Source organism: Streptomyces sp. NPDC037271 (genome assembly GCF_055603605.1).
In genome coordinates, this window is record NZ_JBVJVN010000022.1 from 5,257 (window position 1) to 62,927 (window position 57,671).

General features: G+C 73.2%; 50 protein-coding genes and 1 pseudogene (1 of these 51 running past the window's edge). 33 read left to right on the forward strand and 18 right to left on the reverse strand.

Features of this window, described 5'->3' with window-relative positions; genetic code table 11:
- Positions 1–144: 144 nt before the first annotated feature.
- The gene (locus tag ACZ7G3_RS28040; protein ID WP_470928726.1) at positions 145–1,659 is read left to right on the forward strand and encodes a DUF4246 domain-containing protein; all 1,515 of its coding nucleotides are present in this window, start codon (positions 145–147) and stop codon (positions 1,657–1,659) included.
- 113 nt (positions 1,660–1,772) lie between these two features.
- On the opposite strand, the pseudogene ACZ7G3_RS28045 reads toward ACZ7G3_RS28040, so the two are convergent.
- The 5 genes and pseudogenes from ACZ7G3_RS28045 to ACZ7G3_RS28065 form a co-directional block, all read right to left on the reverse strand.
- Positions 1,773–2,132 (reverse strand): annotated as a pseudogene (locus ACZ7G3_RS28045) (efflux RND transporter permease subunit); the annotation flags it as partial.
- A gap of 4 nt (positions 2,133–2,136) precedes the next feature.
- Complete coding sequence (locus tag ACZ7G3_RS28050; RefSeq protein ID WP_426598442.1) at positions 2,137–2,820, reverse strand: response regulator; 684 nt, start codon at positions 2,818–2,820, stop codon at positions 2,137–2,139.
- Positions 2,817–4,046 carry a sensor histidine kinase gene (locus ACZ7G3_RS28055; protein ID WP_470928727.1) on the reverse strand — a complete coding sequence of 410 codons (1,230 nt, stop codon included), beginning with the start codon at positions 4,044–4,046 and terminating at the stop codon, positions 2,817–2,819. Before ACZ7G3_RS28055 ends, ACZ7G3_RS28050 begins: the two co-directional genes overlap by 4 nt.
- 172 nt (positions 4,047–4,218) lie before the next feature.
- A complete protein-coding gene (gene pspAA, locus ACZ7G3_RS28060) occupies positions 4,219–4,503 on the reverse strand; it encodes a PspA-associated protein PspAA (protein ID WP_426598444.1) in 285 nt (94 codons plus the stop codon).
- Positions 4,504–4,524: 21 nt separating this feature from the next.
- Complete coding sequence (locus ACZ7G3_RS28065; protein ID WP_426598445.1) at positions 4,525–5,316, reverse strand: PspA/IM30 family protein; 792 nt, start codon at positions 5,314–5,316, stop codon at positions 4,525–4,527.
- Between the two features lie 271 nt (positions 5,317–5,587).
- Between ACZ7G3_RS28065 and ACZ7G3_RS28070 the strand changes: the two genes are divergently transcribed.
- From ACZ7G3_RS28070 to ACZ7G3_RS28080, 3 genes are all read left to right on the forward strand, one after another.
- Entirely contained in the window at positions 5,588–6,226 is a 639-nt protein-coding gene (locus ACZ7G3_RS28070) for a DUF3043 domain-containing protein (RefSeq protein WP_470928870.1), read from the forward strand.
- A gap of 80 nt (positions 6,227–6,306) precedes the next feature.
- Positions 6,307–7,008, forward strand: coding sequence for a class I SAM-dependent methyltransferase (locus tag ACZ7G3_RS28075; RefSeq protein WP_470928728.1), 702 nt, complete (start codon positions 6,307–6,309; stop codon positions 7,006–7,008).
- A gap of 65 nt (positions 7,009–7,073) precedes the next feature.
- Positions 7,074–8,171 carry a S1C family serine protease gene (locus ACZ7G3_RS28080; RefSeq protein ID WP_470928729.1) on the forward strand — a complete coding sequence of 366 codons (1,098 nt, stop codon included), beginning with the start codon at positions 7,074–7,076 and terminating at the stop codon, positions 8,169–8,171.
- A gap of 42 nt (positions 8,172–8,213) precedes the next feature.
- Here the strand turns inward: ACZ7G3_RS28080 and ACZ7G3_RS28085 are convergent, their stop codons facing one another.
- A complete protein-coding gene (locus tag ACZ7G3_RS28085; protein ID WP_426598448.1) occupies positions 8,214–8,450 on the reverse strand; it encodes a hypothetical protein in 237 nt (78 codons plus the stop codon).
- Positions 8,451–8,632: 182 nt separating this feature from the next.
- On the opposite strand from ACZ7G3_RS28085, the gene ACZ7G3_RS28090 reads away from it, so the two are divergent.
- Positions 8,633–9,832 (forward strand): bifunctional adenosylcobinamide kinase/adenosylcobinamide-phosphate guanylyltransferase, encoded by a 1,200-nt coding sequence (locus tag ACZ7G3_RS28090; protein ID WP_470928730.1) that lies wholly within the window; start codon positions 8,633–8,635, stop codon positions 9,830–9,832.
- Here ACZ7G3_RS28090 and ACZ7G3_RS28095 read toward each other — a convergent pair.
- The gene (locus tag ACZ7G3_RS28095; RefSeq protein ID WP_426598450.1) at positions 9,821–10,564 is read right to left on the reverse strand and encodes a class I SAM-dependent methyltransferase; all 744 of its coding nucleotides are present in this window, start codon (positions 10,562–10,564) and stop codon (positions 9,821–9,823) included. The genes ACZ7G3_RS28090 and ACZ7G3_RS28095 overlap by 12 nt on opposite strands.
- Before the next feature lie 234 nt (positions 10,565–10,798).
- Between ACZ7G3_RS28095 and cobT the strand changes: the two genes are divergently transcribed.
- Together cobT and ACZ7G3_RS28105 are read left to right on the forward strand one after the other, a co-directional pair.
- A complete protein-coding gene (gene cobT / locus ACZ7G3_RS28100) occupies positions 10,799–11,920 on the forward strand; it encodes a nicotinate-nucleotide--dimethylbenzimidazole phosphoribosyltransferase (protein WP_470928732.1) in 1,122 nt (373 codons plus the stop codon).
- A gap of 827 nt (positions 11,921–12,747) precedes the next feature.
- A complete protein-coding gene (locus ACZ7G3_RS28105; RefSeq protein ID WP_470928734.1) occupies positions 12,748–13,530 on the forward strand; it encodes an adenosylcobinamide-GDP ribazoletransferase in 783 nt (260 codons plus the stop codon).
- A gap of 9 nt (positions 13,531–13,539) precedes the next feature.
- Here the strand turns inward: ACZ7G3_RS28105 and ACZ7G3_RS28110 are convergent, their stop codons facing one another.
- Positions 13,540–14,322 (reverse strand): endo alpha-1,4 polygalactosaminidase, encoded by a 783-nt coding sequence (locus ACZ7G3_RS28110; RefSeq protein ID WP_470928736.1) that lies wholly within the window; start codon positions 14,320–14,322, stop codon positions 13,540–13,542.
- A gap of 251 nt (positions 14,323–14,573) precedes the next feature.
- Here ACZ7G3_RS28110 and ACZ7G3_RS28115 point away from each other — a divergent pair, with 251 nt between their 5' ends.
- From ACZ7G3_RS28115 to ACZ7G3_RS28145, 7 genes are all read left to right on the forward strand, one after another.
- Complete coding sequence (locus tag ACZ7G3_RS28115; RefSeq protein ID WP_470928738.1) at positions 14,574–16,136, forward strand: leucyl aminopeptidase; 1,563 nt, start codon at positions 14,574–14,576, stop codon at positions 16,134–16,136.
- A 308-nt stretch (positions 16,137–16,444) separates the two neighbouring features.
- A complete protein-coding gene (gene lpdA / locus ACZ7G3_RS28120; protein WP_470928740.1) occupies positions 16,445–17,833 on the forward strand; it encodes a dihydrolipoyl dehydrogenase in 1,389 nt (462 codons plus the stop codon).
- Positions 17,834–17,897: 64 nt separating this feature from the next.
- The gene (gene sucB / locus ACZ7G3_RS28125) at positions 17,898–19,706 is read left to right on the forward strand and encodes a 2-oxoglutarate dehydrogenase, E2 component, dihydrolipoamide succinyltransferase (protein WP_470928742.1); all 1,809 of its coding nucleotides are present in this window, start codon (positions 17,898–17,900) and stop codon (positions 19,704–19,706) included.
- 264 nt (positions 19,707–19,970) lie between these two features.
- Entirely contained in the window at positions 19,971–20,594 is a 624-nt protein-coding gene (locus tag ACZ7G3_RS28130) for a GntR family transcriptional regulator (RefSeq protein ID WP_426526830.1), read from the forward strand.
- Positions 20,595–20,962: 368 nt separating this feature from the next.
- Entirely contained in the window at positions 20,963–23,665 is a 2,703-nt protein-coding gene (gene aceE / locus ACZ7G3_RS28135; protein WP_470928744.1) for a pyruvate dehydrogenase (acetyl-transferring), homodimeric type, read from the forward strand.
- A 62-nt stretch (positions 23,666–23,727) separates the two neighbouring features.
- Positions 23,728–24,759, forward strand: a complete 1,032-nt coding sequence (locus ACZ7G3_RS28140) for a helix-turn-helix transcriptional regulator (RefSeq protein ID WP_426603851.1) — start codon at positions 23,728–23,730, stop codon at positions 24,757–24,759.
- 56 nt (positions 24,760–24,815) lie between these two features.
- The gene (locus ACZ7G3_RS28145) at positions 24,816–25,337 is read left to right on the forward strand and encodes a DUF4240 domain-containing protein (RefSeq protein ID WP_426603857.1); all 522 of its coding nucleotides are present in this window, start codon (positions 24,816–24,818) and stop codon (positions 25,335–25,337) included.
- A 123-nt stretch (positions 25,338–25,460) separates the two neighbouring features.
- Here the strand turns inward: ACZ7G3_RS28145 and ACZ7G3_RS28150 are convergent, their stop codons facing one another.
- The gene (locus tag ACZ7G3_RS28150; RefSeq protein ID WP_470928746.1) at positions 25,461–26,342 is read right to left on the reverse strand and encodes a peptidoglycan recognition protein family protein; all 882 of its coding nucleotides are present in this window, start codon (positions 26,340–26,342) and stop codon (positions 25,461–25,463) included.
- A 109-nt stretch (positions 26,343–26,451) separates the two neighbouring features.
- On the opposite strand from ACZ7G3_RS28150, the gene ACZ7G3_RS28155 reads away from it, so the two are divergent.
- Complete coding sequence (locus tag ACZ7G3_RS28155) at positions 26,452–27,636, forward strand: MarP family serine protease (RefSeq protein WP_470928748.1); 1,185 nt, start codon at positions 26,452–26,454, stop codon at positions 27,634–27,636.
- Positions 27,637–27,639: 3 nt separating this feature from the next.
- On the opposite strand, the gene ACZ7G3_RS28160 is transcribed toward ACZ7G3_RS28155, so the two are convergent.
- On the reverse strand, positions 27,640–28,134 hold the full coding sequence (locus ACZ7G3_RS28160; RefSeq protein ID WP_426603845.1) for a GNAT family N-acetyltransferase: 495 nt from the start codon (positions 28,132–28,134) through the stop codon (positions 27,640–27,642).
- 102 nt (positions 28,135–28,236) lie between these two features.
- On the opposite strand from ACZ7G3_RS28160, the gene ACZ7G3_RS28165 reads away from it, so the two are divergent.
- From ACZ7G3_RS28165 to ACZ7G3_RS28195, 7 genes are all read left to right on the forward strand, one after another.
- Entirely contained in the window at positions 28,237–29,253 is a 1,017-nt protein-coding gene (locus ACZ7G3_RS28165) for a TIGR01777 family oxidoreductase (protein ID WP_470928750.1), read from the forward strand.
- 20 nt (positions 29,254–29,273) lie between these two features.
- Positions 29,274–29,435 carry a hypothetical protein gene (locus ACZ7G3_RS28170; protein WP_470928752.1) on the forward strand — a complete coding sequence of 54 codons (162 nt, stop codon included), beginning with the start codon at positions 29,274–29,276 and terminating at the stop codon, positions 29,433–29,435.
- 174 nt (positions 29,436–29,609) lie between these two features.
- Positions 29,610–31,022: an NAD(P)/FAD-dependent oxidoreductase gene (locus ACZ7G3_RS28175; RefSeq protein ID WP_470928754.1), complete on the forward strand. Its 1,413-nt coding sequence runs from the start codon at positions 29,610–29,612 to the stop codon at positions 31,020–31,022.
- Positions 31,023–31,636: 614 nt separating this feature from the next.
- The gene (locus ACZ7G3_RS28180; protein ID WP_470928756.1) at positions 31,637–35,230 is read left to right on the forward strand and encodes a hypothetical protein; all 3,594 of its coding nucleotides are present in this window, start codon (positions 31,637–31,639) and stop codon (positions 35,228–35,230) included.
- Between the two features lie 113 nt (positions 35,231–35,343).
- Positions 35,344–35,895, forward strand: a complete 552-nt coding sequence (locus ACZ7G3_RS28185) for a hypothetical protein (RefSeq protein WP_470928758.1) — start codon at positions 35,344–35,346, stop codon at positions 35,893–35,895.
- 285 nt (positions 35,896–36,180) lie between these two features.
- A complete protein-coding gene (locus ACZ7G3_RS28190) occupies positions 36,181–36,690 on the forward strand; it encodes a hypothetical protein (RefSeq protein ID WP_470928760.1) in 510 nt (169 codons plus the stop codon).
- A gap of 67 nt (positions 36,691–36,757) precedes the next feature.
- Positions 36,758–38,869 carry an FG-GAP-like repeat-containing protein gene (locus ACZ7G3_RS28195; RefSeq protein ID WP_470928762.1) on the forward strand — a complete coding sequence of 704 codons (2,112 nt, stop codon included), beginning with the start codon at positions 36,758–36,760 and terminating at the stop codon, positions 38,867–38,869.
- Positions 38,870–38,963: 94 nt separating this feature from the next.
- Here ACZ7G3_RS28195 and ACZ7G3_RS28200 read toward each other — a convergent pair whose 3' ends face one another.
- Entirely contained in the window at positions 38,964–40,427 is a 1,464-nt protein-coding gene (locus ACZ7G3_RS28200; RefSeq protein ID WP_470928764.1) for a regulator, read from the reverse strand.
- A 236-nt stretch (positions 40,428–40,663) separates the two neighbouring features.
- Here ACZ7G3_RS28200 and lipB point away from each other — a divergent pair, with 236 nt between their 5' ends.
- The 4 genes from lipB to ACZ7G3_RS28220 all read left to right on the forward strand — a co-directional run bounded on the left by lipB (position 40,664) and on the right by ACZ7G3_RS28220 (position 43,915).
- Positions 40,664–41,515, forward strand: a complete 852-nt coding sequence (gene lipB / locus ACZ7G3_RS28205; RefSeq protein WP_470928766.1) for a lipoyl(octanoyl) transferase LipB — start codon at positions 40,664–40,666, stop codon at positions 41,513–41,515.
- A 201-nt stretch (positions 41,516–41,716) separates the two neighbouring features.
- The gene (gene lipA, locus ACZ7G3_RS28210) at positions 41,717–42,670 is read left to right on the forward strand and encodes a lipoyl synthase (protein WP_470928768.1); all 954 of its coding nucleotides are present in this window, start codon (positions 41,717–41,719) and stop codon (positions 42,668–42,670) included.
- Positions 42,671–42,902: 232 nt separating this feature from the next.
- Positions 42,903–43,118, forward strand: a complete 216-nt coding sequence (locus tag ACZ7G3_RS28215; protein WP_279563769.1) for an SCO2195 family GlnR-regulated protein — start codon at positions 42,903–42,905, stop codon at positions 43,116–43,118.
- Between the two features lie 92 nt (positions 43,119–43,210).
- Complete coding sequence (locus ACZ7G3_RS28220) at positions 43,211–43,915, forward strand: DUF4191 domain-containing protein (RefSeq protein ID WP_398131967.1); 705 nt, start codon at positions 43,211–43,213, stop codon at positions 43,913–43,915.
- 154 nt (positions 43,916–44,069) lie between these two features.
- Here ACZ7G3_RS28220 and ACZ7G3_RS28225 read toward each other — a convergent pair whose 3' ends face one another.
- Positions 44,070–44,537: an RDD family protein gene (locus ACZ7G3_RS28225; RefSeq protein ID WP_426603142.1), complete on the reverse strand. Its 468-nt coding sequence runs from the start codon at positions 44,535–44,537 to the stop codon at positions 44,070–44,072.
- Between the two features lie 276 nt (positions 44,538–44,813).
- Here ACZ7G3_RS28225 and glnA point away from each other — a divergent pair, with 276 nt between their 5' ends.
- Positions 44,814–46,223: a type I glutamate--ammonia ligase gene (gene glnA / locus ACZ7G3_RS28230; RefSeq protein ID WP_426603144.1), complete on the forward strand. Its 1,410-nt coding sequence runs from the start codon at positions 44,814–44,816 to the stop codon at positions 46,221–46,223.
- 187 nt (positions 46,224–46,410) lie between these two features.
- Positions 46,411–46,668, forward strand: coding sequence for an SCO2583/SCO2584 N-terminal domain-containing protein (locus ACZ7G3_RS28235; RefSeq protein ID WP_470928771.1), 258 nt, complete (start codon positions 46,411–46,413; stop codon positions 46,666–46,668).
- Positions 46,669–46,764: 96 nt separating this feature from the next.
- Here the strand turns inward: ACZ7G3_RS28235 and ACZ7G3_RS28240 are convergent, their stop codons facing one another.
- From ACZ7G3_RS28240 to ACZ7G3_RS28265, 6 genes are all read right to left on the reverse strand, one after another.
- Positions 46,765–49,341, reverse strand: a complete 2,577-nt coding sequence (locus ACZ7G3_RS28240; RefSeq protein ID WP_470928773.1) for an ABC transporter permease — start codon at positions 49,339–49,341, stop codon at positions 46,765–46,767.
- Complete coding sequence (locus ACZ7G3_RS28245) at positions 49,338–50,042, reverse strand: ABC transporter ATP-binding protein (RefSeq protein WP_470928872.1); 705 nt, start codon at positions 50,040–50,042, stop codon at positions 49,338–49,340. The genes ACZ7G3_RS28240 and ACZ7G3_RS28245 overlap by 4 nt, the downstream gene beginning before the upstream one ends.
- Positions 50,043–50,129: 87 nt before the next feature.
- Positions 50,130–50,588 (reverse strand): hypothetical protein, encoded by a 459-nt coding sequence (locus tag ACZ7G3_RS28250; protein ID WP_470928775.1) that lies wholly within the window; start codon positions 50,586–50,588, stop codon positions 50,130–50,132.
- Between the two features lie 170 nt (positions 50,589–50,758).
- Positions 50,759–51,433, reverse strand: coding sequence for a response regulator (locus ACZ7G3_RS28255; RefSeq protein WP_470928777.1), 675 nt, complete (start codon positions 51,431–51,433; stop codon positions 50,759–50,761).
- Positions 51,433–52,662 carry a sensor histidine kinase gene (locus ACZ7G3_RS28260; protein WP_426603154.1) on the reverse strand — a complete coding sequence of 410 codons (1,230 nt, stop codon included), beginning with the start codon at positions 52,660–52,662 and terminating at the stop codon, positions 51,433–51,435. The genes ACZ7G3_RS28255 and ACZ7G3_RS28260 overlap by 1 nt, the downstream gene beginning before the upstream one ends.
- Positions 52,663–52,839: 177 nt before the next feature.
- Complete coding sequence (locus ACZ7G3_RS28265; protein ID WP_426603156.1) at positions 52,840–53,154, reverse strand: hypothetical protein; 315 nt, start codon at positions 53,152–53,154, stop codon at positions 52,840–52,842.
- 175 nt (positions 53,155–53,329) lie between these two features.
- On the opposite strand from ACZ7G3_RS28265, the gene ACZ7G3_RS28270 reads away from it, so the two are divergent.
- From ACZ7G3_RS28270 to ACZ7G3_RS28290, 5 genes are all read left to right on the forward strand, one after another.
- Complete coding sequence (locus ACZ7G3_RS28270) at positions 53,330–53,695, forward strand: arsenate reductase family protein (RefSeq protein ID WP_470928779.1); 366 nt, start codon at positions 53,330–53,332, stop codon at positions 53,693–53,695.
- Between the two features lie 686 nt (positions 53,696–54,381).
- Positions 54,382–55,413, forward strand: coding sequence for a glutamine synthetase (gene glnII / locus ACZ7G3_RS28275; protein ID WP_470928781.1), 1,032 nt, complete (start codon positions 54,382–54,384; stop codon positions 55,411–55,413).
- A 400-nt stretch (positions 55,414–55,813) separates the two neighbouring features.
- On the forward strand, positions 55,814–56,440 hold the full coding sequence (locus ACZ7G3_RS28280) for a winged helix-turn-helix domain-containing protein (protein ID WP_470928783.1): 627 nt from the start codon (positions 55,814–55,816) through the stop codon (positions 56,438–56,440).
- 73 nt (positions 56,441–56,513) lie between these two features.
- Positions 56,514–57,551, forward strand: a complete 1,038-nt coding sequence (locus ACZ7G3_RS28285; RefSeq protein WP_470928785.1) for an SDR family oxidoreductase — start codon at positions 56,514–56,516, stop codon at positions 57,549–57,551.
- 51 nt (positions 57,552–57,602) lie between these two features.
- Positions 57,603–57,671, forward strand: partial view of a sensor histidine kinase gene (locus tag ACZ7G3_RS28290; RefSeq protein WP_470928787.1) — the 5' portion only. It continues 1,197 nt past the right edge of the window; only the first 69 of its 1,266 coding nucleotides appear in the window; its start codon is at positions 57,603–57,605; its stop codon lies beyond the right edge, outside the window.

Below are 57,671 nucleotides of genomic sequence, written 5' to 3' on the forward strand. Positions count from 1 at the left end.
CGTTGTGAAAGTCCCCCCTACCCCCACCCCCCCCCCCCCACCCCCCCCCCCCCCCCCCCCCCCCCGCCCCCCCCCCCCCTCCCCCTCCCCCCCCCCCCCCCCCCCCCCCCCCCCCCGCCACTCCGACTGGGAGGATCCAGAGCATTGACCGGCCTGTCCGCTTTCCCGCTGCCCTTCAACGCGTCTCGCTCCATATGGTCCGCGAAACCCCGAACGCTGCGGGAACTCGAGATGATGCGGTGCAGCGCCCACATCCGGTCGAAACCGGGGTGGTCCGACAAGATGCACGACCCCGGCATCCTCGCCAGGTGGACGCGGGAAGCGGTCGCCCAGGGGCTCACCGAGGCGCAGGTTCACCACGTGCTCGCCGAACTCGCGCACTACGCCGCGCTGCGCGACGCGCACAGCGGCGTCGAGGTGTCCGCCGTCGACGGGGTGTGGCAGTCGGACACGCTGGTCGACGACGGGCTCCGCTCCCGGCTGCGCGAGGCGGTCCGGGTCCTGGAAGAGGTCCCCGAAGCGGAACGGGACTGGCATCCCGGCTCCGACGGCCAGGTACTGGACCTGGTCCACCCCTCCCTCTTCTGCCTGGTGCGGGAGGTGAGCGGCGCACCCGAGCGGGCCTGGCACAACCCGACGGACCGCTACTCGCGGTACGAGTTCTCGGAGAGGTTCCAGTGGCTCCCCACGGACGTCGACGTCAGTGACGACGGCGACGTCGCCTTCCGTTCGTACGTCAACAACGTGCACCCCGAGGCCCATCGCGAACTGGCCTCCGTCCTGCCGGACCTGTTCGCGCGCATGCGCCCGCTGCTGGAGAACGTGCTCACCGACCTGCGTCATCCGCGTCCCCCGCGGATCGAGGCCGACCCCTTCGGGTGGTACGACGAGTCGCAGGAGCCGGACGAACCGGACGAGTCCTCCTTCAGCGACGAAGAGGCCTACGAAGAGGCCATGCAGGCCTGGGAAGAGGCCAGCGACGACTGGTGGGAGAACCGCCGCCCGGCCGTCCCGGACGCCCCGGTCTTCACCCCGCCCGAGCTGCCGGACGCCTCCGCCCGGGTCGACCTGCGCGGCCGCCGTCTCCAGGTCATCGTCAAGCTCGCCACCATCCACCTCACCCCGGACAAGCCCGAGTACGCCGGCGGTTCCTGGCATGTCGAGGGGATGCTGAACGAGCGGATCGTCTCGACCGGCATCTACTACTGGGACAGCGAGAACATCACCGAGAGCCGGCTGGGTTTCCGCACGGCGCTCGACGACCCGCGCTACGAGCAGAACGACCACAACGGCCTGCGCGAGGTCTACGGCCTGGAGAACGAGGACGCGCTGAACCAGGTGCTGGGGTCCGCGTCGACCCCGGCGGGCCGCTGCCTGGCGTTCCCGAACGTCCTGCAGCACCGCGTCGGCTCGTTCCGCCTCGCGGACCCCACCCGCCCGGGGCACCGCAAGATCCTCGCGTTCTTCCTGGTCGACCCGTCGGAGAGGATCGTCTCGACGTCCGACGTGCCACCGCAGCAGCCCTGGTCCGACACCTCGACCATGACGCTCGAACAGGCCAGGACCTACCGCGAGGAACTCATGCGGGAACGCAAGTTCTTCGTCGACGAACACAACGAGCAGCTCTACGAACGGGAGTTCTCCCTGTGTGAGCACTGAGGACGTGTGAGCGCTGAGGACGTGTGAGACGCGGCCGGCCGCGCTCTCCGGTCCGGGCCCGCACGCGGGAAGGGGCGCCCCACCGGGGCGCCCCTTCGTCGTACCGACGGATGTCAGATTTGGGCCGGCTCCGGCTCCGGTTCCGCCGAGGAGTGCGGCTCGGGCAGGCCCTTCTTCGCCGCCTTCTTCTTCGCGCGCCGCTCCTTGCGCAGCTCCAGCATCGCGTAGAGCGTCGGGACCAGCAGCAGGGTCAGCAGGGTGGACGAGATCAGACCGCCGATCACCACCACCGCCGGCGGCTGGGCGATGAAGCCGCCCTCGCCGGTGACGCCCAGCGCCATCGGGAGCAGGTCGATCAGCACGATCGCGTTGGTGACCACGATGCCGGTCAGCACCAGCATGCCGATCGCGCCGGTCGCCGCGAACGGGATCGGGACCAGCAGGATCAGCGGCTGGGCCAGCGACCGGAAGGTGAGGTCACTCCACCCTTGGACGTACCAGTCCGGATTCGTACGCGATGACGACCAGCTGGGCCCGGTCGCGGGCGCCCAGCTTGGCCATGGCCCGGTTGACATGCGTCTTCACGGTGAGCGGGCTGACCTCCAGCCGCTCGGCGATCTCGTCGTTGGAGTACCCGCCGGCGACCTGGCCCAGCACCTCGCGCTCGCGCACCGTGAGCGTCTCCAGCCGCTCGGCGCGGGCCGGGTCCCGGTCCTCGCCGGCCGTGCCCTCCTGGGCGAGGAAGCGGGCGATCAGCCCCTTGGTGGCGGTCGGGGACAGCAGTGCCTCGCCGCCGGCCGCGACCCGGATCGCGCTGAGCAGTTCCTCGGGTTCGGAGCCCTTGCCGAGGAAGCCGGAGGCGCCCGCGCGCAGCGACTGCACCACGTAGTCGTCGACCTCGAAGGTGGTCAGGATGACCACGCGGACATGGGCGAGGGCAGGGTCCGCGCTGATCAGGCGGGTGGCGGCGAGGCCGTCGGTGCCGGGCATCCGGATGTCCATCAGCACCACGTCGGCGCGCTGTTCGGCGGCGAGCCGGACCGCCTCCGCGCCGTCGGACGCCTCCCCCACCACCTCCATGTCGGGCTCGGAGTCGACCAGCACCCGGAAGGCACTGCGCAGCAACGCCTGGTCGTCGGCGAGCAGGACACGGATCGTCATACGGAGCCCTCCACGGCTTTGGTGCGGTTCCTGACCGGAAGGATCGCATGGACCCGGAACCCGCCTCCGTAGCGGGGACCGGTGGTGAGGGTGCCGCGCACGGCGGTGACGCGCTCACGCATGCCGAGCAGACCGTGACCGCCGCCGCCACTGCCGGCTCCGGCGGCGTCGCCCTCGCCGGCGCCGTCGTCGAGCACGGTGACCTCGATGTCCGGGCCCACCCTCACGACGCTGACCTCGACCTTCGCCCGGGTCCCCGCGTGCTTGTGCACATTGGTCAACGCCTCCTGGATGATGCGGTAGGCGGCCAGGTCGACGGCGGTGGGCAGGGCCGTGTCCTGGTAGGCCCGCGCCACCTCGACGTGCATTCCCGCGTGGTGGAAGGTGGCGACGAGTTCATCGAGGCGGTCCAGGCCGGGGGCGGGTTCGGTCGGGGCCTCCGGGTCGTCGGACTGGCGGAGCAGACCGACGGTGGCGCGCAGCTCGCCCAGCGCGGAACGGCTGGCCTCCCGTACGTGGGCGAGGGCCTCCTTGGCCTGGTCGGGCCGCTTGTCCATGACGTGGGCGGCGACCCCGGCCTGGACGTTGACCAGGGCGATGTGGTGGGCGACCACGTCGTGCAGGTCGCGGGCGATGCGCAGCCGCTCCTCGGCGACGCGGCGGCGGGCCTCCTCCTCGCGGGTGCGCTCGGCCTTCTCGGCCCGGTCGCGGATGGCCTGGACGAAGGCGCGCCGGCTGCGGACGGCGTCCCCGGCGCTGGCGCCTATGCCGGTCCAGGCGAAGACGGCGAGGTTTTCCTGCGCGTACCAGGGCAGGGGTCCGGCGAGCATGGCGGCGCCGGTGAGCACCGTCATGGTGAGCAGGCCGACCCGCCAGGTGGTGGGGCGGTCGGTGGAGGCGGCGACGGTGTAGAGGGCGACGACGGCGGACATGACGACGGGCGCGCGGGGGTCGCCGGTGACGCCCTCGACGACGGAGACGCCGCCGGTGACCGCGAGGACGACCAGTGGGGCGCGGCGGCGGAAGACGAGCGCCGCGGCGCCGGCCACCATGAGGACCAGGCTGAGCGCATCGGGGGTGCGCAGGGCCCAGCTGACGCCCTCGGGGCCGTGCGGGTCCACGAAGGAGCCGGCGACCATGCCGATCAGGACGGTTGCCGCGATGGCCGCGTCCAGGGCCAGTGGGTGGGCGCCGATGGTGCAGCGGGCGCGGGCGAGGGTGTTCACGTCGGTTCACCGTAGCCGCGGTGGACGCGTCCTCTCGCCGGGCCCGCGCTCTGCGGCCGCCGGCCCGGGGGCTGCGCCTCCCGGCATCCGCTCCGGCCCGACGGCCTCGTCCTCGCACTCCCCCGGTCCCGGCTCCGCTCGGGTGGGGGACCCCCACGACGGGCCGAGCGATTCACGCACTGCCCGGGATCAGGCCGTCGTCGCTCAGCAGCTCCTGGACCTCTTCCAAGGTGGCGTCCGGGGACGGGAGGATGAGGTCGGACGGCTCCAGAGCGTCGTCGGGCAGCGGCTCGCCCAGTTCGCGGACCTTGGCCAGGAGGGCCTGGAGGGTCGCACGGAAACCGGGGCCGTCGCCGTTCTCCACTTCGGCCTGGAGCTCGTCGTCCAGCTTGTTCAGCTCGGCCAGACGGCCGTCGGCCAGCGTCAGCTGGCCCTCCCCCATGATCCGTACGATCATGTCGCCCTCCTAGGCGTGGGCTTACTGCTTGTCGAAGCGCGGGGTGTCCTGCGGCTGCTGCTGGGACTGCGCCTGGCCCTGGTCCTGGCCGCCCTCGATGGCCTGCCGGTCGGAGGTGCTGCCCCCGGCCAGCTCGGCCTTCATGCGCTGCAGTTCCAGCTCTACATCCGTACCACCGGAGAGCCGGTCCAGCTCGGCCTGGATGTCGTCCTTGTGCATGCCGGACTGGTCGTCCAGGGCGCCGGAGGCGAGCAGTTCGTCGATGGCGCCGGCCCGGGCCTGGAGCTGGGCGGTCTTGTCCTCGGCCCGCTGGATGGCCATGCCGACGTCGCCCATCTCCTCGGAGATGCCGGAGAACGCCTCGCCGATGCGGGTCTGCGCCTGGGCGGCCGTGTAGGTGGCCTTGATGGTCTCCTTCTTCGTACGGAAGGCGTCCACCTTGGCCTGGAGGCGCTGGGCCGCCAGGGTGAGCTTCTCCTCCTCGCCCTGGAGCGTGGCGTGCTGCGTCTCCAGGTCGGTGACCTGCTGCTGGAGCGCGGCGCGCCGGGAGAGCGCCTCGCGGGCCAGGTCCTCGCGGCCCAGCGCCAGCGCCTTGCGGCCCTGGTCCTCCAGCTTGGACGACTGGGACTGGAGCTGGTTGAGCTGGAGCTCCAGCCGCTTGCGGCTGGTCGCCACGTCGGCGACGCCGCGGCGCACCTTCTGCAGCAGTTCCAGCTGTTTCTGGTACGAGTAATCGAGGGTCTCGCGCGGGTCCTCGGCCCGGTCAAGGGCCTTGTTGGCCTTCGCGCGGAAGATCATCCCCATACGCTTCATGACACCGCTCATGGGCTTCGCGCGCCCCCTTCTGACCGACTCCGGCTCCAGCACCTGCGACAGAACCCACAGTACGGGCCCTGCATCCATTACCGCACTGTTCGGGGACGGATGCGCTCATCCCCAAGGACGACTGCGTACGCTCCCGGTCCGGCGTAGGGAGTAGGTGCTTCCCGGGTTGTCCGGTAATGGCCCGGCGCCCGGCGGTGTACGCAACGTCCGCTCTGTCCACTTACAGACGACCGGCGTTGCCGGATCGTTCCCCACCGGACTGGGGCCCACACCCCGATACCCCGTACCCTTGGGTTTTGTGTTCCGTAGCCGTGCCAAGGAAGAGAAGGCACCGAGCCTCGTCAAGACGCCGGTGACCGACTCCAAGCAGCCCCGTGATCCGCAGGCCCCGAAGGGAAGGCCGACGCCCAAGCGCAGTGCGGCCCAGTCCCAGCGCCGCAGCGTCGCCAACACGCCGTTGACGCGCAAGGACGCCGCCAAGCGCCAGCGCGAGGAGCGCCGGACCGCACTGGCGCGGCAGCGCGAGGCGCTGGCGAAGGGCGACGAGCGGTACCTGCCGGCCCGTGACAAGGGTCCGGTCCGCAAGTTCGCGCGCGACTTCGTCGACTCCCGGTTCAACATCGCGGAGTACTTCCTGCCGATGGCCGTGGTCATTCTCGTGCTGAGCATGATCCAGGTGCCCGTGCTGCAGAACGTCGCGCTGCTGCTGTGGCTGTTCGTGATCGTGCTGATCGTGCTGGACTCGCTCGTCAGCGGCTTCCGGCTGAAGAAGCGCCTCGCCGAGCGCTTCCCGGACGAGCGCAGGCGCGGCGCGGTCGCCTACGCGCTGATGCGCTCCCTCCAGATGCGTCGGCTCCGGCTGCCCAAGCCCCAGGTCAAGCGCGGGGAGCGGCCCTGAGCACCACGCCGTTCCAGGGCGCGGCCGAGGCCCGGCCGGCCGGGCCGGGCGACCTGCGGGACGTCGTCCGGCAGGAGCTGGTGGCCCGGCAACTGGACGAGCAGATAGCCGGGCGCTTCCCGGTCGGCAAGCGGCTGCGGGTGCTGGACGTCGGCATGGGCCGGGGCACCCAGGCGCTGCGGCTGGCACGGGCCGGGCACCAGGTGACCGGCGTGGAGCGGGACGTCGCCATGATCGCCGCCGCGCGCGACGCCCTGGCCGGCCAGCCGGAGGGCATCCGGGAACGGATGCGGATCATCGAGGGCGACGGCCGGGACACCGGCGTGCACTTCCTGCCGGGCAGCTTCGACGTGGTGCTGTGCCACGGCGTGCTCATGTACGTCGAGGAGCCCGACCCGCTGCTCGCGGGGCTGGCCCGGATGCTCGCGCCGGGCGGGCTGCTGTCGCTCCTGGTGCGCAACGGCGACGCGCTCGCCATGCGCCCGGCCCTGTGCGGCGAGTGGGCCGGCGCGCTGGCGGCCTTCGACACCACCGCCTGCCGCGATCACCTCGGCCTCGACGTCCGCGCGGACCGGCTGGCGACGCTGACGGCGAAGCTCGCGGGCATCGGCGCCCCGCTGAACGCCTGGTACGGCGTCCGGGTCTTCACGGACGCGGCGCCCGACGGCGCCCCGGTCCCGGACGACCTCGAAACCCTGCTGGCCGCCGAGGTACGGGCCGGCCGGACCGACCCGTACCGCGGGGTCGCGGCGCTGCTGCATCTGTGCGGGGTGCGCGGGTAGGACCGCGGCGCCCGTTCGGGTGCTCACCGGGGGCCGGGGTTCCGGTGCGCGGTGAGACTCGGGGCATGGATGCTTCCCCTGCCCGCCGTAGCCGTGTGCCCCGGCTGCTCGGCCCGGTCGCCGCGCTGGCCTGCTCCCTGCTGCTCGTCGCCGGCTGCTCCGACGCCGGCGCCGGGTCCGGCACGGGGTCCCGGGGCGAGCCGGAGGCCGGCACGGCACGGGCCGCGGCGCCTCTCGCGGCCAACGACCTGCAGGCCGACTACGAGCGGGTGATCAAGGACGTACTCCCGTCGGTCGTGCAGATCCAGGCGGGCGACTCCCTGGGCTCGGGGGTCGTGTTCGACGACAAGGGGCACGTCGTCACCAACGCGCACGTCGTCGGGGACAGCGAGTCGTTCCGGGTCACGACCGCCCGGAACGAGGACGCCCTCGCCGCCGTACTCGTCTCCTCCTACCCCGAGCAGGACCTCGCCGTCATCAGGCTGGAGAAGGTGCCCGACGGCATGAGGGCGGCCCGGTTCGGGGACTCCTCGAAGGTCGCGGTCGGGCAGATCGTGCTGGCGATGGGCTCGCCGCTCGGGCTGTCCTCCAGCGTGACGCAGGGCATCGTGTCGGCGACCGGACGGACCGTCACCGAGGGCAGCAGCGGGGGCGGTACGGGCGCGACCATCGGCAACATGGTGCAGACGTCGGCGGCCATCAATCCCGGCAACAGCGGTGGCGCCCTCGTGAACCTCGACGGCGAGGTGATCGGCATTCCGACGCTGGCGGCGACCGACCCGGGCATGAGCGACAGCGCGGCGCCCGGCATCGGGTTCGCGATCCCGGCGTCGATGGTGAGGACGGTCGCCGGTCAGATCGTCGAGGACGGCCGGGTCACCGACTCGGGGCGGGCGGCGCTCGACATCACCGCCCGCACGGTCGTCGACCACGGCTACCGGCCCGCGGGCGTCGCCGTCGTCGAGGCCCGTGACGGCGGGGCCGCCGACCGGGCGGGGCTGCGGCCCGGGGACGTCATCGTCCGGCTGGGCGACACCGACACCACCACGATCACCGCACTGGCCGAGGCGCTGGCGTCGATGGAGCCGGGCGACCGGACGAAGGTGACGTACACCCGCAACGGCGACGAGCGCACCGCCGAGGTGACGCTCGGCGAACAGTGAGGGGCCGGGGGCGGCCCGGTGGGGCCCGCCCCCGGCCGCCGGTCAGGCCTCCGGCTCCGGGGCCGCCTCGGCCTCCTCGGCGTGCAGGCTCATCGGGCCGTAGATCTCGGTGGCGTCCTCGAACAGCCGCACCTGGTCGGTGCCGCCCTCCTTGAGGTCCTTCCAGTACTCACCGATCCAGGACTCGGCGTCCCCTTGCGTGGTGAACTCCTCGGGCTCCACCGCGGGCTGGACCTCCGTCCCGCCGGCCGTCTCGAACCGCCACGTCCATGCCGCCATGTACGCCTCCAAGATGTCAGCACATGCAGAGCGGAAGCCGGATCTTGGTCCGGCCTCCGACCGCAGCCTATGCGCTGAGCCGGGTGCGCCGTGGAAGGCCGGGGCAACAGGGGAGCCACCCACGGCCCCCTCGAAAAGGCCTCGGGCGCGCACGACGCCGGGCGACCGGGGAAAATCGGGGCGTGGACGTGACTCTGCTCGGCACCGGTGCCCCCGCGGGACTCCCCCGCCCCGACTGTCCCTGCGCGGCCTGTGCCGCGGCCCAGGGCGAGAACGCGCGCGCGGCGACCGCGCTGCTGGTGGACGGGGCGCTGCTGCTCGACCTGACGCCCGGCGCCGCGTTCGCCGCCGCCCGGGCCGGGCGCTCCCTGACCGGCGTACGGCAGGTGCTGCTGTCCCACCCGCACGACGGTCCCGCCGTGGAGGTGCCGGCCGGGCTGCCGCAGCCGGGGCGGGTGCCGGACGGGCGGGAGCTGGCGCTGCTGACCGGGCACCGGGTGCGGGCGGTGGCGATGGACGCCCCGGGCACCGGATACGCCGTGACCGGCCCGGACGGGCAGCGGCTGCTGTACCTGCCGCCGGGCGGCGCGCCGGCCGGTCTGGAGGAGCCCGCCGAGTCGTACGACCTGGTCCTCGCGGACGTCGTGGGGCGGCCGGACGCGCTGGCGAGGCTGCGGGCGGTGCGCGCGGCGGGCCCGACGACGGACGTCGTCGCCGTCCACCTCGGCCACGACGTGCCGCCGGGGCGGGAACTGGCGCGGCGGCTCGCGTCGGCGGGGGCGCGGGCGGTGCCGGACGGGACGACGCTGGTGGTGGGCTCCTACGAGGACGTGCCCGACGTACCGCGGCGCACGCTGGTCCTGGGCGGCGCCCGGTCGGGCAAGTCGGTGGAGGCCGAGCGGCGTCTGGAGGCCTTTCCCGAGGTGCTGTACGTCGCGACGGGCGGCTCCCGCAACGGGGACACCGAGTGGGCGGCGCGGGTCTGCGCGCACCGGGAGCGGCGGCCGGGGTCGTGGCGCACCGCGGAGACGTGCGATCTGGTGCCGTTGCTGAAGGACGACGGGCCGGCCCTGCTCGTCGACTGCCTGTCGCTGTGGCTGACGGACGCGATGGACGCCGTCGGGGCGTGGGACGACGCGGAGTGGGCCGACGGCGGTGAACGGGCCCTGCGGGACCGGGTGCGGGAGCTGACGGAGGCGGTGCGCGCCACCCGGCGCACCGTCGTCGCGGTGTCGAACGAGGTGGGGTCGGGGATCGTGCCGGCCACGGCGTCGGGCCGCCGCTACCGCGACGAACTCGGGCGGCTGAACGCGGCGTTCGCGGCCGAGTGCGAGCAGGTCCTGCTGGTGGTGGCGGGGCAGGCGCTGGTGCTACGGGGCTGACGGGTACCACGGGGCCGACGCGTCCTTGCGGGCGATGACGCGGTGGCTCCGCGCGCCGGTGAGCACCGTGCAGCCCTGCGCCCCCAGTTCGGCGCGCAGGTCCGCCGGGTGCGAGGCGCCGGGCGGGAGGGCGAGCAGGCGGCGCGGGTCCGCCACGTCCACGAGCAGATGGCCGCCGGGGCGGAGCACGTGGAGGGCGGCGCGCAGTTCGGCGCGCGGGTCCGGGACGCGTTCCAGGTGGTGGAAGAGGCTGACGACGTCGTACCGGGCGCGCAGGCGGGCCGCGATGTGCGGGTCCGTCAGCCGGCCGACGAACGCCTCCTCGACGCGCTCGACCGCACGGGCGCGAAGGACGCGGTGGTGGGGGTCCAGGCCGTCGAAGGAGGTGTACGGGAAGAGGGCGCGCGCGGTACGGGGGAAGTCGGCGTCGCCGGTGCCGACGTCCAGCCAGCTCTCGGGTTCGGGGCAGCGGCGGAGCATCGCGCGGGCGGCCAGGCCGTGTCTCAGGCGAACTCCGGCCCGGACCAGCGGGTGCTGCGGGCCGGGGGTGCGCGGGGGGTTGCGGAAGGCGTGCCGGCAGTCCAGGCAGCGTTCGAGGACGGAACGGCCGGGGACGGATTGGCGCCAGTCCTCGCCGCGCCGGTCCTCGCGGCGCGGGCGGGTGCGCAGCCGCCGCGAGCCGCACCAGGGGCAGTCGTCGCGGTACGGCCGGTACCGGGGCACGGGAGGCACCGGGGGGACGGGAGGCCGCGCCGATGCGGCGGAGGGTGCGGGGGGTACGGACATGGGCGGCTCCCGGCACGAGAGGAGGAGAGCAGGACAGGAGGGCGGGGCAGGAGGGCGGCGTACGACAATCCACGCAAAACGTTACGTAGGTGATCGCGATCCGGGGTGCAACGACGCAGCGTGGGCGCGGTGCGCACCGGTCCTCCGTCGTGTCCGGCCGGGGCCGGTACTGTTCGGCGAATGAGCTCGCTGAATCTCGACGACTTCACCGATCTGATCGAGCGCCCCGACGGCGGAGTGCGCCGCGACGCCGAGGCGCGCCGGGAACGTCAGGTCGTCCCGCCCGGATCGCTGGGCCGCCTGGACGACCTGGGCGAATGGCTGGCCGCGGCGCAGTCCGCGGTACCGGTGCGGCCGGTCGAACGGCCCCGGGTGGTGCTCTTCGCGGGTGACCACAAGGTCGCCGAGCTGGGCGTCTCGGCGCGGCCCGCGGGCGGCGCCGGTGAGCTGGTGCGCGAGGTGCTGGAGGGCGGCCGGCCGGTGTCCGTGCTCGCCCGGCGCCTCGGCGTGCCGGTGCGGGTCGTCGACATGGCCCTGGACTGCGACCCCGAGACGCTGCCGGCCGAGGTCGCGGGGCACCGGGTACGGCGCGGCGGCGGGCGCATCGACGTCGAGGACGCGCTGACCCTTGAGGAGGCGGAGGCCGCCTTCCGGGCCGGGATGGCGGTGGCCGACGAGGAGGCCGACTCCGGTACGGATCTCGTGGTGCTCGGCGACGTGAGCGTGGGCGGCACCACGGCGGCGGGCGTGCTGGTCGCCGCGCTGTGCGGGACGGACGCCTCGGTCGTCACCGGGCGGGGCGGGCTGGCCATCGACGACCTGGCCTGGATGCGCAAGTGCGCGGCGATCCGCGACGCGCTGCGCCGGGCCCGGCCGGTGCTCGGCGACCAGTTGCAGCTGCTCGCGACGGTGGGCGGCGCCGACCTCGCCGCGATGACGGGCTTCCTGCTGCAGAGCGCGGTGCGGAAGGTGCCGGTGATCCTGGACGGCGTCGTGACGGCCGCGTGCGCGCTGGTCGGGCAGCGGGTCGCCTTCCGGGCGCCGGACTGGTGGCTGGCCGCCCACGACAGCGGGGAGCCGGGCCAGGCGAAGGCGCTGGACCGGATGGCGCTGGAGCCGCTGCTGTCCCAGGGCGTGACGGTGGGCGAGGGCGCGGGGGGCCTGCTGGCGCTGCCCCTGGTGCAGGCCGCGGCGGCGCTGGCGGCGGAGTTGCCGGAGGTCTCCGCCGATGAGACCGCCGACGAGTCCGCCGAGGGGACCGTCGATGAGGCCGCCGACGAGGCCCCGGCCGACGCCCGGTGAACCGGCGTCGTCCGCTCACCCGGCGGAGGTGCGGGGCGGTGGGGTGACACGGCGCCGTGCCCGGAGTCCGGGGCTCGAGGCCCCCGTGTCCGGCGCCCGGGGCCCGGGATCCCGCACCCGGGGTCCGGGATCCGGGGCTCGAGGTCCCGCGTCCGAGGTCCGGGATCCCGCGTCCGAGGTCCGGGATCCCGCATCCGGGGTCCCGCGCCCGGAGTCCGGCGTCCCGCACCCAGGGCCCGAGGTCCCGCACCCGGCGCCCAGGGCCCGGCGTCCCGCACCCAGCGCCCAGAGCCCGAGGTCCCGCACCCAGCGCCCAGAGCCCGGCGTCCCGCACCCAGCGCCCAGAGCCCGAGGTCCCGCACCCAGCGCCCAGAGCCCGAGGTCCCGCACCCAGCGCCCAGAGCCCGAGGTCCCGCACCCAGCGCCCAGAGCCCGGCGTCCCGCACCCAGCGCCCAGAGCCCGGCGTCCCGCACCCAGCGCCCAGAGCCCGGCGTCCCGCACCCAGCGCCCAGAGCCCGAGGTCCCGCACCCAGCGCCCAGAGCCCGGCGTCCCGCACCCGGCGCCCAGGGCCCAGGGCCCGGCGTCCCGCACCCGGCGCCCAGGGCCCGAGGTCCCGCACCCGGGTCCGGCGCCCCGCATCCGCGGTCCGGCGTCCCGCGCCTGGGGTCCCGCGCCCGGCGTCCCGCATCCGGCATCCGGCATCCGGCATCCGGCATCCGGCATCCGGCATCCGGCATCCGGCGGCACGCTGCCACCGACGTCCCCGTGCGCACGTCGTCCCAGCCGCCCGTGGGTGCCCCGGTGACCGCCGGGTAGTCTGCGCCGGTGCTCAGGACCCCCTTCCCCGACGGCCTCCGTTTCGCGTTCGGCACCCTCACCGTGTTCCCGGTCGAGGTGACCCGCTGGGACCGTGATGCCGCGCGCGGCGGCATGCTGTGCGCGCCGCTGGCCGGGCTGGCCGTCGGCGCCGCCGCCGCGGCCGCCGGACTCCTGCTGCTGTCCCTGGGCGCGGGGAGCCTGCTCGCCGCGGTCGCCACGGCCGCCGTACCCGCCGTCCTCACCCGCGGGCTGCATCTGGACGGGCTGGCCGACACGGCGGACGGACTCGGCAGCGGCAGGCCCGCCGAGGACGCGCTGCGCATCATGAAGCAGTCGGACATCGGCCCGTTCGGCGTGCTCGCCCTCGTGTTCGTGCTGCTCGCCCAGGTGGCCGCGCTGGCCCAGGCCTACGACGGCTCCTGGGCGCGGGGCGCGCTCGCCGCCGTGGTCTCGGCGACCGCCGCCCGGCTGGCACTCACGCTCGCCGCCCGGGCCGGGGTGCCCGCGGCCCGCCCGGAGGGACTGGGCGCGGCGGTCGCCGGGGTGGTGCCGGCGGGGGGCGCACTGGCCGTCACCGCCGCCGTCACCGCCGCCGCGGCCGGAGCGGCGGCGGGCTCCGGGCCGTACGACGCGGTCCGTGCGGCGCTCGCCGTGCTGTGCGCCGTCGCCGTCGCCGAACTGCTGCTGCGGCACTGCGTCCGCCGCTTCGGCGGGGTCACCGGTGACGTCTTCGGCGGGGTCGCGGAGACGGCGGCCACCACCGCCCTCGTGGTTCTGGTGCTCGGCTGATTCCCGGGATCAGCAGGCCTCGCGCCACGCTCCCAGTTCGTACTTCTTCAGCATCGAACTCAGTCGCAGCTCACGGGAACCGGCGCAGAAACGGTCGGTCGGCAGCTCGTACTCGACGTGGAAGACCGCCTTGTCCGCGTCGATGAACGGCTTGTTGTCGGCGCACTCGCCGTACTGGGCGCACTGCTCGTTGACCGCGAAGTCGAAGTCGTCCACCAGCTCGGGGATCTGGTCCAGATCGTTCTTCAGGCCGACGGCCATGCCCCGGTCGTGGGCGAGGTCCGCGATCAGCCGGTTGTAGCGGAGCTGGTCGTCGGCGGTGAGCGGGAAGCCCGTCTCGTTCTTGTAGCCGTCCATGTTGTCCGGCTCGACGGCGTCGAAGCCCTTCTCGCGGCACATGTCGATGCGCTCGGCCATCAGCGGCTCCAGGACGTCCGTCTCCCGGATGTCCAGCCAGCGCTCGCCCTCCCAGCCGTTGCCCTTGCCCAGCACCGACTTCGGGAACTTCCCGGCGTCGGGGCGGAAGTCCTCCCAGGCTCCGGTGGACAGGTAGCAGATGACCTTGCGGCCGTCGTCGTGCAGGGCGGCCACCGTGGACGCGGTGTGGTCGAAGCCGTCGATGTCGTAGACCGGCACGTCCACGGAGGTGTCGAGCTTTCCGCTGAGCTGCCACTGCCAGGCGGTGCCGGGCCGGGGCTGCCAGTGGCCGCCGGCTTGCGGACTGTCGCCGGGGGACGAGGTGCAGCCCGTGAGCAGCAGGAGAAGGGATATCGACAGGACCGGGCGTCTCACGGGGCGTGCTCCAGGGTGTGCGGGGCGCGGTGGCATACCCCAGGAATGATCTCCCATCGCGGGTGCCGCGCGGGAAACCGCGGCCCCGCGGGAGGGAGCGGACGCGGGCGCGAGCGTAGGCTCGTGCCGGGTGTTCGCCCGCCCGGGCGAGGACCGCATCGCAGGAGGGATCTAGGGTCGGTTGTCGGGCCCGGTCGACCCACCCGCATTCGGCCATCCAAGACTTCATACGGAAGCGAGAATTCACCACCGTGACTGCTCTCACTCTCTCCACCGCAGCGGCGCCCGGCCTGCGGGCCGACGCGATCGTGATCGGTGTCGCCAAGACCGCGGCGGCCAAGTCCCAGGGCCTGGTCGTCGCACCGGGTGCCGAGGCCGTGGACGAGGCGTACGACGGCCGGCTCGCCGGCGTCCTGGAGACCCTCGGTGCCACCGGCGCCGAGGGCGAGGTGACGAAGCTGCCCGCGCCGTCCGGCTTCAAGGCGCCCCTCGTGGTGGCGGTGGGCCTCGGCTCCCAGCCCGAGAAGGACGCCGGGTTCGACGCCGAGGCGCTGCGCAGGGCCGCCGGCGTGGCCGCCCGTGCCCTGGCCGGCGTCAAGAAGGCCGCCTTCGCCCTCCCGCTCACCGAGGCCGCCGACGCCGGCGCCGTCGGTGAGGGCGTGCTGCTGGGCGCGTACTCCTTCGACGCCTACAAGGACAACGCCAAGGACGCCAAGGACGCCAAGGCGAAGAACGGCAACGCGAAGAACGGCAAGGCCCCGCTGGCCGAGGCCGCGCTGCTCGGCGGCAAGCCCCGCGACAAGGCGTACAAGGCGGCGCTCGAGCGTGCCGCGGCCGTCTGTGAGGAGCTGAACCGCGCCCGCGACCTGGTCAACACCCCGCCGAACGACCTCGACCCCGAGGCGTTCGCGGCCGTCGCGCAGGCCGCCGCCAAGGAGCACGGCATCAAGGTGCAGGTGCTCGACGAGAAGGCGCTCACCAAGGGCGGCTACGGCGGCATCCTCGGCGTCGGCGCCGGGTCGGCGTCGGGCCCGCGCCTGGTGAAGCTGTCGTACACCTCGTCGAAGGCGACGAAGTCCCTCGCCTTCGTCGGCAAGGGCATCACCTACGACTCGGGCGGCATCTCGCTGAAGCCGGCCGGGCACAACGAGACGATGAAGTGCGACATGGCCGGTGCCGCCGCCGTGTTCGCCGCGGTCGTCGCCGCCGCGCGCCTCGGCCTGGAGGTCAACGTGACCGGCTGGCTGGCGCTGGCCGAGAACATGCCGTCGGGCTCCGCCACCCGCCCGGGCGACGTGCTGCGCATGTACAGCGGCAAGACGGTGGAGGTGCTCAACACCGACGCCGAGGGCCGGCTCGTGCTCGCCGACGCGCTGTGGGCGGCCTCGCAGGAGAAGCCGGACGCGATCATCGACGTGGCGACCCTGACCGGCGCGATGATGCTGGCGCTGGGCAACCGGACGTACGGGGTCATGGCGAACGACGACGCGTTCCGTGCCGCGGTGCACGAGGCGGCGGAGGAGGTCGGCGAGCCGGCGTGGCCGATGCCGCTGCCGGAGCACCTGCGCAAGGGGATGGACTCGGCGACCGCCGACATCGCCAACATGGGTGAGCGGATGGGCGGCGGGCTGGTGGCCGGCCTGTTCCTGCGCGAGTTCGTCGGTGAGGGCATCACCTGGGCCCACCTGGACATCGCGGGCCCGGCCTTCAACGAGGGCGGGCCGTTCGGTTACACGCCGAAGGGCGGCACCGGGACCGCTGTGCGGACGCTGGTGCGGGTCGCCGAGCTGACGGCTGCGGGTGACCTGGGCTAGGGGCACCCGATGTGTCGGGGTGCGGGTGATTCGGCGTCTGCGGGTCCGTTGTGGCTTGTCGCGTCCACGCGGCGGAGCCGCAGATCAGATACAGCCCGCGCCCCTTACGGCATGATCCTTCCCTTCCTCGCCAGGGAACGTGGGGTGTCTCACACCCCGGCCCGGCGTCTCGTACGGGCCCGACAAGTGCGAAGATGGGGCTCGGCAGGACAGGGCCCACCCAAGGGCCGAGAACAATGAGCGGCCGGACACCAGCCGCCGACCGGTCACTGGAGACCGGCGTGGCGCACATGCATGGAGGACGTGACGTGGCGAACGACGCCAGCACCGTTTTCGACCTAGTGATCCTCGGCGGTGGCAGCGGTGGTTACGCCGCGGCGCTGCGCGGGGCTCAGCTGGGCCTGGACGTCGCCCTGATCGAGAAGGGCAAGGTCGGCGGTACCTGCCTGCACAACGGCTGCATCCCCACCAAGGCCCTGCTGCACGCGGGCGAGATCGCCGACCAGGCCCGCGAGAGCGAGCAGTTCGGCGTGAAGGCCACCTTCGAGGGCATCGACATGGCGGCCGTCCACAAGTACAAGGACGACGTGATCGCGGGCCTGTACAAGGGCCTGCAGGGTCTGATCGCCTCGCGCAAGGTGACCTACATCGAGGGTGAGGGCCGCCTGTCCTCCCCGACCTCCGTGGATGTGAACGGTCAGCGCGTCCAGGGCCGCCACGTCCTGCTGGCGACCGGCTCCGTGCCGAAGTCGCTGCCGGGCCTGGAGATCGACGGCGACCGGATCATCTCCTCCGACCACGCCCTCAAGCTCGACCGCGTGCCGAAGTCCGCGATCGTGCTGGGCGGCGGCGTCATCGGCGTCGAGTTCGCCTCCGCGTGGAAGTCCTTCGGCACCGACGTCACGATCATCGAGGGCCTCAAGCACCTCGTGCCGGTCGAGGACGAGAACAGCTCCAAGCTGCTGGAGCGCGCCTTCCGCAAGCGGGGCATCAAGTTCAACCTGGGCACCTTCTTCGAGAAGGCCGAGTACACCCAGGACGGCGTCAAGGTCACCCTCGCCGACGGCAAGGAGTTCGAGGCCGAGGTCCTGCTCGTCGCCATCGGCCGCGGCCCGGTCTCCCAGGGCCTGGGCTACGAGGAGGCCGGGGTCGCCATGGACCGCGGCTACGTCCTCGTCGACGAGTACATGCGGACCAACGTCCCGACCGTCTCGGCCGTCGGTGACCTCGTCCCGACCCTCCAGCTCGCGCACGTCGGCTTCGCCGAGGGCATGCTGGTGGCGGAGCGGCTCGCCGGCCTGAAGACCGTCCCGGTCGACTACGACGGCGTGCCGCGGGTGACGTACTGCCACCCGGAGGTCGCCTCCGTCGGTATCACCGAGGCCAAGGCCAAGGAGATCTACGGTGCGGACAAGGTCGTCGCCCTGAAGTACAACCTGGCGGGCAACGGCAAGAGCAAGATCCTGAAGACCGCGGGCGAGATCAAGCTCGTCCAGGTCAAGGACGGTGCCGTGGTCGGCGTCCACATGGTCGGCGACCGCATGGGCGAGCAGGTCGGCGAAGCCCAGCTGATCTACAACTGGGAGGCGCTGCCGGCCGAGGTGGCCCAGCTCGTCCACGCCCACCCGACGCAGAACGAGGCGATGGGTGAGGCCCACCTGGCGCTGGCCGGCAAGCCCCTGCACTCCCACGACTGACCTCCCTCGGTCACTGGGCGCGACGACACAGACTTCCGCAATTTCGTAAGGAGCAACCGAAACCATGGCGGTTTCCGTAACCCTTCCGGCGCTCGGCGAGAGCGTCACCGAGGGCACCGTCACCCGTTGGCTGAAGGCCGAGGGTGAGCGCGTCGAGGCCGACGAGCCGTTGCTCGAGGTCTCGACCGACAAGGTCGACACCGAGATCCCGGCCCCCGCCTCGGGCGTGCTGTCCTCCATCAAGGTGGCCGAGGACGAGACCGTCGAGGTCGGCGCCGAGCTGGCGCTGATCGACGACGGCACCGGCGCCCCGGCGGCCGAGCAGGCCCCGCAGGCCGAGCAGGTCGCCGAGCCGGCCCCCGAGCCGGCGCCGGCCGCCCCCTCCACCGAGCAGGCCGCCCCGGCGCCCGCTCCCACCGCCGAGGCCGCTGCCGGCGGCTCCGCCGAGGGCACGGACGTGGTCCTGCCCGCGCTCGGCGAGTCCGTCACCGAGGGCACCGTCACCCGCTGGCTGAAGTCGGTCGGTGACAGCGTCGAGGCCGACGAGCCGCTGCTCGAGGTGTCCACCGACAAGGTCGACACCGAGATCCCCGCCCCCGCCTCCGGCACCCTGCTGGAGATCGTGGTCGGCGAGGACGAGACCGCGGAGGTCGGCGCCAAGCTGGCTGTCATCGGTGCCGCCGGTGCCGCGCCCGCCGCCGCTCCGGCCGCCCCCGCGGCTCCGGCGCAGCCCGAGCCCACCCCGGCTCCGGCGCAGGCCGCTCCGGCTCCGGCCCCGGCCGCCCCGGCCGCCCCCGCCGCTCCGGCTCCGGCCGCCCCGGCCGCCCCCGCCGCTCCGGCTCCGGCCGCTCCGGCCGCCCCCGCCGCTCCGGCCCCGCAGCAGGCCGCCCCGGCGCCCGCTCCGGCCGCTCCGGCCGCCGCCCAGCCGGTGGACGACGGCGCCTACGTCACCCCGCTGGTGCGCAAGCTCGCCGCCGAGAACGGCGTCGACCTGTCCACCGTCAAGGGCACCGGCGTCGGCGGCCGTATCCGCAAGCAGGACGTCACCGCCGCCGCCGAGGCCGCCAAGGCCGCCGCGCCGGCTCCGGCCGCCGCTGCTGCCGGAGGCCCTGCCACCGCCGCGAAGAAGGCCCCCGTCCTGGAGGCCTCCCCGCTGCGCGGCCAGACCGTCAAGATGCCGCGCATCCGCAAGGTCATCGGCGACAACATGGTCAAGGCGCTGCACGAGCAGGCGCAGCTGTCGTCGGTCGTCGAGGTCGACGTCACGCGTCTGATGAAGCTGCGTGCCCGCGCCAAGGACGCGTTCGCGGCGCGTGAGGGCGTCAAGCTCTCGCCGATGCCGTTCTTCGTCAAGGCCGCGGCCCAGGCGCTGAAGGCGCACGCGCCGATCAACGCCAAGATCAACGAGGCCGAGGGGACCATCACCTACTTCGACACCGAGAACATCGGTATCGCGGTGGACTCCGAGAAGGGCTTGATGACCCCGGTCATCAAGAACGCCGGTGACCTCAACCTGGCCGGCATCGCCAAGGCGACCGCCGACCTGGCGGGCAAGGTCCGGGCCAGCAAGATCAGCCCGGACGAGCTGGCCGGCGCGACCTTCACCATCAGCAACACCGGTTCGCGCGGCGCGCTGTTCGACACGATCATCGTGCCGCCGGGCCAGGTCGCCATCCTCGGCATCGGTGCCACGGTCAAGCGTCCGGCCGTCATCGAGACGGAGGAGGGCACGGTCATCGGCGTCCGCGACATGACGTACCTGACCCTGTCCTACGACCACCGCCTGGTGGACGGCGCCGACGCCGCCCGCTACCTGACGGCGGTCAAGGCGATCCTGGAGGCGGGCGAGTTCGAGGTCGAGCTCGGCCTCTGATCCCCCTGCCAGTGGGCCTGTACGGTGCCCCCGCCCGGACTTCTCCGGGCGGGGGCACCGTCGTGTCCGGCCGGTATGGGTCGTGTAAGTCTCGTCTCACCTGCGTAAAAGCGCCCCCGTGCGCCCTACCCGCCCGCCGCGACGGCCGTATTGTTGCTCAACGTCGAACGCCCCAGGGGTCCCGCCCGCCGCCCGACCACCGCCCCTCGACCAGGGCCGTTCGGGCCGCTGTATAAAATCCATGCCCCTCCCGAAGGAGCTCCCATGACCGCGCCCGTCGTCCACTCGCTGCGCGAACAGATCCGCGAGCACATCCTGGAAGGGATCATCAGCGGACGCTGGCAGCCGGGCGAGCGGATCGTGGAGCGGCGGATCGCCACCGAGCTGGAGGTCAGCCAGACCCCGGTGCGGGAGGCGCTGCGTGAGCTGGAGTCGCTGCGGCTGATCGAGTCGGCCCCGAACAAGGGCGTACGGGTGCGGAACCTGACCGCCGCCGACCTGGAGGAGAGCTACCCGGTCCGGGCCGGCCTGGAGGCGATCGCCGCGGAACTGGCGGCGGACCGCCTCGCGGAGGACTGCTCGGCCCTCGAACCGCACGTCGCCGCGCTGTACGAGGCCGACCGGGTGTCCGACGGGACGGCCCAGGTACGGCACACGGTGGGCTTCCACCGGGAGCTGGTGCGGGCGGCCGGCAACTCGGTGCTGCTGCACACGTGGGAGGGCCTGGGCATCGAGGTGTTCACGGCGCTGTCGATACGGTGGCTGGGCACGGTGCAGCAGTCGTACGCGGAGGAGCACGAGGAGCTGGTCGCGGCGTTCCGCCGCCGGGACCCGCGGATCCCGGAGATCGTCAAGGCCCACGTCCTGGGCTGCGCGCCGCGTGCGTAGTCCGTCGCCCCTGCGGTCACGTTCCCGCCCCCGGAGAACGGCGCAGCCGTTCGGGGGCGCGGGGAACCGCGCGACCAGCCACCCCGGACCCGCACCCGCCACACTCCCGGACCACTCGAGCTCTACCGCGCTCACCTGCACAAACCATCATCTTCAAGGTCACCCCGTGCCACCGCCGGAGGCACCCCGTGCCGACTTTCTCGGTATCGAGAGGTTTTGCCCCTCAACCCTTTGATCGATCATCGATCACGGAGTTACAGTCACCGTCGGGCTTCCACCGAAGCCCACCGCCCTGTCCTGCCAAAGACCTAGGGCACCCCGAACCCTTGCCGATGAGGGAACCCCCTTCGACTGAGGAAGGCGGCGACATGACCGACCCCAAAGCCATCCAGCCGAGCGAGCTCGACCAGCTCCCGGACCGCGACCCCGAGGAGACCGCCGAGTGGCGGGCCTCCCTGGACGCCGTCACCAAGGCGGCCGGGCCGCACCGTGCCGCGTACCTGATGCGCCGCACCCTGGAGCGCGCCGAGGGCGCCGGCATCGCGCTGCCGAAGCTCCTCGAGACGGACTACGTCAACTCCATCCCCACCGCCGACGAGCCCGTCGTGGACGGCGACGAGGCGATGGAGCAGCGGATCACCGCCTGGAACCGCTGGAACGCGGCGGCGATGGTCACCCGCGGCAGCAAGTACGGCGTCGGCGGCCACATCGCCACCTTCGCCTCCGCCGCCTGGCTGTACGAGACCGGCTTCAACCACTTCTTCAAGGGCAAGGAGGGTGACGGCTCCGGCGACCAGCTCTACGTCCAGGGCCACGCCTCCCCCGGCATCTACGCCCGCGCCTTCCTCGACGGCCGCCTGACCGAGGAGCAGCTCGACAACTTCCGCCGCGAGGCCGGCGGCAACGGCCTGCCGTCGTACCCGCACCCGCGCCGCCTGCCCTGGCTGTGGGAGTTCCCGACCGTCTCCATGGGCCTCGGCCCGATCTCCGCGATCTACCAGGCGCGGTTCAACCGCTACCTGACCAGCCGCGGCATCAAGGACCTGAGCGACTCCCACGTGTGGGCGTTCCTCGGCGACGGCGAGATGGACGAGCCGGAGTCCACCACCGCGCTCACCCTCGCCTCCCGCGAGGGCCTGGACAACCTGACCTTCGTCATCAACTGCAACCTGCAGCGCCTCGACGGTCCGGTCCGCGCCAACTTCAAGATCGTGCAGGAGCTGGAGGCCCAGTTCCGCGGCGCCGGCTGGAACGTGGTCAAGTCGCTGTGGGGCACGGCCTGGGACGAGCTGTTCCAGCTCGACACCACGGGCGCGCTCGTACGCCGCCTGCGCGAGGTACCCGACGCGCAGGTGCAGACGTACCAGACGCGCGACGCCGCCTACATCCGCGAGGACTTCTTCGGCAAGGACCCGCAGCTCGCCGAGATGGCGAAGCTGCTGTCCGACGACAAGATCCTCGAGTGCTTCCACTACTCGCGCGGCGGCCACGAGTCCCGCAAGGTCTACGCCGCGTACAAGGCCGCGCTCGCCCACAAGGGCGCGCCGACCGTGATCCTGGCGCAGACGGTCAAGGGCCACACCCTCGGCCGCGGCTTCGCGTCCAAGAACGCCAACCACCAGATGAAGAAGCTCTCGGTGGACGAGTTCAAGGACATGCGCGACCTGCTCGGCCTGCCGATCGCGGACAGCGCCTTCGTCGACGGCGTGGTCCCCTACGGCCACCCGGGCGCCGACTCCCCCGAGGTCCGCTACCTCCAGGAGCGCCGCGCCGCCCTCGGCGGTCCGGCCCCGGCCCGCCGCGTGCACCCGGTCGCGCCGCTGCCCGCGCCCGCCGAGAAGGCGTTCGCGTCCTTCGACAAGGGCTCCGGCTCGCAGAGCGTGGCCACCACCATGGCCTTCGTCCGCCTGGTCAAGGACCTGGTGCGCGACAAGGAGACCGGCAAGCGCTGGGTGCCGATCGTCCCCGACGAGGCGCGCACCTTCGGCATGGAGAGCCTCTTCCCGTCCCTGGGCATCTACTCGCCCAAGGGCCAGACGTACGAGCCGGTCGACCGCGACCAGCTGATGTACTACAAGGAGGCCACCAACGGCCAGATCCTCAACGAGGGGATCACCGAGGCCGGTTCGATGGCCGACTTCATCGCCGCTTCGACGTCGTACGCGACGCACGGCGAGGCGATGATCCCGTTCTACATCTTCTACTCGATGTTCGGCTGGCAGCGCACGGCCGACCAGATGTGGCAGCTCGGCGACCAGCTCGGCCGCGGCTTCCTGGTCGGCGCCACGGCGGGCCGCACCACGCTGACCGGTGAGGGCCTCCAGCACGCGGACGGCCACTCCCCCGCCATCGCGGCGACCAACCCGGCGGCCCTGACGTACGACCCGGCCTTCGCCTACGAGGTCGCGGCGATCGTCAAGGAGGGTCTGCGCCGGATGTACGGCGAGGCCGCCCCGGGCGAGGACCAGGACGTCTTCTACTACCTGACGGTCTACAACGAGCCGATGCCGCAGCCGGCCAAGCCGGCCGTCCCCGGCGTCGACGAGGGCATCGTCAAGGGCCTGTACCGCTTCAACACGGCGGAGTCGGCGGGCCTCACCCCGGCCGCGAACGCCCCCCGCATCCAGCTGCTGGGCTCCGGCACGGCGATCCACTGGGCGCTCAAGGCGCAGAAGCTGCTCGCCGAGGAGTGGGGCGTGTCCGCCGACGTGTGGTCCGCGACCTCCTGGACGGAGCTGCGCCGGGACGCGCTGGACGCCGACGCCGCGCTGCTGCGCGGCGAGGAGCGGACGCCGTACGTCCGCCGGGCGCTCCAGGGCGCCGAGGGCCCGGTGCTCGCGGTCTCCGACTACATGCGCCAGGTCCCGGACCAGATCGCGCAGTGGGTCGAGCAGGACTGGTCCTCGCTGGGCGCCGACGGCTTCGGTCTGTCGGACACCCGTGAGGCCGCGCGCCGCCACTTCGGTGTCGACGCCGAGTCCATCGTCGTCGCCGCCCTGGCCCAGCTCGCGAAGCGCGGCGAGGTCAAGGCGACGTCCGTGAAGGAGGCGCGCGAGCGCTACGGCCTGTAAGGCTCAGGCATGTCTGACAGGAGGCCCCCGCCGCGGCGGGGGCCTCCTGCATGATGTGGGGCATGCGCGCTGCCCGCCTCATCAAGATGGTGCTGCTCCTCCAGTCCCGCCCGGCCATGACCGCCGCCGAGCTGGCCCGGGAGCTGGAGGTGTCGGAGCGGACCGTGACGCGGGACGCGCAGGCGCTGTCGGAGGCGGGCGTACCGGTGTACGCGGAGCGGGGGCGGGCCGGCGGCTACCGGCTGATCGGCGGTTACCGCACCCGGCTGACCGGACTGGCACGGGGCGAGGCCGAGGCGCTGTTCCTGTCCGGGGTGCCGGGGGCGCTGCGCGAGATGGGCCTGGAGGACGCGGCGTCGGCGGCCCGCCTGAAGGTGTCGGCGGCCCTGCTGCCGTCCCTGCGGGACGCCTCCCGCACGGCGGCACAGCGGTTCCACCTGGACGCGCCGAGCTGGTTCCGGGAGCCCGGGACGCCCGAGCTGCTGCCGGCGGTGGCGGACGCGGTGTGGGACGACCGGCGGGTCACCGCGCGCTACCGCCGCGGCGAGGACGAGGTCGTGCGGGAGCTGGAGCCGTACGGGCTCGTGCTGAAGGCGGGGGTCTGGTACCTGTGCGCGAGGGTCGCGCGGGCGGCGGACGAGGGCCCCTTCCGCGTGTACCGCATCGACCGGTTCGCGGCGGTGGAGGCGGGCGAGGAGCGCTTCGAGCGGGACGACGACTTCGACCTGCCGGCGTTCTGGACGGAGCGGGCCGAGCAGTTCGCGCGGTCGATCCTGCGGGTGGAGGTCGTGGTGCGGCTGTCGCCGGAGGGTGCGCGCAGGCTGGCGCACGTCGTCGACGCGCTGTCCGCCCGGGAAGCGCTGCGGGCCGCCGGGGCGCCGGACGCGGACGGCTGGGTGACGGTGACGCTGCCCGTGGAGTCGGAGGAGATCGCGCACACCCAGTTGAGGGGGCTCGGGGCGGAGGTGGAGGTACTGGCGCCCGAGGCGATGCGGGCGCGGTTCGCGCGGGAGGCGCGGCGGCTGGCCGGAATGTACGGCGACGGAGTGAACGGCGAAGGCGTGCGCGGCGACGCCGACCCGGCCGGGACATGACGATCCGCCGCACTCCGCGTGCGTCGCACCCGTCCAGGACCGATGCTGGACCCGTGATGGACGAGACGGAGTTCTGGGAGCTGATCGACGCCACCCGGCAGGGCGCCGACGGCGATCCCGAGGACCAGGCCGAACTGCTCGTGGAGCGGCTCCTCGGGCTGGACCCGGACCTGGTGCTCGACTTCGCCCGCCATTTCGAGGCACGTTACAACCGCGCCTGCACGTGGGACCTGTGGGGCGCCGCGTGGGTGCTGCTCGGCGGGGCGAGCGACGACGCCTTCGACTACTTCCGGTGCTGGCTGATCGGCCAGGGCCGCGAGGTGTACGAGGGCGGGGTGCACGATCCCGACTCGCTCGCCGAGCTGCTGGAGGACTTCGACGAGGAGCTGGACGGCGACGGCGAGGAGCTGGGCTACGCGGCCGACGAGGCCTACGAGCAGCTCACCGGCACCGTCGCCCCCGACCTGGGCATCGCGCCCGCGCCCGCGGAACCGCTGGGCACTCCGGTCGACCTGGAGGACGACCGGGCCCTCGCCGCCCGCTTCCCGCGCCTGTGGGAGCGGTTCGGGCGGGACTGATCCCGCCGCCCGTCCCGGCCTCGGGCCGTACGGCGGCGGCCGGCGTCGGGCGGACGGTGCGGCCGGCCGTAGGGGGCTGGGGTGTGTCAGCGGCCCGCGCGACCGCGGTGCCCGTCCCGCGGGTCAGCCGGGCCGGCCCTGGAGCCGGGCCGCCACGTCCCTGATGTGCGGGAGGCGGGCGGTGAGGGCAGCGCCCGGGCAGCTGGTCTGGTAGCCCTCGTCGTGGCCCGCGACGGCGGGCAGGGTGGCGGTGGAACCGGCGGCGTACCGGCTGAGGCCGTTGCTGGAGACCAGGCTGGCCTTCCCGCGCGGGTCGGTGTCGCCGCGGCCGAGTTTCCAGGCGGCCAGCGCGGCGATCGCGTCGGTCAGCGCGTCGGGCACGGGCACGCCGGCGGTGAAGGTGCCGAGGGCGGCGATCCCGGTGGTGCGGTGGTTGAAGCCCTGGGTGTGGGCGCCGGTGACGGGGCGGTCGATGCCGCCGGCGCGGCCCTCGTAGATGGTGCCGCAGCGGTCGACGACGAAGTTGTAGCCGATGTCGTCCCAGTCCCGGGCGCCGGTCTGCCCCGTGTAGACGCCGCGGAGGATGGCCGGCACGTCGGCGCAGTCGTAGCCGTTCGGCGTGTCCGTGTGATGGATGAAGACGGCGAGGACCTTGTCGTCGTAGCGCGGGGGCGGCTGCGTCCGGGCGGCGTCGCCCAGCCACCGCGACCGGGGCACGATGGGCGGCCGGGGCGCGGCGTACCGGTCCGCGGCTACCTGCCCCTCGTGCGTCGTGGCCGCCCGTTCCACACCGCTCGCGCACAGCGCCAGCGCGGCGGCGGCGGCCAGTCCGGGCAGACAGCCGAGCAGCGCCCGTACCGCGCCCGGCGTGCGGGCGGCGGCGCCCGGTACGGGGACCACACGCCGCTCCCGGTCCCCGCCCGGCCCTCGGAAGACACGCATGGGCCCACTGTCCGGCTGATCCGGTCCGCCCGCGATGTGTGCCGTGCCACCTGGCGGAACCATCGTCCCGGTCCACGACGTTTTCCGGTTGACCCGAGGCCGATCACCCGGCCCGTCCGGCACGTACTCGGGGGACCGGGGCCGCAGGGGGCCCGGTGGAAAGGCGGTGCGCGTGGACGTGCTCGACATCCTGCTGGTGCTGGTGGTGCTGGCCTACGCGGCCTCCGGCTACCGGCGCGGTCTGGTGGCCGGCTGTGTCTCGCTGGCCGGCTTCGTGGGCGGCGCGGTGATCGGCGTGTGGATCCTGCCGTGGGTGATGGACCTGGTGGCGCCGGGCTCGACGGCGGCGACGGTGACCGCCGTGATCACGGTGCTGGTGCCCGCGGTGGTGGGCCACGAGCTGGCGGGGCGGCCTGCGCTGCGGCTGCGCCGGGAGCTGGACGCCGGGCCGCTCAGGGCGGCCGACGGGATCGGCGGGGCGGCGGCCAACGCGGCGGCGGCGCTGATCGTGGCGTGGGTGGCGGCGAGCGTACTGGCGGCGTCCTCCTCCTCGCTGCTCACCTCGGCGATCCGGGACTCGACGCTGCTGGGCGCGGTGCAGCGGGCGATGCCGGACACCACTCCTGCGTGGTTCTCCGGGGCGACGTCCGCGCTGGCCGAGGCGGGGTTCCCGCAGGTCTTCAACCCGTTCGAGAACGAGTCGACCGCGAAGGTCGCCGAGCCCTCCGGGGACAGTGTCACGGCGGCGGCCACCGAGGCGGCGAAGCTCAGCACGGTGAAGGTCGAGGGCGTCGCCGGCTCCCAGGGCCGGGAGGGCAGCGGCTTCGTGTACGCGCCGGAGCGCGTGATGACCAACGCCCACGTGGTGGCCGGCATCGACGACCCGACCGTGCGGGTCGGCGGGGTGGGGCCGTCGTACGAGGCGCGGGTGGTGCTGTTCGACCCGCGCAAGGACGTGGCCGTGCTGTACGTCCCGGACCTGACCGCGCCCGTCCTGCGGTTCGACGACGACGCGGAGCGCGGTGATCCCGCGGTGGTCGCGGGCTACCCGCAGGACGGCGACCTGGACCTGCGGGCGGCGACCGTGGCGAACCGGGTCCGGGCGACCGGCCAGAACATCTACAGCGACGCGAACGTCACCCGGGAGATCTACTCGATACGCTCCACGGTCCGCCCCGGCAACTCGGGCGGACCGCTGCTGACCACCGACGGCCGGGTGTACGGCGTGGTCTTCGCCCGCTCCACCTCCGACGCCGGGACCGGTTACGTGCTGACGGCGGACGAGGTGGCCGCCGACGCGCGGCGCGCGGCCGACGCGACCCGGGCGGTGGACACGGGCGAGCCGGTCGCGTCGTGAGCGTCAGGGGCCGGTCAGCGACCGGCCCATGAGCACGTCGTCGACGTAGTCGCCGTCGAGGTGGAACTCCTCCGGCTGCAGGCCCTCGACGACGAAGCCCTCGGACTCGTAGAGCCCCCGGGCCGCGGTGTTGTGACCGAGGACGCGCAGGGTGATGCGGCGGAAGCCCTTGTGGCGGGCGTCGTCCACGGCGGCCCGGACGAGGGCGCGGCCGACGCCGTTGCCGCGGGCCGCGTCGGAGACGGCGAGGCCGCGGATCTGGCGTACGTGGGTGTTGGAGGCCAGGGGCGTGGGGAAGCCGAGGCGGACGTAGCCGACGACGGCGCCGTCGAGTTCGGCGACCAGGTGGTCGGCGGGGCCGCACGTCTCGCGGAAGAAGGGGTCGTCCGGCTCCGGTCGGGGCGAGACGGCGTGCAGGTAGGACCAGGTCTCGTGGTCGATCCGGCGCAGCGGCTGCTCGTCGTCGGACCTGGCCTGGCGTATGTGCGGAACTGGCATGACGGTCACTGTACGACGCGGGTCCGGGCACCGGTCCGGGGTTTTTCCGGGGCCACCCGGCAGGATGGGCGCATGGACGACGGGCGCATGGATGACGGGCGCATGGATGACGGGCCTGGGAACGACGGACGCGGGGGCGGGGGGCGGCGCGGGCGCACGAGTGGCGAGCGCAAGGGCGACCGGCCCACGGACGACGGGCCCACGGGCGACCGGCCCAAGGACAGGGATCGATCCCGCGTCGCGGTGGCCGGCGCCTCCGGTGTCATCGGCAGCGCACTGGTGCGGTCCCTGACCGCCGACGGGCACGAGGTGGTGCGCCTGGTACGCCACGCGCCGCGCGGTGCGGACGAGGTCCGGTGGGACCCGGAGTGCGGACGCGTGGACGCGGCCGGGCTCGCCGGGTGCGACGCCGTGGTCAACCTGGCCGGGGCCGGGATCGGCGACCGCCGCTGGACCGAGGCGTACAAGACGCGCGTCCGCAGCAGCCGGGTACACGGCACGACGGCGCTCGCGGAGGCCGTCGCCTCACTGGAGACGCCTCCGCGGGTCTTCGTGAACGGCAGCGCGATCGGCTTCTACGGGCAGACCGGCGACCGGACCGTCGACGAGAGCGCGCCCGCGGGAGAGGGCTTCCTGCCGTCCCTGTGCCTGGAGTGGGAGGCCGCCGCGGCCCCCGCCCGCGAGGCGGGCGTGCGGACGGTGTTCGTGCGCACCGGGCTGGTCGTCTCCCGCCGGGGCGGGGCCTGGGGCCGGCTCTTCCCGCTCTTCCGGGCGGGACTCGGCGGACGGCTGGGCGACGGGTCCCAGTACTGGTCCTTCGTGGCGCTGCACGACGAGGTGGCGGCGATCCGGCACCTGCTGGACCGCGGGGACCTGTCCGGCCCGTTCAATCTGACCGCCCCGCATCCGGTGACGAACCGTGAGGTCACCGCGGCCATGGGGCGCGTGCTGCACCGCCCGACGCCGTTCGCGGTGCCCGCCCCGGTCCTGCGCGCCGCGCTCGGCGAGCTGGCCGGCGACGTCCTGGGCAGCGCCCGGGTCCTCCCGGCGCGCCTGCTGGACTCGGGCTTCCGCTTCGCGTTCCCGGAGATCGACGGGGCGATCCGGGCGGCGCTGTGAGGTGGGGGAACGGGGCGGCCGTGCCGGAGGACCCGGGGCCGGCCCCGGCCCGGCCTCGTCGCTCCGCCCTCGTCCGCCCCACCCTCGTCCGCCCCGCCCTCGTCCGCCCCGGCCTCACCCGCTGCCACCCTGGCCGCGCCCGCCCGTTCCTCGTCGCCTTCGGCCAGTTCCCGACCGAATGACGGCCATATGGCACCCGTATGACACCCGTATGCGACCGTCGTGCGACCGTGCCCTGCCTCCATGCGACTCCCCTTGACCTTTTCCAGACCTAACCTCGACTCGAACTCGGGTATTCCTCAAGGCAGTTGGGGGCATGACGTCTCCAGCGGCCGCGCAACCTCGAGGAGGGGCACGTGCTTGAGCCCGCGTACCAGGCGGACGTCGTCGTCGTGGGGGCCGGGATCGCCGGACTCTCCGCGGCGCATCGGCTGACCAGCGCAGGAGTGACGACCACGGTCCTGGAGGTGGCCCATACGGTGGGCGGCCGGATGGCGACCGAGAAGATCGACGGCTTCCGGCTCGACAGGATCGGACAGCTGCTGCCCACGGCACTTCCCGAACCGCACCGCGCCCCCGGGCCGGCCGGCCCCGCACTGCTGCCCTTCGCCCCCGGCGTCCTGCTGCACAGCGAGGGCCGTCACCACCTCGCGGGCGCCCCGGCGGGTACCCGGGGCGCAAGGAGCGCAAGGGGCGCACTCCATGCAGTACGCGCCCTCGCGAGCGCCCCCCGGTCGGCGCCCGCGCCCCGGCGCGCTGTTCACATCCCCCACGCGTCCGGCAGGCCCGCGCCCGCGCCCCGTACGCGCGTCGGCGCCCCGCTCGGCACCGCGGTCGACCAGGCCCGGCTCGGCGCCGCGCTGACCCGGCTCGCGAACACCCCGGTCGAGCGGCTGCTGGCCCGCCCGGAGCTGCCCGCCGCCCAGGCACTGGCGGTCCGCGGGCTGCCGGCCCGCACGATCGACGGCTTCCTGCGACCGCTGCTCGCCGCCCTGCTGTGCGACCCGGACCTCACGACCTCCAGCCGGTGCGCCGACCTCGCGCTGCGCGCGTTCGCCGGCGGACGGCTCGGACTGCCCGAGGGCGGCGCCGAGGCGCTGCCGGAGCTGCTGGCGCGGACGCTGCCGCCGGGCACCGTGCACACGGGTGTCCGGGTCACCTCGGTCGCCACCAACGCCGTGACCACGGCGGAGCACGGCGTCATCCGCTGCCGGGCCGTCCTGGTGGCGACCGACGCCCGCGCCGCGGCCGAGCTGCTGCCGGGCCTCAGGGTGCCGGACTTCCACCCGGTGACGGTGGTGCACCACACGACGGACGAGCTCCCGACGACCGGTGCCGCCCTGCTGCTGGACGCGGACCGAGGGGGCCCGGTCGCCCACACGGCGGTGGTCAGCCAGGTGGACCCGTCCCGTGCGCCGGCCGGTCGCACCCTCGTCTCGTCGACGGTCCTCGGCCCTCCCCCGCCCGACGTCGACACCGCCGTACGCATCCACCTCTCCCGCCTCTACGGCACCCCGACCACCCGCTGGGAGACCCTCGCCGTGCACCACACGCCCGAGGCGGTGCCCACGATGCGCCCACCGCACGACCTGCGCAGGCCGGTTCGGCTGCTGGCCGGCCTGTACGTGTGCGGCGACCACCGCGACACCAGCACCGTCCACGGCGCGCTGCACTCCGGCCACCGGGCCTCGGCGGCGATCCTGACGGACCTGGGCTCGGGACGGCCGATGCACGCGGCGGAAACGGTGGCCTCGGCACAGGCGGCCTGAGGCCGGCCCGACGGTTCACGCCGCGGACACGGGCGCCCGGCACGCCCCTGCGCGGCGTGGCCGCCGATCACCGACGGCCCGCCGGTGCGGGGTCGGCCACCGGACCACCCGCACGGGTGAGCCGGCAGGCCGCCCGCGCCGGTGGGCCGCCGGGCCACCCCCGCCCGCGGACCACCCGCGCCCACAGACCCCCCTCGCCCGCGGAGCACCCGCAGCCGTGACCCAGCGTGCCGCCGGCGCCCGCGGTTCACCGGTGCCCGCGGGCCGCCGGTGTCACGGCGCGGTCGGCCGCCTTCCCCGACGGGGCACGCGGCGCCCCGGAGCCCGGCCGCGCGCGGCTGTACGAGCGGTCGGGCTCCGCCTCCGGCCACGCACGCGCGCCTCAGCGGTCTGATCATTCATCAGCTGACGCGGCGTCGCGCCGCGTATCCTTCCGTGGCCGAACTCCCGTTCGCATCCACCATGGTGGGCTGACAAGAAATGGCTGACCTACGTTGATACAGAGATACAGAACCAGGGCCGGACTGTTCCGGCTCCTGGGAACCGACCGCCGGGCAAGCGCCACGCGACAGTCCGCGCGGGCGCTCTGCCTGGCCCTTCTCCTCTCACTCGTCGTGGGACTCCTCGGAGCCCCGGCCGTCGCGGCACCGGTGGCCGAGGTTCCCGCCTCCGACGAAGCGGCGAGTACGGACCACATTCCCGCCACCGACCGGGGAGAGGTCCTGCGCGCCTGGAAGGCGGGCGGGCCCGGTGTGAAGGCGGCCGCGGAAGCGGCGCTGCTGGGCTCGGACGAGCAGGTGCGCACGTTCCTCGACAGTGAGCTGGCCGTCGCGGAGCTGGCGGACGACCGGGTCGCCACCGTGCAGATCTTCTCGGTCGGCGGCCGGGCCGTACGGGAGGCCGCCGAGACGGCTCTGGCCGGGACGCCGGCGGACCTGGACACCTTCCTGAAGTCGGGCTGGCAGGCTCCGCTGGCGGAGGACCAGCGGGTCCGTGCCACCCAGATCATCAGCGCCGGCGGGCCGCAGGTGAAGGCGGTCGGCCAGGCCGCCATGAACGGCACCGCCGAGGACGTGCAGCGCTTCATCGTCGAGGGGCAGTACGACGCCGAGCGCAGCGACGAGCGTGTGCTGGTGGTCCAGATCCTTTCCACCGGCGGTCCGGCCACCCAGGAGGCCGCTCGGGCAGCGCTGGACGGCGCTCCGGAGGACGTGACCGCGTTCCTGGAGGTGGGCCAGTACGTGGCGCGGGCCCGCGACCAGGAGCAGGCCACCATCGAGGACCTGGTCGCCCAGGCCGAGGAGGCCGGCCGGCAGGCCCGGGTGGAGACCGACGCCGCCAAGGAGGCCTCCGCGCGGGCCATCGCGGCGACCAAGCTGGCCAAGGAGGCCGCGCAGAAGGCCGCCGCGGAGACCGCCGCGGCCAAGGAGGACGCCACCAAGGCGTCCAACGCCGCCGGCCGGGCCGCCGACGCGGCCCGCGGGGCCGCCAAGGCCGCCCAGGAGGCGATCTCCTCGGCCCGCGCCGCCAACACGTCGGCACGCATCGCCGCCAACGCCGCCGCACAGGCCGCCGCGGCGGCCGCCTCCGCGGCCCAGGCCGCCTCCCGGGCCCGCGGCGCCGCCGCCGACGCCGCCACGGACGCGACCAAGGCGAGCGCCGCCCGCAAGGCCGCCGAGGGCGCCTACGCCGCGGCCAAGGGCGCCGAGACCGCGGCCAAGGCCGCCGACCACGCGGCGACCGCGGCCGACGAGGCCGGCAACGCGGCCAAGGCCGCCGCCGGCGCGGGCGCCAACGCCGACGCCGCCGCAGCCGCCGCGCAGGCGGCCAGCGGCCACGCCAACGTCTCCAGCGCCCAGGCCCAGCGGGCCCGGGACGCGGCCGCCGACGCACGGCGACAGGCGGCCGAGGCCACCCGCGCCGCGAACCGGGCCGTCGCCCTGGCGGCCAAGGCGGCCAAGGCCGCTCGTGAGGCACGGGATTCCGCCAACTCCGCGGCCGTCCACGCCCGGAACGCGGGCAAGGCCGCCGAGGAGGCGGCCGACCACGCCGGTGACGCCGCCCAGGCCGCCACCGAGTCCGCCAAGCACGCGGCCGAGGCCAAGAAGGCCGCCGACGCCGCCACCACGGCCGTGGCGCAGGCGAGGACCACCTACACCGTGGCGCGCGAGGTCGAGGCCGCGGAGCTGGCCGACCGCCGTTACACGGAGGTCGAGAAGGCCAAGGCGCTGAAAGCGGCGGACAGCGAGCGCAAGGCACGTGAACAGCAGGAAGCCGCGGAGGCCAAGGCGGCGGACGAGGAGGCACAGCGCCTGACGGCCGAGGTGACCGCTCCCGGCGCGGATCTCGGCGAAGTCGCCGACAAGGCCCGCAAGGTCGCGCTGCACGTCGCCAAGACCCGCGGCCCGTGGAGCGTCACCACGGCCGAGGCCGCCCTGGCGGGTTCGGACGCGCAGGTCATCGAGTACATCAGGACCGGCCTGACCCAGGCCGTCCAGCGCGACGAGTACGCCCGCACGGTCAACCTGGCGTGGGACTCGGAGTACGAAGCGGTCCGTACCGCCGCGAAGGAGGCGCTCAAGGGCGACACCGCGCAGGTCGGCACGTTCATCGAGACCGGTCAGCACCAGGCGGCCGCTCATGACTACCGCATCCGGGTCACCCAGCTGATGAACAACGCCGGGCGCTCGGTGATGGAAGCGGGCCAGGCGGCGCTGGAGTCCGGCACCACCGACGCGTTGCGGGAGTTCACCCAGACCGGGTACTACACGGCCCGTACCACCGACGAGCGCGTCCGCGCGGTTCAGCTGCGCAGCGTCGGCGGGCCCGAACTCAAGGCGGCGGCCGACGTCGCCCTGGCCGGGCCGCCGGAGGTGCTGCACAGGTTCATCCAGGTCGAGCAGTACCGCGCGGCGCGGCAGGACAAGCTCACCGCGACGCACGTGTCCCGGATGCAGGGACTGATCTCCGGGGCGGCCCGTGTCGCCGCCACGGCGCACAAGGACGCCGCGCTCGCCGCCAAGGTGGCGGCCGACGCCGTCAAGGCCGCGGAGGAGGCCGCCAAGTACGCCCAGCAGGCCAAGGACTCGGCGGCCCAGGCCGACGAGTACGCCAAGGACGCGGACGCGCACGCGGACGCCGCCGAGAAGTCCGCGGCCGAGGCCGCCGCGTCGGCCCGGACGGCCCGTGCCGCCGAAGCCGACGCGCACAACGCCGCCCGCGACGCCGACGTGTCGGCCGCCCAGGCCCAGTCGTCCGCCGCCGCCGCGCAGGCCTCCGCGAGTGACGCCTGGGCCGCGGCCGACGCCGCGTACGCCTCGTCGATCGCCGCGGGCAAGGACGCCGACGCGGCGAGCAAGGCGTCGACCGCCGCCGGCGAGGTGGCCTTCCGCAAGCTCCAGGAGGAGATCCGGCAGCACTTCGCGGACATCGCGGCCGAGCTGGAGGAACGCCAGCTGAGGGCGGAGGACGAGGAGTTCGCCAAGTACATCGAGGAGCTCAACGAGATCGACTGGGGGCAGGTGCTCTCCGAGGGCGGCCACTTCAGCCTCGACGTCCTGGGCCTGATCCCGGGCTTCGGCGAAGCCGCCGACGGCGTCAACTGCGCCTGGTACTTCGGCGAGGGCAAGAAGATCGACGCGGGCCTGTCGTGCGCCGGCGCCGTGCCGTTCGCCGGATGGGGCGCCGCGGGCGTCAAGTTCGGCAAGTGGGGCACCAAGGCGGACGACTTCTTCCGCAAGCTGTTCGGCAGCAACCCGGCCTTCGCCCTGTGCGGCAGGCGGTCGATGGCACGCTCCATGGCCCTCGCCCAGGCGTCGGGCGAGTTCAGCTGCCCTGTGGGCTTCCAGACCATGGGCCACGACATGTTCAGGTCGCCGGGCGGCCTGGTCTACGGAGCGGAGAACGCCACGAGACACCGCATCGATCACGTGATGGACCACACGCGGCCCAACCCGGACAAGCCCTTGCACGGTGTCTTCATCAAGAAGGACCAGAGCGAGGTCCTGGCACTGATCGACGACGCTTGGAGCAGGCGCCCGAGCAAGCCGCTCCTCAGCGGCAACAGCAAGGTCTTCCCCGTCGAGTACGACGAGCCCATCGGTGAGGGCGGTGAGAGGTTCCTGTGCATCGTCACCCGGTACAAGAGCAAGCTGTACCGGGTCATCACCGCATACCCCTCGGCATCGGGGACCTGTCCGAGGACGTGATATCCGTGCTCTCGCCTGACAGCGCGGCCTGACAGGCACGGCTCTCGGGGCCGGCACACCGGGACTCCGGCGTGCCGGCCCCACCCCTACCCGCGACAAGGACACCCACGCCCATGCTCCCCCCCGACCGCGTCCGTTCACTCCTGCGCCAGTTGGACGACCCCGCACACCTGGAACTCCCCGAGCACTACGACATCCCGGCCGCCCGTCAGCGCTTCGCGCGGCTCGCCGAAGCCCTGGAGCGACGCTTCGGGCCCTCCGTGACGGTGGGCGGAGCCCAGGACGCCAGCTTCTTCGGATACGTCTCGGTCCCCGCCCCGGCCACGGAGACCGACCGGCCCCTGTGGGTGCTGATGAGCAACTTCGGCCCCTTCGTCACCACGGGCACGGGGAGGGGCTGGGGCGTACCTGGTTGCGAGGAGGGCCTGGGTGAGGCGTTCGTGACCTGGCTCGACGAGCTGTGCACGGAACTCGGCTGCGTCTATGTGCCCGTCGAACTGCTGCTGGAGCCGTACGACGGACCGAGTTCCCTGGAGGACGAGGAGATCCCCGAAGAAGTGCTGGCGGCATGGGCGGCGGAGTTCGGCGACGACGACGAGGAGGAGGAAGAAGAAGAAGAAGCCCCGCCTCTGGCCTGGTGGGACCGGTACTTCCAATTCATGTGAGGTGTGCCGGAGTCCGGCCGCACGCGTCGGCAACTGTCCCGCCGACGGACCGAAGTTACGTACGGCCGAACCGCCCGTGTCTCCAATGTGGCTGCCCTGTGGACGACTTGTGACCACGTGATACTTTGCGCATCCGGCGCGCCGGGAAAGGGCGACGTGAGGGGTCTGTGCCGCTGTGGACATGCCGGCGGCACCAGTCGGACCGCATCACCACCAGTCGATGCCACTGCCCTGGCGCGTCATGCGTACCGGTCCCGGTACGCATCGCCTCGGAAGGGAACTCTGATGAAAACCCGCCTTCGTAAGCCGCTTGTTGCCGGGCTGCTCGCCGTCTGCACCGTCGCGGGCGCGTCGTCGATCGCTTATGCCGTCACGGGGTCCGACGGCTCGTCGGCCGGGACCGCGGCGGTGGCGGACGCGATGCCGTACGCGGTCGAGGACTTCCAGCATCCCGGTGCCGACCGCATCCTCCAGGAGAAGGGCATCACCGTCCACCGGGGGGACGGGCACGTCTTCTTCGCGGAGTGCGACGGTTCGCCGGAGCAGATACAGGTCTGGACGCGTAAGAGCACCGAGGGCATGTACTGCTTCCAGACCACCTCCACCTCGGGCTTCCTCAGCGTCGAGGTGCCCGAGGTCTACGCCCTGCAGACCGGGGAGACGGCCGTGCACGCCGAGTTGAGCGCGGCGGGCAAGTCCCAGGAGATCGACCTGGACAAGAACGACTTCCAGGGCGTCGGCGAAGGCGTCGGCGGCGCCGCCACCGTCCTGCTGGAACTCCGCGTCACCGGCTGACCCGCCCGCACCGCACACGCCGCACACATTGCGCATGCTGCCCAGCGAAAGGAACGTGTTCCACTCCGTGTCAAGACTCCGTTCACGCGCCGCGGTCACCGCGGGCGCGGTGGCCACCGCGGTGGCCGCCGGCTGCCTCACCACGGGCACCGCCCAGGCCGCCACCGGCCCCGCCGTCACCGACGGCACCTACGCCTTCACCGCCCGCCTGCAGATAGGTGACAACCAGCGGGCCTGCTCCGCGGTGCTGATCGCCTCCCAGTGGCTGGCCACCGCCGCCGCCTGCTTCGCCGACGACGCCGCCGGCGGCCAGGTCGCCGCCGGCAAGCCGAAGTGGAAGACGCGGGCCGTCCTGGGCCCGGCTCCCGGCACCAACCGGCCCGTCGACGTCGTCGAGCTCGTGCCCCGCACCGACCGCGACATGGTCCTGGCCCGCCTCGCCACCCCCGTCGCCGGCACTCCTGTCCCGTTCGCCACCACCGCGCCCGCCGTGGGCGAGGAACTGACCGTCGCCGGGTTCGGCCGGACCAAGGACGAGTGGGCGGCGGTCTCGCGGCACACGGCCACCTTCACGGTCCGGTCCGTGTCCGGCACCACGATCGCCCTCGACGGCAAGAGCGACGACGACGCGATCTGCGCCGGAGACGCCGGCGGCCCGCTGGTGCGGAAGAAGAACGGCTCGTTCGAGCTGGTCGCGCTCGCCAGCCGGTCCTGGCAGGGCGGCTGCTGGGGCACCGACCCGGCCGAGACCCGCAACGACGCCGTCGCCTCCCGCCTCGACAACGTCACCGGCGGCAGCACCCTCACCCCCGGCACCGTCCTGCGGACCGGTGACAGCCTCACCGCCAACGCCGCCCGCCTCACCCAGCAGGCCGACGGCAACCTCGTCGTCGTCTCGGCCGCGGGCAGGACCCTGTGGTCCGCCGGCACCGCGGGCCACCCCGGCGCCACCACCCGCTTCACCGACAGCGGCAACCTCACCGTCCTCGACGCCGACGGCGCCACCGTCCTGTGGGAGTCGAAGACCACCGCACCCGGCGGCAAGGCCGTCCTCCAGGACCGCGGCAACTTCGTCATCCACGACGCCCAGGGCGCGTCCCAGTGGGCCGCCGGTACCGTCGTCCGCCACGACCACGACGGAGACGGCCGCAGCGACCTCGGCGCCTGGTACGACTACGGCGACGGCCACGACGAGATCCACGCCTTCCCCGCCCGGGCCGACGGCGGCTTCGGCAGCCCCGTGCACGGCTGGGAGGTCCCGGCCGGCAGCTACTGGGCCGAGAACATGAAGCGCTTCACCGGCGACTTCAACGGCGACGGCATCGGTGACGTGGCCGCCTTCTACGGCTACTCCAGCGGCGAGGTCAGGCTGATCACCTGGCTCGGTCAGGGCAACGGCCACTTCGACGGCCCGCTGCACTCCTGGAGGGCCACCGAGGGATGGACCTTCTCCCGCATGACCGTCAACTCCGGTGACTTCGACGGCGACGGCCGCGACGACGTCTCCGTCTGGTACGACTACAGCGACGGCAGCGACAAGCTCCACACCTTCCTCGCCAAGGCCGACGGCGGCTTCAACAGCCCCTTCTCCTCCTTCAGCCGCACCGAGGGCTGGAGCGCCCGGAACATGAAGTTCGCCACCGGCGACTACGACGGCGACGGCCGCGACGACCTCGCCGCCCTCTACGGCTACTCCACCGGTGAGGTCAAGTTCATCACCTTCCCCACCACGCCCGACGGCGGCTTCGACCAGACTGCCGTCCACGGCTGGAGCAGCACCGGCTGGAACTTCGACGCCGCCAGCGTCCACTCCGGTGACTTCGACGGCGACGGCCGCGACGACCTCGCCGCCTGGTACGACTACGGCGACGGCCACGACGCCGTGATCGGCTTCACCGCCGACGCCGACGGCGCGTTCGGCAACCGCACCGACCTCTGGAGCACTCCGGCGGGAAACTACGCGCGCGGCAACATGAAGATCGTCACCGGTGACTACAACGGCGACGGCCGCGACGACCTCGCCACTCTGTACGGCTACTCGGACGGCCGCGTCAAGGCCATCACCTGGACCGCCAAGGCCGACGGCACCCTCAACTCCCCGCTGCACAGCTGGGAGGCCGCCGACGGCTGGTCCTTCGACCGCATCCACGTGATCGAGCGCTACAGCACCCCCGCCTGATCACTCGCACCAGGTCGCTCCACCGTCCGGTCCGCGGGCCCCGCCACCTCGCCGAGGGGTGGCGGGGCCCGCGGCCGTCCGCGGCCCGTCGCGCCTATCCCAGCGCCGCCACCTTGTCCCGGTACCCCCGTACGGGCGCCGCGTCCTTGTACGGCTCCAGCCGCCGTTCGAAGTCGCGGACGTACTCCGCCGCCCGCACCGACCGCATCTCGGCCGCCTGTCCGGCCGCCTCCGCGGCCAGCTGGCAGGCCTGGTCGAGTTCGCCGAGGCCGAGGCGGGCGGTGGCCAGGACGATCCGGCAGAACAGCCGGCTGCGGGCGTAGGCGGGGGCGCGCAGCTGCAGTGAGCGCTCCGCGTGCTGGGCGGCGGCGCGGAACTGCTGCAGATCGCGGTGGCAGTGCCCGAACTCGTCGGCGAGCTGAGCCTCGTCGAAGAAGCGCGCCCAGTGCGGCACCTCGTCGCCGGGCCGGGCCGTCTCCAGGGCGCGCTCGGCGCGGACCAGCGAGGCGGTGCAGGCCCGCACCTCGCCGAGCAGGCCGTGCGCACGCGCCTCGGCGGCGTGCAGCAGGGTCTGCACGACCGGCGGCGCGGAGGTCCCCACACCCTGCTGCGCCACCCGCGCGAGCTGCACGGCCTCCCGCCCGTGCCCCAGGTAGACGGCCTGCCGGCTCATGGTGGCCAGCACGTACGAGCCGTACGCCCGGTCCCCCGCCGCCTGCGACAGCCGCAGCGCCTGGACGAAGTAGCGCTGGGCGAGGCCGTGCGCGGCGATGTCGTACGACGTCCAGCCCGCGAGCCGGGTGAGGTCGGCGGCGGCGCCGAACAGCCGGCGGCCGGTCTGCTCGCCGTAGGTACCGCGCAGCATCGGCTCCAGCTCGTGCTCCAGGTAGCGCACCAGGGCCTGGCGGGCGTGTCCGCCGCCGTACCGGTCGTCGAGGCTGCGGAAGAGCTCGCCGACCGAGCGCAGGGCGGCGAGGTCGCCGCCGGTGACCTTCTGGCCGGGGCCCCGCTCGGCCGGGGCCCGGCGGCGGGACGGGGCGGGCGGGACGGGGATCCTGGGGGTGGCCGGGCGGCCCTGTGCGGGGATGCGGACGGGCACCTCGGAGCGGGCCACCTTCTCGTCGGCGCGGCCGATGAGCCAGTCCCGGCTGGGCACGACGAGGCCCGCCGGGGTGAAGGCGATCTTGCGGAGTTCGGCGTGGCTGCCGGAGTCCTTGCGCCACAGGCCGCCGACGATGTCGACGGCCTCCTCCGGGCTCGCGGCGAACTCCAGTCCCGCGTAGACGGGCGCGCAGGCGTCCAGGCCGAGGTCCTGGGCGGTGAGGCGGCGGCCCAGGCGCCGGGTGAAGACCTCGGCGATCAGGGCCGGGGTGGTGCCGCGTGGCTGCTGGCCGCGCAGCCACCGGGTGACGGACGTCTTGTCGTATCTCAGGTCCAGGCCGTGTTCGAGTCCGAGCTGGTCGACGCGACGTGCGAGACCCGCGTTGGAGAACCCCGCTTCGGCGATGAGCGCGGCGAGCTGGCGGTTGGGGGTGCGCTGCGCGGGTCGTTCCGTCATGGTGCGGTGCGGTCTCCTGCCTTCCGGGCCGTTCGATGTGCCCGGAGCGCCTGTGAGCAGCCCTTATGGCCTCGTGAACGGCGCGAATGTAGCGGAGAGTGAGCACCCGATCGCACACTTCGCCAGGCATTCATCCGATCGTGTGAGGATTGCCCGCCCGGCTGACGGCGCGCGGACGGTCGTACAGTGGCGTGGGCACGGTTCGTGCCTTACGACCTTCCAGGGAGGCACTTGCCGTGAGTGAGCTGCGGTTCGTCCGAATGGGGTTCGGTGCCGAACGCGTCGAGTACCAGGAGGCGTGGGACGAGCAGCGCCGGGTGCACGCCGCGCGGTTCGCCGACGAGGTCCCGGACACGGTGCTGCTCCTCGAACACCCGCCGGTCTACACCGCCGGCCGGCGCACCGAGGACAGCGAGCGCCCGCTGGACGGCACGCCGGTCGTCGACGTGGACCGCGGCGGCAAGATCACCTGGCACGGGCCGGGCCAGCTGGTGGGCTACCCGATCCAGAAGCTCCCGCGCCCGGTGGACGTGGTGGCGCACGTCCGCCGGCTGGAGGAGGCACTCATCCGCACCTGCGCGGAGTTCGGGCTCGAGACCACCCGGGTCGAGGGCCGCAGCGGCGTGTGGGTCCTCGGCGACCCCGTCGACCAGCGCCCCGCGCCATATGGAGGGGCAGCGCGCGGCGCTTCGGCCGAGGGTGGTGGCGGGCGACGGGCGGGCCTCTCCCTGGACTTCGACCCGCGCCTGACGGACGAGGAGTTCGACCCCCGGCTGAACGGCCCCGACTACGCGCCGTCCAACGCCGGCCAGCGCCGCGAGGACCGCAAGATCGCGGCGATCGGCATCCGGGTGGCGAAGGGCGTGACCATGCACGGCTTCGCCCTGAACGTGAACCCCGACAACAAGTGGTTCGACCGGATCATCCCCTGCGGCATCCGCGACGCGGGCGTCGCCTCCCTCGCGAACGAGCTGGGCCGGGACATCACCATCGAGGAGGTACTGCCGGTGGCCGAACGCCACCTCCGCGACGTCCTGGAGAACGCGGAACTGAAGCCGCGGGTGATCGAGAAGACACCGGCGGCATAGAGACGGCCCGTCCGGTCCGTCCGGTCCGTCGCGGCGGAGGGCATATTTCCAGCCCGTCCGGCGTTGCAGGACGAGGCCCGTCAGGGCCGAAGCGGGGGCCTGGGGGCGGCAGCCCCCGGCAGGGCCAGCACCAACGCCGACCAACAAATCAACGGGCGTACCCTGGGGCACGCCGAAGAATCAAACGCTAGGGAGCCGGTCGTGTCCGCAGTCGCACCCGACGGACGCAAGATGCTGCGCCTGGAGGTCCGCAACAGCCAGACCCCCATCGAGCGCAAGCCCGAGTGGATCAAGACCCGGGCGAAAATGGGCCCCGAATACACCAAGATGCAGAACCTCGTGAAGAGCGAGGGCCTGCACACCGTCTGCCAGGAAGCCGGCTGCCCCAACATCTACGAGTGCTGGGAGGACCGCGAGGCGACCTTCCTCATCGGCGGCGACCAGTGCACCCGGCGCTGCGACTTCTGCCAGATCGACACCGGCAAGCCCGAGGCGCTCGACCGCGACGAGCCGCGCCGGGTCGGCGAGTCCGTGGTCACCATGGACCTGAACTACGCGACCATCACCGGTGTCGCCCGTGACGACCTGCCGGACGGCGGTGCCTGGCTGTACGCCGAGACGGTGCGCCAGATCCACCAGCAGACGGCGGGGCGCGAGGCCGGCCGCACCAAGGTCGAGCTACTGGCCCCCGACTTCAACGCGGTGCCGGAGCTCCTCCAGGAGGTCTTCGCCTCCCGCCCCGAGGTCTTCGCGCACAACGTCGAGACGGTCCCCCGCATCTTCAAGCGCATCCGCCCGGGCTTCCGCTACGAGCGCTCGCTGAAGGTCATCACCGAGGCCCGCGACTACGGTCTGGTCACGAAGTCCAACCTGATCCTCGGCATGGGTGAGACCCGCGAGGAGATCAGCGAGGCGCTGCGGCAGCTGCACGAGGCCGGCTGCGAGCTGATCACCATCACGCAGTACCTACGCCCGTCGGTGCGCCACCATCCGGTGGAGCGCTGGGTCAAGCCGCAGGAGTTCGTGGAGCTCAAGGAGGAGGCCGAGCAGATCGGCTTCTCCGGTGTGATGTCGGGTCCGCTGGTGCGGTCCTCCTACCGCGCCGGCCGGCTCTACGGAATGGCCATGGAGCAGCGCCGGTCCACCACTGTGTGAATTCACGCACAAGTCACTACTCGCCAGTAATGGCCGATACGCCGCGGTCCCGACCGTCCTCGCAGATGAGGGCACCGGTCGGGGCCGCGACGCCGTTCCGGCCTCCGGCATCGCGGCTTCATGTCCGTTTGACCGGCGGGTCACGCCCTGGTAACACCAATCAGTGACCCTGAAATCACACCACGTACGCCCGTCTCCGGACCCGGAGCCGTACCGAGGGGGGACCTCCACGATGCAGGCCGCGCCCGTTCGCGCCACCGCAGTCCGCGCCACCGCCATCCCGTCGTTCACCACCGCCCTGCGGGCCGTCGAGTCGCTGCTGATGAGCGGCGGCCAGCGCACCGCCCGGCGCAACGCCTGGACCTCGGTGCTGGAGGACCGCCGCCGCGCCAAGGACCGGATCGAGACGGAGCGCGTCCTCGGGCAGTCCGTCGCCGGACGCCCCTGACCCCACCCCCCTCCCCCTCCCCTCCCCCTCCCCTCCCCCCGCGCCGGGCACTGCCGTCGTCGGCGCTTTCGGGGGCACGTAGACTTCGTGCCATGGCGAGGAAGGAACCTGCAGCGGACGCTGCGAATCCCGGGCGACTGAAGCAGATCGCTCTGACCTACAAGATGACCCGCAAGGCCGACAAGAAGATCGGTCTTGTACTCGCGGGTGTCGGCATCGTCGTCTTCGGTGTCTTCCTCGCGATCGGTTTCCTGATCGGTCACCCCATCTATCTCGGCATCCTGGGCGTGCTGCTCGCCTTCCTCGCGACGGCGATCGTCTTCGGTCGCCGGGCCGAGCGGGCGGCCTTCGGCCAGATGGAGGGCCAGCCGGGCGCGGCCGCGGCCGTGCTGGACAACATCGGCCGGGGGTGGACGACGACACCCGCGGTGGCGATGAACCGCAACCAGGACGTGGTGCACCGCGCGGTCGGCAAGGCCGGCATCGTGCTGGTCGCGGAGGGCAACCCGAACCGGGTGAAGTCCCTGCTCGCGGCCGAGAAGAAGAAGATGAACCGCATCGTCGCGGACGTTCCCGTGCACGATCTGGTCGTGGGCACCGGCGAGGGCCAGGTCGAGCTGAAGAAGCTCCGCACGACCATGCTCAAGCTCCCCCGCGTCCTGAGCGGCCCGCAGGTCACCGTGACCAACGACCGGCTGCGTGCCCTGGGCGACCTGATGAGCAACATGCCGCTGCCCAAGGGCCCGATGCCCAAGGGCATGCGCATGCCCAAGGGCGGCAACCCCAGGCAGCGCTGACCGCGCAGGACTCCGACACGCCGGTACGGCGATGGGGGCGCCCGGATCACTCCGGGCGCCCCCATCGTCGTAGGGCTCGCCGTCGTCCCGTCGTGGAGCTCACCGTCGTCCCGTCGCGAAGCTCGCCGCCGTCCCGTCGCGAAGCTCGCCGCCGTCAGATCCGTACTTCCACGGTGCGCGCCAGCCGGTCGTGCAGACCGCGGCCGTCGCGGTCCCAGATCAGCGCCGGGAGGGCGAGGCACAGCAGGACCGAGCGCAGCAGGGCGCGCAGGGGGCTGGGCCGTCCCGTGCCCAGCTCCACCACCCGCAGGCCGAAGAGGCGCTTGCCCGGGGTGAAGCCGACCGTGCCGACGGTCAGCACGCTCAGCACGAAGAAGATCAGCAGGGCCCAGTTGCTGGTCGACTGGCCGTAGCCGTCCGTGATCAGGCCGTATGCGATCAACAGGCACAGGGCCCAGTCGACGGCCAGGGCGCCGATCCGCCTGCCCGGACGGGCGATCGAGCCCGGTCCCTCCTCGGGCAGCCCGAGCTGCTCACCCCGGTATCCGAGATCGGCGCCGGCCCCTTCGATGGCCGCGCGCGGCCCGGAAAGCCACGATCCGATTGCTTGCCTGTTGTCCACCCGTCCACGGTACTGCGCCCGTATATGACCGGTGGACGGAGGGGTGGACGCGGGGGCGGAACGGCCGGACCCAGGGGTCGCGGGTCGGCGGACGACGGGGGTGTGTCGGGTCCGGAAGAGGCCTACGCTGGAACGGAGCCGGTTAACTTCTGCGAAACAAATGGGTCACGCCCGGGAAATCACCCGTCCCTAGGGTCGACGAAGCGTGTGCCACCCGCACTGGCAGCACGAACGATCTACCACCCCGGCGGGACGGTCGGGAGTAGGAGGAGCTGGATGTTCCAGAACGCCGACGACGCCAAGAAGTACATCGCGGACGAGGACGTCAAGTTCGTCGACGTCCGGTTCTGCGACCTGCCGGGCGTCATGCAGCACTTCACGTTGCCCGCCGCGGCGTTCGACCCCGACGACGAGCAGGCCTTCGACGGGTCCTCGATCCGCGGCTTCCAGGCCATCCACGAGTCGGACATGTCCCTGCGCCCCGACCTGTCGACCGCGCGCATCGACCCGTTCCGCCGGGACAAGACCCTCAACATCAACTTCTTCATCCACGACCCGATCACGGGCGAGCAGTACTCCCGCGACCCGCGGAACGTGGCGAAGAAGGCCGAGGCCTACCTGGCCTCCACCGGCATCGCCGACACGGCGTTCTTCGGTCCGGAGGCGGAGTTCTACGTCTTCGACTCCGTCCGCTTCGCCACCAGCGCGAACGAGTCCTTCTACCACATCGACTCCGAGGCCGGCGCCTGGAACACCGGCGCGGTGGAGGACAACCGCGGTTACAAGGTCCGCTACAAGGGCGGCTACTTCCCGGTCCCGCCGGTCGACCACTTCGCCGACCTGCGTGCCGAGATCTCCCTGGAGCTGGAGCGGTCCGGCCTCCAGGTCGAGCGCCAGCATCACGAGGTGGGCACCGCCGGCCAGGCGGAGATCAACTACAAGTTCAACACGCTGCTCGCCGCCGCCGACGACCTCCAGCTCTTCAAGTACATCGTGAAGAACGTGGCCTGGAAGAACGGCAAGACGGCGACCTTCATGCCGAAGCCGATCTTCGGTGACAACGGCTCGGGCATGCACGTCCACCAGTCGCTGTGGTCGGGCGGCGACCCGCTCTTCTACGACGAGCAGGGCTACGCCGGCCTGTCGGACATGGCCCGCTACTACATCGGCGGCATCCTCAAGCACGCCCCGTCGCTGCTGGCCTTCACCAACCCGACGGTGAACTCCTACCACCGCCTGGTGCCGGGCTTCGAGGCGCCGGTGAACCTGGTGTACTCGCAGCGCAACCGCTCGGCCGCGATGCGCATCCCGATCACGGGCTCGAACCCGAAGGCCAAGCGCGTCGAGTTCCGCGCGCCGGACGCCTCCGGCAACCCCTACCTGGCCTTCTCTGCCCTGCTCCTCGCGGGTCTGGACGGCATCAAGAACAAGATCGAGCCGGCCGAGCCGATCGACAAGGACCTCTACGAGCTGGCTCCCGAGGAGCACGCGAACGTGGCGCAGGTCCCGACCTCCCTCGGCGCGGTCCTCGACCGCCTCGAGGCCGACCACGAGTTCCTCCTCCAGGGCGACGTCTTCACGCCGGACCTGATCGAGACGTGGATCGACTTCAAGCGTGCCAACGAGATCGCGCCGCTGCAGCTGCGTCCGCACCCGCACGAGTTCGAGATGTACTTCGACGTGTGACCGACGCCCGGGTCGTCCCGGGCCGTCCGGCGCCCCCGCCTCCCGCTCGTCAGGGAGCGGGGGCGCCGTCATGTGGCTCGTTGGCTCGTTGGCTCGTTGGCCGAAAAGCTTCACACGGGGAACCCGGCCCAGGATCATGTTCACTAACACGGTTGTTCGAGTCAGGGGACGGGGAGAAGGACCGGACATGTCCGAACGGGACGACGAGGAACGCGAGTTCGACATCAAGTGGGCGGACGGGGCCGAGCACAAGGAACCCTCCGCGCGCGCCCGGATGCTCGCCGCGCGCTGGAAGGAGAACCCGCCCGGACCGGTGCCCTTCCGCGCCGATCCCGAGCACGTGGGGTCCGGAGGCCGGTCGTCCTGGGTGTCGACCGCCGTGGTGCTGGGCTGCGTGGCCGCGGTGATCGTCCTCCTCGGCTACATCAACTTCCGGCCGTACTGACCCCGTGCTGATCCCGTACTGACCCCGGCGACGCGGTGTGCCCACCGGGCCCCCGGTGCGCGTACCCGCCCGTCCCTGCCCCGGTGCGCTGTCCGGCTAGTCGGTCTGGGCGACGGCGACCGTCGGTGAGGTCCGGGAGGCGCGGAGGGCGGGCACCATGCCCGCGGCCGCGGTCACCAGGACGAGGGCGGTGAAGACCGTGGCGAGTTCCCCGGCCGGCACGCTGAACGGGGCGTTCGCCTGGGTGACACGGACCACCAGCCAGGAGTACGGCAGGCCGAGGGCCAGACCGAGGATCCCGCCCAGTACGCCGTAGAGCGCGCATTCCACCGTGACCATGCGGTGCACGGCCCGTCCGCCGAGGCCCAGGGCCCGCAGCAGCCCGAACTCGCGCCCCCGCTCGACGACGGTGCAACTCGCCGTGGTCGCGACTCCGGCGACCGCCACCAGGACGGTCAGCCCCAGAAGCATGATCACCGTCGTGGCCGTCGTCCGCAGGTCCTCCGACTCGCCGGCCTGTCCGGCCGAGTCCTCGGCGAGGACTCGGCCGTCGCCGCGCTCCGGGCCGGTCAAGGTGCCGGTGATGGCCCGCTGTGCGCTCGTCCGCCCCTGTGCGCCGTCTTCCGCGGCGTTGGCGGTGACCGCGGTGGGCGCGGCGTCCGCTCCCATCCGGGTGAGATCGGCCGCGCGGACGAAGAACTGACCTCCCCAGGGGCCGGCTCCGGTCAGCGTCGCCGCCACGGTGAGTTCGACGGGGCGGCCCTCGAACGTCAGCGTCACGCGGTCGCCGGCCCGGACACCGAGCCGATGGGCGCGGTCGGCGTCCACGACGACGTGGGCGGGGCCGAGGTCGTCGAGGGAGCCGGTCCGGGTGGTCAGGCGCACGCCGGAGCGGACGGTGCCGAGGTCGAGGTCGGAGACGGTCGCGCTGTGCTCGCCGTCGTCGACCTCCGCGGTGCGGAAGGCGGTCACGTCGGCCAGTCCGGGGCGGGAGGCCAGATCGGCGGCGAGCGACCGGTCCAGCGTCTCGCCGTCTCCCGGGTACAGGCGGAAGTCGGCGGGTGCCGCCACCGCCTGCCGGTTCCGTTCGTAGGCGTCCAGGGAGGCGAGGCAGGTCAGGGTCGAGCCGACCAGGCAGGCGCCGAGGGCCACGACGACCGAGACCGAGGCCGCGCGGCGCGGCGCACCTCCGACGCCCGCCACCGCGAGGCGGCCGGCCGCACCGGTGCGGCGCAGGGGCACGGCGACGGCCGACAGCACCGGCCGGACCGCATGGGGGCCGAGGGCGACCAGGGCCAGGAAGGCCAGCCCGCCCGAGAGCACCACGACGGTCAGCGCCGCGAACCGGTCGTACTCCGTGTCGCCCGGCTGCGGCAGCCCGTCGTACTGCTGCCAGGCGAGGAACGCGGCGCCCGCCGCGCACAGCAGGCCCAGCAGGGTCCGGCCGGTGCCGCTCACCGTGCTCTCCTCGGACGCCGCGGTGCGCAGGGCTTGCAGCGGGGAGACCCGTGAGGCGCTCAGGGACGGGGCCAGGACCGACAGGACCGCCAGGAGACCGGTGCCGAGCACGGTGAGAGCGGCCTCCGTCAGCGGAACCTGGGAGGCGGCGGACAGGTCGTGCCCGAACCGCCCGGCGACCGGAGGGACGAGCTGCCCGCAGCCCCAGGCCGCCACCACACCGGTCGCGCCGGCCAGCAGGCCGACCACCGCCCCCTCGACTACGAGCGCGGCGGCGAGCCGGCGCGGGGTCGCCCCGATGGCGCGCAGCAGCGCCAGCTGGCGTACGCGTCGTGTGAAGACGATGCGGAAGGTGGAGGTCGCGACGAGGACCGCCGCGCCGACGGCGACCGCGAGGAAGACGGTGACCAGGTCCAGGTTGTCCTTCGCCGCCGCCACCGCCGCACGGGCCTCCTCGTCCCGCACCTCGTCCCCCGGCCGCACCTCCGCTCCGGGCACCGCCTGCCGGATCCGCTCGGTCAGCTCCGCGGAAACGGACGCGGAGGACGCGGAGGACGCGGAGGGCGCGGTGTCGGTGCGGATGTCGATGCGGGAGTAGCCCGACGCGCCGAGGATCTTCCGGAGCTGGGGGCCGGGAGCGTACCCGGTGGGCTCCGCACCGTCCGTGGCGGTGCTGCGGACGATGCCGCTGACCTCGACCGTCACCCGTCGGGTGGCTTCGCCGTCGGGCTGCAGCAGGGTGAGCGGCGCTCCCGGGGCGAGATCGTATTCCTCCGCGGCCTGCGTGTTGACGGCGAGCCTGCCCGGGCCGGACGGGTACGTGCCTTCGAGCAGCCGGACTTCCGCCAGGGCGCCGGAGCCCGGGTCCGCGGACAGACCGAGGTAGCGTTCGACGGCGCTGCCGTCCAGCGCGGTGCCGTCCTCGATCCGGCCGACGGCCTCGACGACTCCGGGCGTCTCGCGGATCTCGCGGAGGCGGGACTCGCCGATCTCCACCCCTTCGTCGCCGGGCGTGACCACGATCGACACCGCTTCGGGTGTGCCGCGGAACCTCTCGACGGCGGTCGCGGTGAGGATCTGCTGGGTCATGACGGTCCCGAAGACGACGAACGCCGCGATCAGCAGCGACAGTCCGGTCGCCGCGAACCGTCCGGGCCGTCTCAGGAGTTCCGCGACCTGGGAGCCCAGGACGGTCGCGCGCCACGGTGTCCTCATCGCCGGCTCCTCATGACGTCGGTGGCGAGTGCGCCGGCCCGCCCGGAGGGGGTGGTGTGCTCGTCCTGCACGACGCGCCCGTCCGCGAGGGTCAGCACCCGGTCCGCGTACCGCGCGGCGGCGGGGTCGTGGGTGACCATCACGACCGTCTGGCCGAGGTCGTCGACGGACCGGCGCAGCATGGTGAGGACCTCGGCGCCGGCCCTGGAGTCGAGGTTGCCGGTGGGTTCGTCGGCGAAGACCACGGCCGGCCGGGCCACCAGCGCCCGGGCCACGGCGACGCGTTGCTGCTGGCCCCCGGACAGTTCGGACGGGCGGTGGGACACCCGGTGGGCGATGCCGAGGACGTCGCAGAGGTGGTCCACCAGGGCGCGGTCCGGGCGCCCGCCGGACATGGTGAGGGGCAGCACGATGTTCTCGTAGGCCGTCAGCTGGGGCAGCAGGTTGAACGACTGGAAGATGAACCCGATCCGCTCCCGGCGTACCCGGGTCAGCTGCCGGTCGGACAGTCCGGTGATCTCCGTTCCGTCCAGGACGATGCTGCCGGAGGTGGCGGTGTCGAGTCCGGCGACGCAGTGCATCAGGGTCGACTTGCCCGACCCGGAGGGGCCGACGACGGCGGTGAAGCGGGCGCGCCGGATACCGACGGACACCTCGTCGAGGGCCCGCACCTCGGTGGTGCCCTGACGGTAGGTCTTCACCAGGGCGGTGGCGGTGATGACGTCGTCCGGTGCGTGGCCGCGGGCGGCGGTGTGGACAGCCATGGGGACGGTTCTCGCGAATCCGGGTCAGGAGCCGAGCGGCGGCATGGACAGGGTGACGCCGGAGTCCGAGCAGTGTCCCTGCGCCTCCTCCTGGAGGTTCTTCACGTCCTTCGCGGACGGCGCTTCGGGGGACTTCTTGGCGGTCTCGACCGCCCATCCCTCGTACCGGGAGATCTTGGCTCCGAGGTAGCCGTCCTTCATCTGCGCGCGGCGCTCGTCGCCGGTCTCCTGCCACCACTTCTCCGCCTCCGGCACGGGGCCGGTGGAGATCTTCTCGGCCTCGGTGATGATGCGCTGCGCCAGCCGGCAGTCCTCGGCGGAGGCCTGGCTGAGCTCGTCGCGGTCCTGCCACCAGTAGCCCGCCCCGGCGGCCAGGCCCGCGACGATCACGGCCGTGGCCGCGCCGATGACGAGGCGGTTCCGCCTGCGGTTCTGCTGGGCGGGCGCGGTGGGGGTGGCGGGGGTGCTGGGGGTGGTGTTCATCGGGTCCTCCGGTGTCTTCTCGGCCGCGTTCGGCGACAGTGAGAAGTCTGGAGTTCGGCGGCCCGCCGGACATCGGCCACGGACCCGAGATCCCGGGCGGCGGATCTGACACGCCGGACGGGGTGCTTCCTGCACCCCCGGGGGCAGAACCCGGGGGCGCTTCCGCACCCTCAGGGGGAGGGACGGACCAGCCCGGACTGATAGGCGAACACGACGGCCTGGGCGCGGTCCCGCAGGTGCAGTTTCGCCATGAGGTTGCCCAGGTGCGTCTTCACCGTGGCCTCCGCGACGTACAGGTCCGCCGCGATCTCGGCGTTGGACAGTCCCCCGGCGACCAGGGTGAGCACGTCCCGCTCGCGCGCGGTGAGGACGTCCAGCCGTTCGGCCTGTCCGTTCGCCGGTGCCAGCCGGTCCGAGACCCGGTCGAGGAGCAGCCGGGTGATGCGCGGCGCCACCACCGACTCCCCCGCGGCCAGGACCCGGATGGCGTTCACGACCTCCGTGGCGGGGGCGTTCTTCAGCAGGAATCCGCCGGCTCCGGCGCGCAGCGCCGCGAACGCGTCCTCGTCGTTGTCGAAGGTGGTCAGCACCAGCACCCCGGGCGGATCGTCCCGCAGCATCAGCTGCTCCGTGGCCTGGATGCCGTCCATGACGGGCATGCGGATGTCCATGATGACGACGTCCGCCTCGACCTTCCGCAGCAGGTCGAGGGCGTCCGCGCCGTTCTCCGCCTCACCGACGACCTCGATGTCGTCCTGGCCGGCCAGCACCATGGCGAACCCGGCCCGGATCAGCGGCTGGTCGTCCACCACGGCCACCCGGATCGGCCTGTCTGCCTGTGTCATCACTTCGTCCTTGTCGGAATCGAGGCACGTACGTGCCATCCGCTGCCGAGCCGGGGGCCGGCCTCGAAGCTGCCCCCGGCGAGTTCCACCCGCTCCCGCATACCCACCAGTCCGTTCCCTCCGGAGCCCCCGACGCCGCGGCCGGCGAGGGTGCCCCCTCCGTCGTCGACCACGCTGATCAGCAGGGTGCCCTGCTCCTCATGGAGCCTGATGTCGACCCCGGCCCCGGCTCCGGCGTGGCGGAGCACGTTCGTGAGGCACTCCTGGACGATGCGGAAGGCCGTCATCTCCTCCGCCGGCGCCAGCCGTCCCTCACCGACCTCGATCGACACGTCCACGGTCAGCCCGGCGGCCTGTGCGCGTTCGGCGACGACCTTGATCTCGTCGAGGGTGATCAGACGCCGTGGGGGGCCGCTGTCGGCGGAGTCCTGGTTTCCCTCGCGCAGCACCCGGACGATGCGGTGCATGTCGTCGATCGCGTCCCGGCCCGTGGCGGCGATCGTCCTGAGCGCGGACTGGGCCGTGTCCGGCGACTTCCGCAGCACGGACTCGGCGCCGTCGGCCTGGAGGATCATCACGGCCAGGCTGTGCGCCACCACGTCGTGCAGTTCCCGGGCGATGTCGGCCCGCTCCCGGGCCGCGGCCAGCCGGACGCGCTGCTCCTGTTCCCGCTGGACGTGCAGGGCGCGGTCCGCCTGGCTCTCGGCGTAGAGCCGCCGCGTGTGCAGGGAGAAGGCCGTCAGCCAGACCGTCAGCGTCAGTCCCCAGAAGGTCAGCAGCGTCCCGAGATCGGCGAACGGCTCGATCCCCAGGGGCGGCATGCCCACCGTTCCGGCCAGCGGGCCCAGCAGCACCGCGGCGCCCGCGAGATACGGCATCCAGGTGGTCCGGGAATGGTGGACGACCGACATCATGGCGAACAGCACGGCCACGTTGTACGCGGCGGGCGACGACGCCAGCGGGATGTCGGGCGCGTCGTCCAGGGCGAACTGGACGACGGTCAGCGACAGGACGGCCACCATCACCGTGCCGGGGAACCGTCTGCGGGCCAGCAGGCACAGTCCCATCAGCGAGCCCAGGACCAGGTCGTACTCCTCGCCGTACTGGCTCGCCGCCACCCAGACCCCCAGCGCCATGGCGATGTCGCCGGCCCGGGCGACGGCGCGGCCGTACCGGCCGGACAGCGTCATCCACGACGACGGGACCGGGACCGTCCTCTCCTCAGTCAACCGTCGTACCTTTCTCCTCCGGCAGGGGCGCGACCGCGCGACGTCGGCACAAGTGCCGCCGGGACGCCGGGACTTCGCGTCGAGGACGGTGCCCTCACCCGCCCATACTGCCTCAGCGCGCGGCACAGCGGTGCCGGGCGCCTCACGCACGGAGGCCGCCCGGCACCGGTGGTGGACTCAGCGGTTGTAGCGCAAGAACGCGCGCACCATGTGGCACGTGGTGTCCGACGGCGGGTGGACGCCGATCAGTTCCGCCGTGGCGCGGATCTTCTCGTTGCGGGCCTGGCCGGGCAGGTAGACGCCGGAGTCGAGCAGGGCGATGGCGAGCCGCATCGCCTTGAGCCGGCGGTTGTGCGTGACGTACCACTCGCGGGGGCGGCCCGCCGGCAGCGGACGCTTCACCACCGGTTCGTACGGCAGGTCGAGCAGGACGGGCCGCTTGGCGGTGGACTGGGTGGGCAACGGCTTCTGCTTCAGTGCGGCAGCGGGCACGGGCATCCTCCTGTCGCGGTCAGGGCGCCGTCCGGACTCCCCGGCGACACCCTCGAACACTGCTTCCATTTTACCGCCCACCACTGACAAAAGGCCCTGGCCACAAGGGGTTTCGGGGCGCCCGTGACGTGCGGGGCGAACGGGTTTCCGCGCCCCTCGGGCTACCGTGTGCGGCATGGAGATCTGGATCAACCCGGCCTGTTCGAAGTGCCGCAGCGCGGTCAGTCTGCTCGACGCCGAGGGCGCCGACTACACGGTCCGCCGCTACCTGGAGGACGTACCGGGCGAGGACGAGATCCGCGAGGTGCTCACCCGCCTCGGCCTCGAACCGTGGGACATCACCCGCACCCAGGAGGCCGCCGCCGAGGAGCTGGGTCTGAAGGACTGGCCCCGTGACGAGGCGACACGGGGCCGCTGGGTCACGGCGCTCGCCGAGCACCCGGAACTCATCCAGCGCCCCATCATCACGGCGGACGACGGAACGGCCGTCGTGGGCCGCACCGACGAGGCGGTCCGGGACGCCCTGTCCCGTCAGGAGTGACGTCCGGCGGCTGATGACCGTACGGGTCGTCCGTCCGGTGTGTCCCGCCGACGTCCGCGCGCCGACCGCGCTCGTGGACGCGTCGCGGGCGGGTGAGGGGACGACCGCCGGGCGGGCGAGGGGACGACACGACCGCCGGGCGGCCGGACGCCGCCCCCGGGCCGGACTCGGCGGGGGCGACGCCCCTGGCCGACCGGCCGCCGGAACACGCGGGCCACGTGCGGGGGCGGGCGCGCGACGAGCGGGACCGGCGCAGAGCCACCGCGGAGGCGGACGAGCGGGACCGGCGCAGAGCCACCACGGAGGCGGACGAGCGGGATCAGCGCAGAGCCACCGTGAGAGCGCGGGACGGCCGCCCCCGGCAGGTCCCGCACCGGGCGGTCGCGGGCGGCGGCGGGCGCGAACCGGGCAGGCGGTGGAGCCGTTGCGAGGGGGGGGACGACGAGCGGGAGTTGCAGGCAATCGGCTCGCTCCCGGCCGGCGTGCGGGAGGGGGCGGCCGGGGACGGGCGGGAGCCGTGAGAGACGCGCCACACCGACGCCAGGTAACACGGGGTTCACATACGGGCAACGGACGGGAAATCGCCTGTTGGCACGCTGCGGGACAGTAGACGCGACGCCCCGGTTCCGCCCCGGCGCCGCAGCACCCGCAAGTGCGCCCAGACCCACCCCGAAGGATGTGTCCCCGTGACCTTCAAGGCCGAGTACATCTGGATCGACGGCACCGAGCCGACGGCCAAGCTCCGTTCCAAGACGAAGATCATCACGGACGCTCCCGCCGGCCTGGACGCCCTGCCGGTCTGGGGCTTCGACGGATCCTCCACCAACCAGGCCGAGGGCAGCTCCTCGGACTGCGTGCTCAAGCCGGTCTTCTCCTGCCCCGACCCGATCCGCGGCGGTGACGACATCCTGGTGCTGTGCGAGGTCCTGGACACGGACATGACCCCGCACCCGTCCAACACCCGCGCCGCGCTGGCCGAGCTCTCCGAGCGCTTCGCCGCGCAGGAGCCGATCTTCGGCATCGAGCAGGAGTACACCTTCTTCAAGGGCGCCCGCCCGCTCGGCTTCCCCGAGGGCGGCTTCCCGGCCGCGCAGGGCGGCTACTACTGCGGTGTCGGCTCGGACGAGATCTTCGGCCGCGATGTCGTCGAGGCCCACCTGGACAACTGCCTGAAGGCCGGCCTCGGCATCTCCGGCATCAACGCCGAGGTCATGCCCGGCCAGTGGGAGTTCCAGGTCGGCCCGCTGGCTCCGCTGGAGGTCTCCGACCAGCTGTGGGTGGCCCGCTGGCTGCTCTACCGCACCGCCGAGGACTTCGGCGTCTCCGCCACCCTGGACCCCAAGCCGGTCAAGGGCGACTGGAACGGCGCGGGCGCGCACACCAACTTCTCCACCAAGGCGATGCGCGAGGGTTACGACGCGATCATCACCGCCTGCGAGTCGCTCGGTGAGGGCTCCAAGCCGATGGACCACGTCAAGAACTACGGCGCCGGCATCGACGACCGCCTGACCGGCCTGCACGAGACCGCCCCGTGGAACGAGTACTCCTACGGCGTCTCCGACCGCGGCGCATCGGTCCGCATCCCGTGGCAGGTCGAGAAGGACGGCAAGGGCTACATCGAGGACCGCCGTCCGAACGCCAACGTCGACCCGTACGTGGTGACCCGCCTGCTCGTGGACACCTGCTGCTCCGCGCTGGAGAAGGCCGGCCAGGTCTGACCGGCCTACCGGCTCGCGTACGGGGGCGTCCACCACGACGGTGGGCGCCCCCGCGCGCTGCCACGGAGCGGGCACGGCGCCGGCTTCGGACCTCTGCGGCGTCCACGCAGTGAGAGGAGCCTCCTCTCCCACGCCTCCGTCTGCTTCAATGGGCCCATGGTCGGCTTCCGGAAGTACGCGGCGACGCGTCGCCATGACCTCGAGCCCTTCTGGCCCTCCCGTCAGCACGACGACTTCGACCGGGTGTGTTGCCGCGCGACGACCGCGCCGGCCCGTTAGAAAGCCGCACCCCGGGCCTTCCGCCGGCGCGCACGACGTACGTCCACGCGACGCGCCCGACCACCACCTCGCGCCCGTCGCCCCTTCCGACGAACCTCTCGCGCGAAAGAGCTGACGTCTCATGGCGACCACCCGTTCCCTGTCCACCGTTCCCCTCGGCTCCCCCGCCTCCGCCACCGCCCCGCCCGCCGCCGGCGACCCCCGGCACCGGCTGCGTGCCGTCGACCGGGACGAGGCGGCGCACGTCGCGGACCTGCTGCCGCCCGGCGCCACCTGGCTGCCCGCTCCCCCGCACACCCTGCCCGAGCTGCCCGGCCGGCCACCGATGGTCGGCTACCTGGTGCTGGTCCCGGCCGACCGGCACCAGCCGCCGTTCCCACCGGCGGGTGCGGACGGCACGCCACCGAAGGACACCGGGGACGGCACCGACACCCGGCACGGCGGCCAGGGCGGCGACCCGCTCGTCCTCATCGACACCGCGCGCCGCACCGCCGCGGTGGACGGCCGCGAACTCGACCTGACCTACCTGGAGTTCGAACTGCTCGCCCATCTCGTCGCGCATCCGCACCGCGTACACACCCGCGACCGGCTGGTCAGCACCGTGTGGGGGTACGGCCACGTGGGCGACGGCCGCACCGTCGACGTGCACATCGCCCGGCTGCGCCGGAAGCTCGGTACCGAGCACCGCCGGACGATCCAGACCGTCCGGCGCGTCGGCTACAAGTACACGCCGCCGACCGGACGGTGAGACCCCGCCGCCGGTCTCTGCCGACGGCAGACACCCCTTCCCCCGGGCTCCCGCACCGGGCACCGTGATCCGCATGAGGCTACTGGTGCTGGGCGGTACGGAGTTCGTGGGGCGGGCCGTGGTGGAGGCGGCGCTCGGACGCGGCTGGGAGGTGACCGTCCTCCACCGCGGGCGGCACGCGCCGCCGCCCGGGGCGCGGGCGCTGCACGGCGACCGCACCGCACCCGACGGGCTCACCGCCCTGGCCGACGGCACGTGGGACGCCGTCGTCGACACCTGGTCGGCGGCGCCCCGCGTCGTGCGGGACGCGGCGCGGCTGCTGCGGGGCCGCGCCGGCCGGTACGTGTACGTGTCGAGCTGCTCGGTGTACGCCTGGGCCCCGCCCGCCGGGTACACCGAGGACGCACCGCTCGTCGAGGGCGCCGCGGCGGACGCCGGGCGGACCGACTACGCGCGGGACAAGCGGGGCGCCGAACTGGCCGTGCTGGACGCCTTCGGGGCGGACCGCTCGGTGCTCGCCCGGTCCGGGCTGATCCTCGGCCCGTACGAGAACATCGGGCGGCTGCCGTGGTGGCTGAACCGCGTCGCGCGCGGCGGCCCGGTGCTCGCGCCGGGCCCGCGGGACCTGCCCCTCCAGTACGTCGACGTCCGCGACCTCGCCGACTGGATCCTCACAGCGGTGGAACGGGAGCTGAGCGGCCCGTACAACCTGGCCTCGCCGCCGGGGCACGCCACGATGGGCACCCTGCTCGACGCCTGCGTCACCGCCACGGGCGGCCCGGCGGAGCTGCGCTGGACGGCCCCCGGCACCGTCCTCGGCGCCGGCGTCGAGCCCTGGACGCAGCTGCCGGTGTGGACTCCACCGGGCAGCGACCTGCACGACGCCCTGCACCGCGCGGACGTCTCCCGGGCCCTGGCGACGGGCCTGAGCTGCCGCCCGGTGGGCGACACCGTCACCGCCACCTGGTCCTGGCTGCGGGGCCTCGGCGGCACCGCGCCGCAGCGCCCGGACCGGCCGCCGGTCGGGCTGGACCCCGAGACGGAGGCGGCGGTCCTCGCCGCCGCCGACGGGGAGGGATCCGGCGGTGGTGTACCTGGCACCACCCCCTGACCGGGGGCTCGGCCCCGTGACCCGTGCCGACGCCTCGGCGAGACTGACGGCATGGACATCGAGACGCAGAGCGGCAACGGGCGGACACGGACGCGGACCATGGCACTGTCTGCCGTGCGG

Bases quoted from the DNA above. Each gene is read 5' to 3' on its own strand.
- ACZ7G3_RS28050 (WP_426598442.1), bottom strand. From the start codon at position 2,820: ATGACGATCCGTGTCCTGCTCGCCGACGACCAGGCGTTGCTGCGCAGT.
- pspAA (WP_426598444.1), bottom strand. From the start codon at position 4,503: ATGATCGTACGGATCATGGGGGAGGGCCAGCTGACGCTGGCCGACGGC.
- ACZ7G3_RS28065 (WP_426598445.1), bottom strand. From the start codon at position 5,316: ATGAAGCGTATGGGGATGATCTTCCGCGCGAAGGCCAACAAGGCCCTT.
- ACZ7G3_RS28080 (WP_470928729.1), top strand. From the start codon at position 7,074: ATGGATGCTTCCCCTGCCCGCCGTAGCCGTGTGCCCCGGCTGCTCGGC.
- ACZ7G3_RS28085 (WP_426598448.1), bottom strand. From the start codon at position 8,450: ATGGCGGCATGGACGTGGCGGTTCGAGACGGCCGGCGGGACGGAGGTC.
- cobT (WP_470928732.1), top strand. From the start codon at position 10,799: ATGAGCTCGCTGAATCTCGACGACTTCACCGATCTGATCGAGCGCCCC.
- sucB (WP_470928742.1), top strand. From the start codon at position 17,898: ATGGCGGTTTCCGTAACCCTTCCGGCGCTCGGCGAGAGCGTCACCGAG.
- ACZ7G3_RS28130 (WP_426526830.1), top strand. From the start codon at position 19,971: ATGACCGCGCCCGTCGTCCACTCGCTGCGCGAACAGATCCGCGAGCAC.
- aceE (WP_470928744.1), top strand. From the start codon at position 20,963: ATGACCGACCCCAAAGCCATCCAGCCGAGCGAGCTCGACCAGCTCCCG.
- ACZ7G3_RS28140 (WP_426603851.1), top strand. From the start codon at position 23,728: ATGCGCGCTGCCCGCCTCATCAAGATGGTGCTGCTCCTCCAGTCCCGC.
- ACZ7G3_RS28145 (WP_426603857.1), top strand. From the start codon at position 24,816: ATGGACGAGACGGAGTTCTGGGAGCTGATCGACGCCACCCGGCAGGGC.
- ACZ7G3_RS28150 (WP_470928746.1), bottom strand. From the start codon at position 26,342: ATGGTTCCGCCAGGTGGCACGGCACACATCGCGGGCGGACCGGATCAG.
- ACZ7G3_RS28160 (WP_426603845.1), bottom strand. From the start codon at position 28,134: ATGCCAGTTCCGCACATACGCCAGGCCAGGTCCGACGACGAGCAGCCG.
- ACZ7G3_RS28165 (WP_470928750.1), top strand. From the start codon at position 28,237: ATGGATGACGGGCCTGGGAACGACGGACGCGGGGGCGGGGGGCGGCGC.
- ACZ7G3_RS28185 (WP_470928758.1), top strand. From the start codon at position 35,344: ATGCTCCCCCCCGACCGCGTCCGTTCACTCCTGCGCCAGTTGGACGAC.
- ACZ7G3_RS28190 (WP_470928760.1), top strand. From the start codon at position 36,181: ATGAAAACCCGCCTTCGTAAGCCGCTTGTTGCCGGGCTGCTCGCCGTC.
- ACZ7G3_RS28200 (WP_470928764.1), bottom strand. From the start codon at position 40,427: ATGACGGAACGACCCGCGCAGCGCACCCCCAACCGCCAGCTCGCCGCG.
- ACZ7G3_RS28215 (WP_279563769.1), top strand. From the start codon at position 42,903: ATGCAGGCCGCGCCCGTTCGCGCCACCGCAGTCCGCGCCACCGCCATC.
- ACZ7G3_RS28220 (WP_398131967.1), top strand. From the start codon at position 43,211: ATGGCGAGGAAGGAACCTGCAGCGGACGCTGCGAATCCCGGGCGACTG.
- glnA (WP_426603144.1), top strand. From the start codon at position 44,814: ATGTTCCAGAACGCCGACGACGCCAAGAAGTACATCGCGGACGAGGAC.
- ACZ7G3_RS28235 (WP_470928771.1), top strand. From the start codon at position 46,411: ATGTCCGAACGGGACGACGAGGAACGCGAGTTCGACATCAAGTGGGCG.
- ACZ7G3_RS28240 (WP_470928773.1), bottom strand. From the start codon at position 49,341: ATGAGGACACCGTGGCGCGCGACCGTCCTGGGCTCCCAGGTCGCGGAA.
- ACZ7G3_RS28250 (WP_470928775.1), bottom strand. From the start codon at position 50,588: ATGAACACCACCCCCAGCACCCCCGCCACCCCCACCGCGCCCGCCCAG.
- ACZ7G3_RS28255 (WP_470928777.1), bottom strand. From the start codon at position 51,433: ATGACACAGGCAGACAGGCCGATCCGGGTGGCCGTGGTGGACGACCAG.
- ACZ7G3_RS28270 (WP_470928779.1), top strand. From the start codon at position 53,330: ATGGAGATCTGGATCAACCCGGCCTGTTCGAAGTGCCGCAGCGCGGTC.
- ACZ7G3_RS28280 (WP_470928783.1), top strand. From the start codon at position 55,814: ATGGCGACCACCCGTTCCCTGTCCACCGTTCCCCTCGGCTCCCCCGCC.
- ACZ7G3_RS28285 (WP_470928785.1), top strand. From the start codon at position 56,514: ATGAGGCTACTGGTGCTGGGCGGTACGGAGTTCGTGGGGCGGGCCGTG.